This window comes from Rubrilithobacter danxiaensis, assembly GCF_047272945.1.
GTDB lineage: Bacteria > Bacteroidota > Bacteroidia > Sphingobacteriales > Sphingobacteriaceae > Rubrolithibacter > Rubrolithibacter danxiaensis.
In genome coordinates this window covers 115343-173013 of record NZ_JBKOPS010000008.1, presented here as the reverse complement: position 1 = coordinate 173013, position 57671 = coordinate 115343, and the positions used below count along the sequence as shown (strand labels likewise).

Here is a 57671-nt window from a genome sequence, read left to right as displayed (position 1 = left end):
TCATCGTTAAAACGAAAATCAAAAACTGTTTTCGTCTCTTTTATTTGCTCTTCGTAAAATCTATTCATTAAAAATTAGTTAATGACTTTGCGTTTCTCGCTCTCTCTTCACTTTCGAATTTTGCCAAATAGTTTTCAGTCGTTTTTAGATTTGAGTGTCCTAAACTTTCACTAATGTATGATATGTTAGCTCCTGATCTTTTTAACACTGTAGCATAGGAATGCCGGGCGTGATATGTTGTTATTTTTCCTATCTCTAAGCTTTTCCCTATAGATACCATGTATTCATTAATGTGACGTGTGAAATTTTTTATTTTACGCCTTTCATTTAAGGGAGTTTCTCTGCCGGTTAAAATATTAAATATAAAAGTATTAGGTGAAACGTTTTTATTGCCCCATCTTTCAATAATAGTTTTTATCTCGGGAGTAATAACAGCTCTTATCTCTGACATTCTACCTTTTCCAAATGTTTTTTGCCTATAAAAGTATATCTCTCCATTTTCAATATTTGAATACTTCAATTTGCAGAGGTCAGTAATATTAATACCATTGCATAAATATGAAAAGAACCATAAATCTCTACATCGCATCATTGTTTCGTTCTTGCATTTAAAGTTTACTATTGCTCCAACTTGTTTTATAGTTAATGCCATTGCTCGGCCAGATGGTTCAGGAATTTGATACTTATTAACTCCAAATGGATAATCGCTTTCTTTAATTATGCCAGCTTCTTTTGCTTCATTAATAACTGCCCTTAAAGCTCTCATAAGCATTGAAACGGTTGTGTAAGTTTTTCCGTCTTCAAGTAAATGCCGTTCAAACTTTTTTAGCCAGTCTGTAGTAATTGAAGAGTATCTAATATTTTCTCCTGCAAATTTTATTAAGTTGTTAAGAGTGTTCTTATACCAGTCAGAGGTGCTTATTTTCCCCTCTTTTGATAGTCTTTGAACCCTTGCGTTAAAGGCGGTGTTTATTGTATCTCCTGTTGCCTTTGTAAGCCTTTTATTTAAATTGATGAAACTGAAAGTATCTGTTTCCCCTAATTCCTTAACGTGTCTTTTTGTAATATCGAAAACTCTTTCCAAGCTTTCTCTTATTTCGATTAATTTTCTTGACTTACTTTCAAACAGTATTTCCCATTCAGCTTCGCACAATTGGTAACCGGTAGAATAAAATGAAGAGTGCCTTTGAAAAGTTACTCTAATCCGGATAGGGCAATTTTCTTTTTTATCCTTTTTTCTAATATCCCTTATTAGGGTTACTGTTATACCTTTAATAGAGTATTTTAACATTTGCTTTAGAATAGAACCAACAATAGAACCAACAATTCACCAACAAATATACAGATTGTTTGAAAAAAAATGATACTTGAAATTGCTAAAATCTGCTTATTTGCTTCTTAAGGGCAATTTTTAACACTAAATGAAAATTGATAAAAACGAGTGAAATTTACTTCATTATGCCTTACAAGCAGAGGGTCACAGGTTCGAATCCTGTTGCTCCCACAAAAGAAAGCCCTTCAGATTAATTCTGAGGGGGTTTTTTGTTTTTATAGATCGAGAAATATTTTAAAATCGGAACTATCTGTTTGCGCATTTTTGTGCAATTCATCATATTTTCTTAGTAGGTGGTTATTTCAAAATGATAAAGAAGGCCTGTTATTTACTTGGTTATATCAAGTATCCCTATTCTTATGTAATAGAGATATCTGATAGATGCAGTGATTTAGATTTCACAATTGTGAACAATAAACAATCCACAAAAACGATCTGAGCCTCTTTGGTATTATAATGTGTAGGATTTATCAACAATAGTGAGGAGAGTAGGTGCCATTCTAAAAGCAATTTTTGACAGTTCTGATGATGTTTGGTTCTTTGTAGGTCCTGACTACAATGTTATTTTCTTTAACCAAAAAGCTTTTACTAACGGAAAGGTATTGCATGGAAAGGAACTAAAAGAGGGCGATAGTATACTTGAATATGCAAGAGATACGAAAAACAATATAGACACTACGTTTATTTCGAGATTTGAAAAAGCACTTAATGGTGAAATAGTCAAAGAAGAACAGCATATAGAATACGGATCAACATCCTTATGGTTTCAATCTAAATATATCCCGGTTTATGAATTTGAAACCTTAATAGGAGTTTCAATAACGGTTTCGGATATAACAAAAGAGAAAAATTTGGAAATAGAACAAGCAAAAGCTCAGGAAGAAATTCAAAAACTACTGAAAAGAAGAGAACAATTCCTTAGTATTGTCAGCCATGAACTTCGCACTCCAATAACAACCCTGCGTGCTTCTCTGCAATTACTAAATAAAGGACTCTCTAATCATCCACTTGAATCACTTCTTCAGAAATCTAATAATAGTTTAGGTAAACTAAATAACATTATTGAAGACTTACTAACTATAACTAAAGTAAAGGATGGGCACCTTACGCTAAATAAATCTTATATTACTATTTCAGATGTTGTAAATGATTGCTGTGAGCATATCAGAACATCAGGTAATTATAAAATTATAACAGAAGGAGATTTAGACTTAGAGGTATACGCAGATCCCCTTCGTATTGACCAGGTGCTGGTTAATTTAATTAATAATGCTATCAAATATGCTCCCAAATCTTTTGATGTTATAGTTAGAATCGAAAGAGTTGAAAACACAGCCAAAGTTTCTATAATAGATAAAGGTCCTGGGATCGCAGAAGATAATGTTGCGCATTTATTTCAACGCTACTATCAAGTAGAGAGTAACGGATATCAACAATCCGGATTAGGATTAGGCCTTTATATCTCAGCAGAAATCATCAAACGTCATGAAGGGAAGATCGGAGTTGAAAGCACGTTAGGGATCGGAAGTACCTTTTGGTTTACTCTGCCATTGAGTGACTCTTAAGTAAGCTATCGCTAATAAAAGATCACTCACTTGTATTATCACATAAAAAGTACTCAAAAGGAATCTTAATTACAGATTTATTATCATGAGCGGGGTATTGCCCTTATGAAGATAGGATTATATTTTAAGTTGAGGATTTTAATTAACAGTTGCTATCATATCGTCAGGGATATGGGATAATAAATATCTCATTTTAACATCTTTGTGTAAATACTACACATTTTTAAAATCGATGAAACTATATCAAAAACGATGCGTAGGTAAATGTAGGTTTATAATTGGTTAGTTTTGAACATCTCCATCCTCCCCGTTTGGAGATGTTCTTTTTTATAGATATTCTTCTTATATAGATCTTACTTTTTAATTTCCGTAACATTTATTAGATTTGCTAAAAATATTAGCATATGGTGTTTTTAACTATCTCAGAACGCTTGCAGATTTACACGAGATATATCGGACAGAAAGTTATTTTAATACACAAGTACTTTGGATACAGGGAGGTTATGGGTATACTTACGGGAATAAATTCGCAGGAAATACAAGTAAGTATTGATAATCAGGATTACTGGATCAGGATTTATGATGCAGGCCCTGAAATTAAACTTTTTTTAAAGCCATTAAGCAGGTTAACAGAAGATGTAAAACAAATTGCTAATAATTTACCTATTCAAAACTTTATTACTCAGTATTATATTCGCCTGGGCTTTGATATGCCTGTTTTTATTGCTCCAGGTCATCCCGCAAATTGTAAATATGTGGAGGAGCTGGGCCTTGCAACTTATAACGAGCCGGAGGTTATACTGCAATCTTTGCAGCAAAACAATGCATCCGGTTTTTATTCGTTTTAATAGTATTTGATTTATTGTAATGTATGCAGTTGTTGATATAGAAACTACAGGCGGATATGCAGCAGCAAATGGCATTACTGAAATTGCAATTCGTATTCACGACGGCGAAAAGGTTACTAAGCAGTTTGAAACTTTAGTAAATCCCCGGCAGGAAATTCCCTATTTTATCAGGGGACTTACGGGGATTACAGATGAAATGGTGTGTGCCGCACCTTCTTTTTCAGAAGTTGCGGCTACGGTATATGATTTATTGAAGGATAATATATTCGTAGCCCATAATGTAAACTTTGATTATTCATTTTTACGTTATCATCTAACTCAGGCGGGGTATGAGTTAACATGTAAGAAACTCTGTACAGTAAAGCTTGGAAGAAAGATTTTTCCGGGCCTTCCTTCTTATAATTTACGTAAACTGTGTACTAGCCTTCAAATCCCTTTGGTTAATCATCACCGTGCGGGTGGAGATGTTGATGCTACAAGTGAGCTCCTTACATTGTATATTCAGAATGACCGGGAAGGACATATTTATACTTCTCTACACGGAAAAACGAAAGAGCATCAATTGCCACCAGCAATAAGCAGAATAGAAATCGACAAGTTGCCAACCACTCCAGGCGTTTACTACTTTAAGGGAAGAAATGGTAAGCCTTTGTATATCGGGAAGGCAGTAAATATACGAAAACGGGTTCTGTCTCATTTTACCGGAAACAATGCAGGAAGGCAGCGTCAGGAATTTTTAAAAAACATTCACTCCATTGATTATAAAGAATGCGGGTCTGAATTAGTTGCTCTCATTCTTGAAGCAGTAGAAATAAAACAATTTTGGCCGATATATAACAGGGCATTGAAACGATTCGAGCAGGCTTACGGATTGTTTATGTTTGAAGATCAGAAAGGTTATTTAAGGTTAGCAATTGATAAACGGACCAAATATTCTGCTCCGGTTTATACGTTCAATAATCTGTTAGATGGTTATACTACTTTAATAGCCTTAGTTAAAGAGTTTCAGCTCTGCCCTAAACTTTGTTTCATTCAAAAAAATAAAGAAACATGTACAGGAATTACTGAAGAATATTGCAAAGGAGCCTGTAAAGGAGATGAAACAGGAATTAGCTATAATGATCGTGTACGACAAGCTATCGAAAAGTTCAAATCTTCATTACCGTCATTTTTGCTTACTGCGGAAGGGCGTACGAATAATGAGTTGGTTTGTGTGCTTCTGGAGAAAGGAGTGTTTTTAGGATTGGGGTATTTTAAAAGCGATGTTGACATCCGGGATATGGAGTATATAAAAAGTAACATCAATCAGTACTCATCTAATCAGTACATTGTTAATTTAATTTCAGACTATGCACTTCGATACCCCAATAGGATTGTTAATATAAATTAAGCAGTCAGGATGAAGATTAAAGGTTTATTAGCAATAGGTGTATGTTTTCTTTTTTCATGTGTTATTAAACCGGAAGCGCAAAAAAGACGGTTGATAAATGTAAATGATACTATTCGTTCTGAAAGTTACCAAGGAATAATTCCATGTGCCGATTGCCCTGGGATTAAAACAACACTTAAATTGGTTTTTGGAAGAGATAGTACCTATACATTAAGTGAAACGTATCTTGAACGAAATAACGGCAAGGCTTTTTTAACCGAAGGGAGTTTTAGGATGGAACAAGGGTATGATGAAGATCCAAATGCCGTTTTGATTATTCTTAATCCTGGTAAGACTGACGGAGAAAGGTACTATCTAAGGTTTTCGAAAAATCCGGAAGTTCTCCTGATGCTAACGGCCAATCGAGAATTAATAGATTCCAAACTGAATTTTAAGCTGATAAGAGTAGAAAAATAGCCTGCAGAAACATTTTCCGCAGGCCTGCTTGATTTAAAAATTAAATGTTGTGCCAATACTTATTGAATAATCTGCAAAAGCCGCATCACCGATGTATTTGGTACCGGTCATGTTTGATCTGATTTCATCAGGATAACTTTGTGTGCGGTTACGAACCAATGCAATTGGAGCATAGATGTACGTATTCACATTTCTGAATTTATAAACTACTCCCGGTTCTGCCGAAAGGATATAACCGGGCCTTCTAAAGCCTCTGTTTCCTCCAATAAGGTCGTGAGCTGGCAGGCATTCATCACGTAAGCCGGCAGAAATTGTAAATTTATTAATAGAGTAATTTGTTCCTACACGGATCATATACTGATCGGGAACACTCATGACATCGGTAGTATACGCAATTGCCGTTGCCGAAGGAGTACCTCCGCGTGCTGTTGAAACTCCATTCCTTTCTCTCGGATTAGCTAAGTAATAAAAGTTGCCATACAGGTTAACTTTATTTGATACAGTATAGAATGTATTTATTTCGGCTGTTATACCTGTACCACCATCACCCAGCTGGATAGACTGATCTACCGGGCCCATAATCTTGGTGTCGTTAACGGTATAAAACTGGTCCTTTACTTTATACCTTCCTGTAGGAAGTTTAATACCTAAACCCGCCTGGATATTTGCCTTTTTAGCAGGGTTTAAAAGCCACCTGTAAGCGCTGATACGAATATCACCAATGCCGAACGAGCCTGTATTGTGCCTTGCAGCGCCTCCGTGCTCGTATAAAGAGGAGCGTGTATTTCCAATAACCGGTACATCTAAAGATAAAGACCACCGGCTGCTAAGTGACCTGGTTAATGAAAGATCCAATGTATAAGCGTGGTTAATTACTTCGGTGCCCTGTTCTACACGCTGTTTTTGTTCTTCGCTGCCGCTAAAGTGTCTGAACGACTTGTAATACCTGTTGTTGGCATTTAGCGACCATTTACGAGAAATACTGTCGTGCTCACCCATTGTATGGTCCATAGTGCAAACATTCCCTGTGCTGCGAATTGCAACGCAACCTTGTCCATAAGTTTTATATGTTCCTATTAATAAAAGGAACAGAAAGAGTTGAAGTTTCATGATATTGGTTAGAATATAATTGATATATGTTATCCGAATAGCTTTAATGTGCCAATTCGATACAGCATCTGTAATACTTATTGTTAATAAATTGGATGAATTTGTTAAAACTTAACAAATTTGTTTAGAAGGTCTTCGCTTAATTTTTCCGGTGGTTCTCCTGGAATGTCTATAAAGCAATCTAAAATACGTGAGGGAGTATAAATACTAATTAGAGGTTTAATAAACTCAACTTTTAAGAAACTATATGAAACGGGCTCATAGTTATATTCACTGCTTAAACTGTTTTTCTTGAGGGAATCATTGTTTTTCTTGGGATTAGTGTCTGATATGTTCGGGGCGAAGATTTCGAATCCTTTGGTTTCTTTTCCTACAACTGTTTTAGGAAGACAAATAAAGTACATAGCATCTTCAGTAAGCCTGAATTTGACAAAATGATAGGTAGCATCTTTCAAATGAATTAATCCGTTAAATAATTCATACTCCTTATAATCCTGTAATCCGGACAAGTTTACAGGAACACGAATCTCTATCAGTTCGGAGTTGATTATTTTATTGCTAACCACTTTTACAGTTAAACCACTAATAACATTTCCCCATATATAGAATACATGGATGCATAGCAACAATATGGAAACGTATTTCTTCAAAGGGTTATTGGTTAGCTAAAGCAAGTACAAGATAGACTGTTTATTTTAAAAGAAAAAATTTAACGTAACAATTTTTTTGCAAAAGAGTTTTGTTGAGATTATAGAAATAAAAAAGGGCCAAGTATTACTTGACCCTACATCTACCTATGAAAAAACGTCCTTTTGGGAAGGACATAGTTGTATACGGTATTTAAAAAGGAAATGTTACAGGTAATTAAACTATTTTTAAATTTTTGATGTGCTGTGTTAAAGAACAATCCCTTTTGATCTTTTCAAAAGGGATTGCGTCTTCTTGTCCCGGTGGCTGATGAAACTGTAATAAGCTAACAAATAGGAGCTTCGGGAGTTTTAATGAGTTTAAACTATTTTAAGGGCCTTCCTTTCGTGAAGATATTTCCTGATGTAACAAATCGTTGTATTTTTCTAAAAGCCAGATATATCTTTTCATCCAATGAGTAACGGCATCTACATCTTGTAATTCATCGGGTTGTTGTTCGGCGGTTTCGGGTTTTGAATATTCAGGATCGGAGGAATTAGAGCTATTATTTTTCATAGTTTCGGCTCTTAAAGATAGCTTTTTAAGAGCTGAAAAGAAATTTTTTTCTATTCTGCTATTGTTCCGCAGATGGATTGTCTCGGTGAAGAGATTTTATTTTATGCCTTTAAAAGATATATATAAAGGGCATAAAGCATTACAAGAAGTATTATGGCCAGGAGCAAATAAGTATTAAACTTATCATTATGCTCTCGTTCCTGGTAACTTTTTCCCTGGTGGTTCATGCTTTCTGTGTACATTCAAGCAATTAAAAGCCTGATAGTTTTGGAATTGTACAACAACCAGAAAGGGTTTTAGTTTTATAAATATTGAGCGTATATAAAAGAGAACCCCGGCAATAGAGTGTAACCGGGGTTTATAGTGAGAGTCGTTGTTAATGTTTTGAAATATATCAAGAACTTAACAGTCCCATGTATCGCTATCTCTGAAAATGCAGCAACATCCTGTTGTGTCAAAAAGAATATTAACAGCATCAGGTTCGTTGGCAAATGCAAGTATGAATGGAAATGGTTTCATAGTAAATTTTATATTTTAGACTGCTATACGCCCTAAAGTTTTAAAAGTTACAGAGAAATTTGTCTTGTCTTTTATTTCTTAATACTCTTTGTATTAAATGCAGATAAGACGTTGTTTTCCTAAATAAATATTTAACTTAGAACTCAATTCTTGTGCAAAAACCTGAGAAACGCTTTTAAGAGTTTGCCCCAAAAATTATAACCAATTGGACCTGGAATTAGGAATGAAAACTACTGTTGAGGAGCTTCTGAAAACTATTGCTGATCTTCAGTTAAAAAATGACGAATTAGTTGCTGAAAACCAGAAATTAAAAGCAGACAATGAAGAGTTGCTGGGTCAGATCAATCAGGAATCAGAAACTACAGCGGCGGAACGTGAAAAGGAGTTATCAGAAAGTGAGGACCGTTTCCATTTTATGGCCAATATTATCCCGCAGCAGGTTTGGGTCGCCAATAAGGAAGGAGATGTGATCTATTATAATTCAGTTACTTTAAATTTCACCGGTTATACTTTTAATGAACTGAGAGGCTGGGGATGGGAGGAAATGATTCATCCGGAAGATTTGGAAGAAACAAAGGCATGCTGGTCCCGGGTATTAAAAACGGGTGAAGAATTTGAACTGGAACATCGTCTCCGGCGTAAAGATGGCGAATACAGATGGCATTTAACCCGGGCCGTAGCTTTTAAAGATCGGGTTGGAAAAATTAATACATGGATAGGTACAAATACAGATATTCACGATCAGAAATTATCCTCGGAAGAGTTGAGAAAAAGTGAAACGTATTTCCGGCAACTTGCAGATCAAAGTCCTTTTATGATCTGGAAAGTGGATGAGAAGGGCTTTTGCAATTATGTAAATAAGCCCTGGATTAATTTCACCGGGATGGAATTTGAAGAAAGCATGATTCTTGGCTGGGGTAAGGCCTTTCATCCGGAAGACATGGCGAAAGAATACGCAAAGTTTATGCAGTGCTTTAATCAACGAAAAGCTTATCACTCTAAATTTCGAATCCAGCGTTATGATGGACAGTACAGGTGGGTACTGGCCCAAAGCAACCCCTTAGTGGGTGTAGATTTTCAGGGGTATATCGGGAGTTTAACCGATATAACAGAACAAGAGTTAGCACAACAGGCTACACGTTTGCTTATGCAAAAGAAAGATGAATTTATGAGCATAGCCAGTCATGAGCTTAAGACTCCGATTACAAGTATGAAGGCTTCGCTTCAGATTGTTCAGAGGATCTCAGAAAAAAATGCTGAAGTAAGAAATATCCACTCGTTCATTGAAAAAGCTAACAAGCAGGTAAACAAGCTAAGCGGTTTGGTTGAAGATTTGCTGGATGTAACAAAGATCCATGCAGGAAAGATGATTTTTACGCCAGCTTCCTTCAATATTAAAGATGTCATATCAGACTGTTTAGATCAACTTCAGGAATTCGCCTCTTCGCATCAAATTGTGTTAAAAGGCGATGCGGATATTTTGGTAATAGCAGATAAACATCGTATCGAGCAGGTTATTGTTAACTTTCTTTCCAATGCTATAAAATATTCTCCCGATGCTGATCAAGTAATACTAACGGTAAAGAAAGAGCCCAAAAGTGTTAAAATAGAAGTGAGGGATTTTGGTATCGGCATTCCAGGGGATAAGGCAGACTTTGTATTCGACCGGTTTTTCCGTGTGCAGGAGTCTTCCCAAAAGTTTTCCGGTTTGGGATTAGGCCTTTATATTTCTGCCGAAATCATAAAAAGGCATGGCGGAGACCTCGGAGTTAACAGTGTGGAAGGAGAAGGATCGGTGTTCTGGTTCCGATTGCCATTAATACATTCTTCCCTTAATTAGTACGTTCTGCTGCAAAAGCCTCCAAAATTACACTCCACTTAAAGCCCGGTTGAACTTCCCATACACGAATGTAATGGTACTTTCTGACTTTTCCTTTCTGCTCGGTTTGCGCCTCGCCGTAGGTATATGCAAGCTCGCCGCTGTAAGCCCTGTCAGCCTGAGTAGGTGTTGACAAAAGCTTTAAATTTTGTTTATTCCAAAAGTCCGTTACTGCTTTTTTCCCAATAACAGGTTCGAAACCGGGGAAAAGGAGCCGTGTATCTTCCGCCAGAAATTCTTCCCGTGCTACCCGGTTATTTGCTTTCAGGATAGTTGAAAAAAGTTTATCGGAACTTAATACAATGTCTTCACGCTGCTGGAGTCTGCTTGTTGATTGCTGGTGAATATATCGGCCATTCTCCGGATCTATAAACACAAGTTTTGGCTTTGAAACTGGTTTTTTATGAGGTATTCCAATATCAAGGGCCAGTTTCCATAACCCTTTTTTGTTTTTCTTCCATACAGAAAGGTACTGACCGTAACTTGTGATTTTACTTGAATCGTTTTCTTTGTAGTTATAGGGGCCGGTAGTGAAACCCCAGTCGCCGCTTTTAGAAATCTTTGCCCATACCGGTTCCCATACTAATACTTCCGAATTGCCGGGAAGTTTATCTTTAAAAAATTCCTGAGCATTTGTTGGTCCGGGTTTAAATACAACTGTATTCGCATCAGATACTTTAAGAAATCCTGTTTTAATGCCTTTGCTTTTTACAAGAGCTGCAAAATAGTTTTCAAGCGAAACTAATTCGCCGGTTTTATTCTGATTTTTCTGTGCTAAAACACTCTGACTTATGGATAACAGCATAATAGCAGACAACACTATTTTTGATATAATGTCAGAACTCCTGTTCAACCTATAGTCATCAACACTTCTCAAATCTGCTTTACTTTTTATAATTAAATCCTGCTCCAGGTTGTACCTTCCTTGCTGTCTTTTAACTGAATTCCCAGATCCTGTAGTTGTATGCGAATCTTGTCAGATGTAACATAGTCCTTATTTGCTTTTGCCTGCATTCTAAGCTCAATTATCAAATCCATCAACTGGCTTAAGTCATCTGTTTGCGTGATTTCCTCCTTTAATCCTAAAATGTCGAAAATAAACGAATGCATTAAAGTTTTCAGCGCATCCAGATTGGCCTGATTTATAGAAAGCTTTTTATCGTACAAACTATTGATAATCCGTACCGCTTCAAAAAGTTCAGCTATTGCCACCGGACTGTTGAAATCGTCGTTCATGGCTGCATAGCATTTTTCGGAAAGGGTGGCAATATCAATTTCTGCATCTGTTTTTTCAGATACTTTTATCTTTTCTAAAAGAGCGTATGCATTCATCAAACGTTTAAAGCCTTTATCGGAAGCATCCAGGGCTTCGTTTGAAAAATCTAATGTACTTCTGTAATGGGCCTGCAACATAAAAAAGCGGACAGTCATGGGCGAATATCCTCTTTTAAGCAGCGGGTGATTGCCTGAGAAAAGTTCGAGGGGCAAAAATCCATTTCCTGCCGATTTGGACATGCGGGTGCCGTTTACCGTAAGCATGTTGGTATGTACCCAATATTTGGCCGGTTCTGAATGATTGCAAGCCTGCGATTGCGCAATTTCATTGGTATGATGGGTAGCAGCAAGGTCCATTCCTCCTCCATGAATGTCAAAAGTTTCACCCAGATATTTTGAACTCATTGCCGAACATTCTATATGCCATCCCGGAAAACCCCATCCCCATGGTGACGGCCAGCGCATAATATGCTCAGGCTTAGCTTTAATCCACAAGGCAAAATCGAGGCGGCCTTTTTTTTCATCCTGGCCGCCCAGCTCACGGGTATTTGCCAGAAGTTCGTCCATATTTCGATTAGTAAGGATGGTGTAATTGTGCTGCTGGTTGTACTTTTCTACATCAAAATAAACAGTACCGTTAACTTCATAGGCATATCCGTTGTCAATTATTTCTTTTACCATTTCAATCTGCTCGGCAATGTGTCCTGTAGCAGTTGGTTCGATGTTGGGAGGCAGATTATTAAAAAGCCGCATTACATCGTGAAAGCCAATAGTGTATTTTTGTACAATTTCCATTGGTTCCAGCTGTTCGAGACGGGCCTTTTTTGAGAATTTGTCGTCCCCTTCGTCCCGGTCGCCTTCTAAATGTCCTGCGTCAGTAATATTTCGTACATATCTTACCTTAAAATCTAGGTGTGTCAGATACCGGTAAATCAGATCGAAGGAAACAAACGTACGGCAGTTTCCAAGATGTACATCGCTGTAAACAGTGGGCCCGCAAACGTACATCCCAACAAAAGGAGGATTTATGGGTTGGAAAAGTTCTTTTTTTCTTGTTAAGGTGTTGTATATAACTACATTGTTATTCATACTGTAAACATACTAAATTGAGACGTTTTTAATTTTTGCTGAATTCAACATCGCTTCTCACCGCGTAATGGTCAGAAAGCTTTTTATCTATAATACGGTAACTTTTTATGTTGAAATCATTAGTGGTAAGTATATAATCGATTTGAAAGTTAGGAAATTCGCCATTGTAGGTAATTCCAAAGCCACTTCCTTTTTCACGGAAGGCGTTTTTCAATCCATCAGAAAGTGTATTTAAGGCAAAAGAAGCAGGAGTATCGTTAAAGTCACCTGCAATAATATAAGGCAATCTGCATTCCTGCGTTTCTTTTTTTAATAAAAGGGCCTGCTCGCTGCGTTTTAAAAATGCCTTTTTCAATAAACTTCCTATACGGCGGGAAGATTGCACATTCGTATTTATTTCTTCGGTAACCTCTTTCAAGTATTTATAATCTTCGGGTTGAAAACTGATGGACTGGAGATGAACATTATAAATTCTGAATTGTTTTTTTTCTACCTGTATGTCCGAGTAAATGGCTTCATTTCCTCCGGAAGAATTCGGAAAACGGATACGCCCTTTGTTTTTTATAGGGTATTTTGAAAAAATAGCTAAACCCTGGGCTTCGTAATTATTGTCAATATAGGGCTCGAAATAATACTGGTGCGTTTGCAAAATTTCTCTCAATGTTTTGCTGTTATGATATTCGCCCGTTTTCCTTGTCCAAAATTCCTGGATGCAAATAACGTCGGGTTGTTCTCTTCGTATTACATCCAGTATCTGATTTTTAATTGTTTTGTCGTTATTGTAATCGAATTTTTTAAAATAATGAACATTATAAGTCATTATTCTGATGAAGTTTCTTGATGATTTTGGAACATCAATTGCAGCCGATTCTCTGAAACCCATGCTGTTTACAATCCAGTTATAGCCAATCAAAATGCAAACAGCAGAGATAAGGGCTAATTTCCACTCTTTAAACAGCCAGAAAATTACAAGAAGTAAATTAATAAGAAAGAGCCAGGGATATGCCAGCCCGAAAAATGAAACCGGCCAGAAATAACGCGGATTAATAAAAGCGGCAAGATAGCTTAGTAGCAGAAAACCTGCCATTACCAGATTAAAAACAAGAAGAACTTTAATAAAGAAACTTCTGCCCGATTTTCTTTTAGATTTTCTTTTCATCGCTGTTAAGAAAGGATTCGAAGCTTTTGTTTAAGCCTCATTAAATCGGATATCATTCTTTATTACTCGCTTTAAATAACTGTTCTTTCTCCTGCCTGGTTAGGCTTTCATATCCTGATTTGGAAATTTTATCCAGTATTTTATCAATCACATCCTGATCAGGGAGCCTGGTAGCTGTGCCAGCAGACTTTGTTTGCACATTTTTTATTACATGCAGCTTTTGTTTCCTTTTAAAAAGCTTGCTCCAGTCGGTACCTCGTCGTAATTGTTTTATATAAACAAATCCGAGCAGCGCTCCGCCTAAATGTGCAATACTTCCTCCCGGATTATTGCCTGCAATACTTAAAATATCCATCAGTATAAAAACCAGCGCAAGATATTTTAATTTTACTTCACCAAAAAACAGCAGCATAATAGAATAATCGGGAACGAGTGTAGCCGTAGCAATAACAATAGCACTTACGCTTGCAGAAGCTCCCAGAATAAGTGCTGCCGGCAGGCTGCTCTGAAATACCGGAAAGAGATTATAAGCTAAAATAAAGATAGCTGCACCCGCTAATCCGCCTGCAAGGTAAGTGAAGGTAAATTGCCTGGCGTTCATGAAATCCTCAAAAATTCTTCCCATCCAGTATAGCCAAAGCATATTAAACAGGATATGGAAGAACTCCGTATGAGTAAACATGTAAGTAAAAGGAGTCCAGAATTTATACAGGAAAGCCGGAAGATAGGCCGGCATAGCCAGCTGTGCTGTTATCCAACCGCTTATAATTCCGTCATTCCCTCCCAAAACTTCCAGGACATGAATAATTCCGATAAGAAGGAAAACGGCAATATTTATCCCGATAAATAAATTCATCCGGCTGCCGGAATGAACCATTTTAAACCAAAGTTCTTTGAATAACGACCTGTTCATATAAAACCTCCCGGTCTCCTTATTTTCCAGATTTTTATCAGTATGAAACCAAATAGTGCGCCTCCTAAATGAGCGAAGTGCGCAATAGAATCACCTGAAAAACGGGCTACCCCCAGGAATAATTCTATTACGACGTAAATGGGAATTAAGTATTTAGCTTTTACCGGAAACGGGAAAAAAAGTAAAAATAATTCCGCATTCGGAAAAAGCATTCCAAAGGCAATTAAAAGGCCGAAGATAGCACCAGAAGCGCCTAACATCGGGCTTGTATAAATTTCTCTTACTGTATTTAATTGTTCCTGGCTTGTAAATTGAAATGAATTAAGATTAAGTGCGATATGCCCGGTAAGTGAATAAAGCTCAATAGCTTGTACCGCCTCCTGTAAAACCAACGCTCCTAAGCCTGTTATCAGGTAAAAATTAAGGAACCGCTTTGACCCCATCAGGTATTCAAGTGCAGTGCCAAAGGTAAAAAGGGCAAACATGTTGAAAAAAATATGCGCCCAACCGCCATGCATAAACATATAGGTAACAAGTTGCCATACTTTGAAAAAAGGGGAGTCAAAATAAAAAACTGCAAACCATTGAACGAGTGGAGAATTTTCAAAAAGCAATGTGGCAATAAAAAAAATGATATTTATGATAAGCAGATTTTTTACTACCGGAGGAATATTAGCAAATGGCGAGGATCTGTAGCTATTCATTATATGCTTTCTCTTTATTTTTCGAATTTTTGTAACAGTTCTTCCAGTGTAAAGGTAATAATTACCGGTTTACCGTGGATAGAGGTATTAGGCATCTGGCATGCAAACAACTGATCTATGAGGTTGTTCATTTCTTCCTGAGATAAAGCTGTGCCAGGGCGTATTGCAGCGTTACGGGCAAGTGTTTTTGCCAGATTATCTCGCTTGTCGAGTTTTAAAAGTGCAAAATTGTTTTTAAAGCCTTCTATCAATCGCTCCAGCATTTCTGCCTCATTAATGTTTGAGCCGATGTCTGCCGGAATTCCTTCTACGATAAGTGTGTTTTTTCCAAATTCCCTTATCTGAAATCCCAGCGCCTGAATGTCGGGTAACAATTCTTTTACCAGTTCAAAATCAACTGCCGAAAGGGTTACTGTTTGCGGAAACAAACTTTGCTGACTTACTCCCTGGTGGTTCTCAAGTTCCTGCAGAAAGCGCTCGTATAAAATCCGTTCGTGTGCTGCCTGCTGCTCAATAAGCATAAAGCCCGATTTTATCTGCGAAATGATAAATCGGTTATGAAGCTGAAATATTTGCCTGTTACTATCAGCACTTTTGACAACTGCTTTTTCCTCCGGAAAGTCATCTACCGGTAGCTGGAACTGCGCAGGCTGCTCTGTTTTAACTATCTCGTATAGCGAGCCCCAGTTCTTGCTTATAGACGACGAGCTCTTCCGGTCGTCGTCAAAATTTCTCAGAAAGGGAAGTTCCCGATCTTGCTTTTGCTCAGATTGAAAAGGATTGAAATCTGGATTAAAACTGATTTGTGGCGGAACAATATCTTCGGGAGCTTTTGGAGTTATCATATGGCTGAACCCGGTTTCCTGATTAAAATCGAGTGTAGGAGTGATATTGTATTTACCCAGCGATCGTTTTACAGCCGAACGGATAATTGCATACAGGGCTTTTTCGTCCTGGTATTTAATTTCTGTTTTAGTAGGATGAACGTTAATATCGATTTTTGCAGGATCAATATCAATAAAAAGAACATATAGCGGATAGCTGTCGGCAGGTAGAACTTCTTCGTAGGCGTTTAATACCGCATGATTAAGATAAGGGTCTTTTATAAAGCGTTTGTTTACAAAAAAGAATTGCTCTCCCCGTGTTTTTTTAGCAAACTCCGGTTTGCCGATATAGCCTTTTAAATCAATAATGCTGGTTTCTTCTTCTACCGGAACTAGTTTTTGATTATACGCATTGCCGAAAAGATGAATAATTCGTTGTTTTAAGCTTCCCTTGGGCAAATGGAACACTTCGTTTCCATCGTGATGTAGGGAAAAGAACAGGTCGGGATGGGCAAGTGCTACCCGTTGAAATTCATCAATTATGTGCCGCAGTTCTACCGTGTTCCCCTTTAAGAAATTTCGGCGGGCAGGAGTGTTGTAAAATAAGTTTTTTACGCTGATGCTTGTTCCGGGCGGACATGAAACAGGCTCCTGGCTGATTACTTCAGATCCTTCTATGCTGATACAAGTTCCTAATTCATCTTCGTGTCGCCGTGTCCTGAGTTCTACCTGAGAGATAGCGGCTATTGAAGCCATCGCTTCTCCGCGAAAGCCCATGGTACGAATAGCAAACAGGTCATCGGCCTGACGGATTTTTGAGGTTGCATGCCTTTCAAAACACATCCGGGCATCGGTAATGCTCATTCCGCAGCCATTGTCGATAATCTGGATGAGTGTTTTACCGGCATCCTTAATGATCAGCTGAATTTTGTCAGCTCCTGCATCAATAGAATTTTCTATAAGTTCTTTTACTGCAGATGCCGGTCTTTGGACTACTTCACCAGCAGCTATCTGGTTAGCAACCGAATCTGGTAAAAGCTGGATAATATCAGACAAATTTCTTTACTCCTTCTATATTCGTTAGCTAAAAGTTAACATTTTTAGGCAGTATTATGTTAAATTTTTGCTTTTCTGGTTTTGAATGGTAAAGATAAGTTTGTTCGGTATAAATAAAAAGTAACTTTTAAGAGCCTTAATTACTTTGAAAGATTTTAACTTCGTAAAGTTCTCCTGTTTCCGGGTCAAATTTTGCAGAAGTGCTGTAAGTGAACTTCTTTCCTTTCTCTTCGCAGGAAAACTTCATTACTAAGGCTGGCCGTTCTTCCGAAGCTACATTGATTGTTTGTATGTGTTTAAAGGATGCTGGATTAGCCAGTTTTTTCTTTATATATGTTACTAATTGCGGATTTTCGCCGTTAGCTGCAATTGCAGGGTACTTTTGAGCGTAGTTGTTTTTATAGTATAAATAACCTCCAATACTAAGAATAATAACAGTTACAAGGATAGATATAAACCAATCTCTTCTGGATGAATCTTTTTTACTCATAATTGTTGTGTTGATAGTTTGAATTTTAATCACGAATGTAATTATTTTTAATAATCAATTCTAATACGCTTTTTATTTCCTGGTAGAAGTAGATGTATTAAAAAAAGATAGGGACAAAAGCTTTTTATTTTTGTAACGTTGTATTGACAGCCTGCAAAGGATTCTTTACATATCTAAAGCTTGATTCATTACAATGAGAGAAAAATTTCTTCAACTTTACTGTTGCATTTTTGCTTTAACCTTAACTATAACAGCCTGTGCCCAGCCTTCTACCCATGTCAGTAATCAAAAATGGGTATCCAATATACGGGAAGCAGAACTTGCTACAGTATTACTGAACAATCAGCCTGCTATTATTCCTTTACGAGATTTGCAGAGCAAAAAAGTTGCAAGTGTTAATTTAAGTGCATCTTTTAATACTGTTTTCGATAGCATATTAAATAAGTACGCTAAAGCGGATGTATTCTCAGCATTATCGTTTAATGCGTCTCCTGTGCAACTTAATCTTTTGAACGGCGATTTGAAATTTTACAACACTATTATTGTGCAGGTAACCGATGCGGGCCTTAATAACCCTGCCATCATGTCTTTCATCAAGGATATGGAAAAAAACAGGCAGCTTATTCTGGTATTAAACGGAAATGTTTCATCGCTGGCTAATTTAGACAGTATCAACAGTCCCATTATCTGGTCTGCAAAAGAATCGGCAGAACAGGCGCAGGTTTCAGCGCAGCTTATATTCGGAGGGCTGGCTGCAAGCGGTAAACTTAAACAGTCAGCATCTTTAAAATATAAACAGGGCGACGGTTTTGTTACCAGTGCTAACCGGCTAAATTACGCTGTTCCTGAGTCGGTAGAAATAAATTCAGATAATCTGATTCGCCCTATAGACGCAATAGTAGAAGATGCGATAAATAAAAAAGCTACGCCGGGTGCAGTAGTTCTGGTTGCCAAAGACGGGAAAGTAATTTTTAATAAGGCATATGGCTATTATACCTACGATAATCAGCGTGCGGACAGCATTGACGATATTTTTGATCTCGCTTCGGTTACTAAGATTTCAGCAACAACAATGGCAACAATGCGCCTTTACGAGCAGGAAAAGATAAAATTAGATACCAATGTTGGGGCCTATATTCCCGAGGCACGCTCCACAAATAAAAACGATATTCGGGTGAGGGAACTATTACTGCATCAGGCAGGGCTTGTTCCGTACATTCCATTTTATGAAAGTATTAAACCCGGTGAATATAGCCGTGATTCTTCTGAAATGTATCCGGTAAAAGTTGCGGATAATTACTACCTGCGGAAAGGGTATTTTGAAGATATTATGTGGCCTCAAATGGTAAAGTCGCATCTTGAAAGCAGGGGGAAATATGTTTACAGCGATTTGAGTATGTATTTTATGAAGGAGATTGTTGAAAGGCAAGCGATTCAGCCTTTAGCTCAATACGTTTCTGAACAGTTCTACCAGCCCCTCGGGATGAAAACAGCCGGGTTTAATCCGCGTTATCGCTTTCCGAGGGAAAAAATAGTTCCTACCGAGAATGATACTTATTTCCGGAAAACACTGCTCCAGGGGTTTGTACACGATCAGGGCGCTGCTATGGTTGGAGGAGTTTCGGGGCATGCAGGGTTATTTGCCAGCGCCAATGATCTTGCTATTCTTTTTCAAATGATACTGAATGGAGGTTCGTATGGAGGGATGCAATATTTTAAACCAGAAACGGTGAAGTTGTTTACCTCCAAACAATCAAATGTTAGCCGCCGGGGTTTAGGTTTTGACAGGTGGGATCCTGAAACAGGGACTTATCCTTCCAGTCTCGCTTCTTCGCAAACATTTGGCCACACCGGCTTTACCGGAACATGTGTGTGGGTAGATCCTAAATATAATCTGGTTTATATTTTCCTGTCGAACAGGGTTCAAACTCCGGGTGCAAATAAGCTTCAAAGCATGAATATCAGGGCAAAAGTTCAGGATGCGGTTTACAAAGCAATAAATAAAGCCGGAATTATAGAAAAGGAGTAAGAAGAAGATACGGATGCTAGGGATTAGCAGTTAGCTGATAGCCGGAAAAGCTTTGTTATTTATCAGCTACTATCCCCCTCTGTTAAATTGACGTTACAAAAACAATCGGTTTCTAATTTTCCTTTTAATTTGTAGCATGAGAATAGGTATTGTATGCTACCCTACCTTTGGAGGAAGCGGGGTAGTAGCTACAGAATTAGGCAAAGCATTAGCTGCACATGGCCACCAGGTTCATTTTATCACGTATAGCCAGCCTGCAAGGCTGGATTTTTTTTCCGAGAACCTGTTCTATCATGAAGTTTCTGTCTCAAAATATCCTTTATTTGATTTTCCTCCCTATGAACTTGCCCTGGCAAGCAAGCTGGTAGATGTGGTCCGCTTTGAAAAACTGGACCTTCTTCATGTCCATTACGCCATTCCGCATGCTTCGGCTGCGTTTATGGCCAAACAGATCCTTGCTACTTATGGAATTCATATTCCTGTAGTTACAACATTGCACGGAACCGATATTACCCTTGTTGGTAAAGATGTTACCTACAAACCCGTAGTAACTTTTTCTATCAATCAATCAGATGGCGTTACTGCGGTTTCAGAAGATCTGAAAAGATCTACTCTTGAACATTTTGAAATCAATAATGAAATCCGCGTTATCCAGAACTTTATTGATTCTGATCGTTTTAACCTGAAACCAAAGGATCATTTTAAAAAGGCAATCGCTCCAAATAATGAATGCATCCTGGTACATACCTCTAACTTCCGAAAAGTAAAAAGAGCTTCGGACGTAATTAAAGTGTTTAAAAAAGTTCTTGAACAGATTCCCTCGAAATTATTAATGGTTGGAGATGGCGTTGATCGGGTAAATTGTGAGCAACTTTGCCGCCAGCTGGGTATTTGCGAGAACGTACGCTTTTTAGGTAAACAAGATGCTGTTGAAGAAATTCTTTCTGTTGCAGATTTATTTTTAATGCCTTCGGAATCTGAAAGTTTCGGACTTGCTGCGCTGGAAGCAATGGCATGCAAAGTTCCGGTAATTTCTACCAATACCGGTGGTTTACCCGAGTTGAATATAAACGGAGTAACAGGATTTTTAAGCCCGGTAGGCGATGTGGATGATATGGCTAAAAATGCAATTTACATTTTAGCTGATAAGGAACGACTGCTTCAGTTTAAAGAGAATGCACTCAACAGGGCCAGGGAATTTGACTTAAGCCTTATTTTACCAATTTACGAAGATTATTACCGGGAAGTTATGGAAAGAAGCTTTTCGAAATATCAGAACGCCTGAAATTAATCAGGCGTTCTGAGTAAATTACTTCTTCGAGAAAAGAAGATAAACCGGAGTGCCAACTTCAATCCTGTTGTCTGTTTTAGTTAACAACCCCGTTTTTTTATCACGTTTAAATACTATTATATCATCTGTACCCTGATTGGCAACCAGTAAAAAGTTTCCCGAAGGGTCAATGGTAAAGCTGCGGGGAGTTTTTACAGAAGATGCTTCCCTTCCAACGTATGTTAATTTTCCTGATTTCTGATCAATTGAATAAATAACAATATCGTTAATATCTAAACGGTTGGAAGCATATAGAAACTTGCCATCTGCTGATATTTCAATTTCTGCTGCTCCAACATCTCCTTTAAATCCTTCGGGAAGCATTGTAATTGTCTGGAAAGGAGTAAATACACCCGATTTATAATTAAAGCCTATTACATCAGCAGAAAGTTCCTGGATAGTATAGGCAAACTTTCCATTCGGATGAAATGCCAGGTGCCGTGTTCCTTTACCTCCTTCAAACTGATAAAACGGAGGATTATTTTCTGTAAGCGGTTTGTTATCTGAAGAATTATACGGATAACTGATTAAACGATCCAGGCCCAGATCATTAACAATTAAAAAAGTATAATCCGGAGAGAATTGTGTTGAGTGGACGTGTGCTTTTTCCTGCCTTTCTTTATTAATGCCGTGTCCGGTATGCTGGATACTTTGTATAGATGAGCCCAGCTCACCGTTATTGTGTACTGGTAATACCGCTAAGTTGCCGCCAAAGTAATTCCCAACAATTACATTTTTATCTTTATTATCAATAGCAATGTAACACGGTGCACCACCCTCGCTCGAAACCTGGTTCAAAGAATCCATCTGGCCCGTAGATGGATTAAATTTAAAGGCTGTAACCTTTCCATTATCCACTTCATTAACTGCATACAAATACTTCTTATTGTGAGAAAGTGTTAAGAACGAAGGATTCTCTGTTTTTACTTTGTTTTTATATTGAAGTTGTCCGTTTTCAGAGTTAAATTCATAAACATAAATTCCTTCGCTTTTCCCCTGGGTATAAGTGCCTATCAGTAAATTGTATTTTGTTTGTGCCATCATAGCAAATGGAACAAATAGCAGAAGAAACGAGTTGAAAATTTTTTTCATTTTTTGTTCAGGTTTTTTACGCAAGGTAATATATGATTGAAAAACAATCAATTATTAAATGAAAAAAGCCCTTTTGGGGCTTCTTCTATTAGTTTATCAGGTGTTTTAGCTGGATGATTTCTTTTTCTTCCAGGTATCGCCATCTGCCTCTAGGCAGGTCTTTTTTTGTAAGGTTTCCGTAAACTACCCGGTCAAGTTTAATTACATCATAGCCAAGGTGCTCGAAAATCCTTCTTACAATCCTGTTTTTTCCGCTATGAATCTGAATGCCTACCTCGCGTTTGCTGCCTCCCTGCACATAACTGATTGCGTCTGGTTTTATAATTCCGTCTTCCAGTTCCAATCCAAAATCAATTTTATTTAAATCACCCTGTGTGAGGTTTCTATTTAGTTCAACCTGATAAATTTTTGTTATGTTATTTCTTGGGTGAGAAAGTTTTTCAGCAAGGTCGCCGTCATTCGTCATTAATAATAATCCTGTTGTATTTCTGTCAAGCCTTCCCACAGGATAAATCCGTTCTTTAGAAGCTTTTTCTACAAGCTGCATAACGGTTCTCCGCTCTTGCGGATCATCGGTTGTTGTAATATAATCCTTGGGCTTGTTCAAAAGAACGTACACCATTTTTTCACGCTTCAGAACTTCTCCGTTATAGCGGATAACATCTTTTGCCGGATTAACTTTATAACCCAGTTCAGAAACAACCTCTCCGTTTACAGAAACAACTCCCGCCTGTATCAGTTCATCCGCTTTGCGGCGTGAACAAACCCCGGCATTTGCTATATATCGATTCAGTCTGATTAAGCCGTCGTCTTCCTTAACCGGTGATTTTTTAGCTCTCAGGTTTCCCCTTTCAATCTTTTCTTCAGATGACCAGTTGCGTTTTTCAGGGTCGGAGCTTTTTTTATATCCTTGTCCTTTTCTAAAATCAGAATCTTTATAATTTTTATTCCCGAATTTATTTCTTTCACCTCTGAAATTTCCTGAATCAGAATCTCTCTTTGAATTAGGAAAGTTTTTTTTATCTCGGTTACCGTATGCTTTTCCCGGTGCGGAGCCAAATTCTTTTTTGTCTGAGAAATTTCTTTTCTCGTTCCTTAAATCCCCGCTATCGGATGTTTTATCCGTATTTTTTGAATAACTGTTGAAAGGTTTTCCGCTACGCTTGAAGTCAGGAGAAGTATCCGAGTCAAACAATTTCTTTTTCCTGCTGTTTGAAGCATCAGATCTGCCTGATTTGAAAGTCTTTGATACAGAATTACTTGAAGACGGAGTGGAGCGGAATTTTTTGGACTTGTCGTCGCGACTGTTCCTGTTATTTTTTAATGGCATGTTCGGCGAATTAACCCGTTTTGTTAAGGGGTGCAAAGTTAATAAAATAACGCTAAAAACCGTGTCAGTGTTTTGTTTTTTAAAGACACAAAGGCTTATCTGTGTGGGGTTTAAAGCGCCCCTTTAACTGTGTAAAATGGTAACTATTTGTAAAAGAGGCATATAAAACGTACTTTTGCAAATTGTTTGGTTAACTTAAAAAAGGATCACATGATTAAGAAACACTTAATAGCGTGTTCCGTGTTGCTGCTATTTACAATTTTCACCAAAATTTATTTAGGCGGTAAACATAAGGACAACATTAAAGCAACTCCAAAGAAAGCAATTATTTCAAAGGAGGAGCCTAAAAAGGAGAAGGCAAAGCATTATTTAAGCTTTGCAAATGAAAAGCTCCCTGTACACAATCCAAAGGTTGCGGTTCGCATTAAAAAGGCTATAAAAGCAAATAAGTTCGAAAATCTTCAAACACACGCCTTACATAAGCAGGCGGCAAAATGGTTTCCTGTAATAGAGCCTATATTGAAAAAATACAATATTCCCGAAGATTTTAAATATGTTCCGCTTGTTGAATGTGGTTTGGAACGTGGAACATCTCATAAAGGAGCCTCAGGCTACTGGCAGTTTATGCCGCAGACTGCCCGCGATTACGGTTTAAAAGTGAATGGAAAAACCGATGAGCGCTGGGATATTCATAAATCGACAGAAGCTGCATGCCGGTATTTACAATCTTTATACAGCGAATTTCATAACTGGACTCTGGTAGCAGCAGCCTACAATCTGGGTGAAACCCGATTATGGAGCCAGATATCGAAACAAAAGCATCGTAATTATTTTAAGCTGAAGCTTAATCATGAAACGGCTACCTATGTTTATAAGATTGTTTCCATGAAAGAGATTATTGAGCATCCGGCAAAATATGGCTACGAGCCTAAAAAATCCTTGCTCGCCAATAATGATCCTGTAAGCGATAAAAAAAGCTATATCGATCCGAAGCTGCAGCGTAATGCTTTGGCTGCTTTTCAGTTCCTTCAGAATTAAACTGCTTAATTTTACACTTTCTGGATTTTGATTTTGACCTGATCAGGCATAAATTTCGCATCTTTAGGGTTTATTTCAGGATTGATCTTATTTATGAATAAAACTACTCCAGACCTGGGTGAGCAAAGCGAAGTTGAAGTTTTTGGTGCACGGGTCCATAATCTGAAAAACATCGATGTTTCTTTTCCCCGTAATAAACTTGTTGTTATAACCGGCCTCAGCGGAAGCGGCAAATCTTCTCTTGCATTTGATACCATTTATGCAGAGGGGCAGCGCCGGTATATGGAAACTTTCAGTGCCTATTCACGCCAGTTTTTAGGAGGCATGGAAAGGCCTGATGTGGATAAGATTTCCGGGTTAAGTCCGGTAATTGCTATCGAGCAAAAAACTACCAGCAAAAATCCCCGTTCAACGGTAGGAACAATTACAGAGATTTATGACTTCATGCGCTTGCTTTTTGCCCGTATCGGGGAAGCATATTCGTATGTTACCGGCGAGAAAATGGAGCGTATGTCTGAAGATCAGATCATTCAAACCATACTTAAACAATTTAATAATCAGCCCATTAATATCCTTGCTCCTGTAGTAAAAGGACGAAAAGGACATTATCGTGAACTTTTTGAGCAGATCAGAAAACAGGGATATTTAAAAGTGCGGGTGGACGGCGAAATACTGGATCTGAAACCCAAAATGCAGGTCGACAGGTATAAAATCCACGATATTGAAATGGTTGTTGACCGCCTGATCGTAAATGAAAAAGACAGGAAACGACTGCAATCGTCTGTCCAGTCGGCTCTCCGGATAGCAAAGGGAGTTATTAAGATTTCTGACCAGCCAAATAAAGAATACTTTTTCAGCAGGTTTCTGATGGACCCTGTATCAGGTATCTCGTACGATGAACCTCAGCCCAACACATTTTCTTTCAATTCCCCTTATGGTGCCTGTCCGCGATGCGATGGTTTGGGATATATTTTTGAAGTGGACGAGTCTTCAGTAATTCCAAATCCAAAGCTAAGCATCATGCAGGGAGGACTGGCTCCTTTAGGTGAATACCGCGAAACATGGATATTTCAGGTGCTAAAAGCACTTGCAAAAAAATATAATTTCTCACTCTCGACGCCGATAGAAAAAATTCCGGCGGAAATCATACAGATTATCTTAAACGGCTCTGAGGATATTATCACTGTTCCTGTTGAATACAACAAGTGGAATGTGCAGAATTACCAGATCACTTTCGACGGGATCATAAAAATTCTGGAGGAACAAACCGAACGCAGGGGAGATGCAGGAAATGAAGATATCGAAAATTTCAGGGTACTTAAAACCTGTGAAGTTTGTAATGGAGCCAGATTAAAAAAAGAATCGCTGCACTTTAAGGTTGATAACAAAAATATTTTTGACCTGGCAAGTATGGACATAATCAGGTTGTCTGAGTGGTTCGAAAATCTGGAATCGCGGCTTACGGAGCGTCAAAACATTATCGCAAAAGAAATCCTGAAGGAGATAAGGGCCCGAATAGGATTCTTATTGGATGTTGGGCTTAATTACCTCACTCTCGACCGTACCGCACGCACTTTGTCCGGAGGCGAGGCCCAGCGTATCCGTCTGGCTACTCAAATAGGTTCGCAGCTGGTAAATGTATTGTATATTCTGGATGAACCAAGTATAGGACTGCATCAGCGGGATAATGCCCGTTTGATTTCAGCATTGAAAAACCTTCGCGATATCGGAAATTCTGTACTTGTGGTAGAGCATGATAAGGACATGATACTTCACGCAGATCATGTTATTGATATGGGTCCGGCAGCCGGAGTGCATGGCGGAGTAGTGGTTGCAGAAGGTTCTCATGAAACTATTCAGCAGGCACATACCCTTACTACCGTTTATCTGAACGGTGAAAAAGAGATTGAAATTCCAAAAGAAAGACGAAAGGGAAACGGTCACTCCCTTGTTTTAAAAAATGCTACCGGAAATAATCTTAAAAATGTTACTGCCGAATTCCCTTTGGGGAAATTTATTTGTGTGACCGGAGTTTCAGGAAGTGGCAAATCCAGTTTAATTGCAGAAACTCTGTATCCTATCTTAAATCATCATTTTTTCCGGGCAAAGAAACAGCCTTTGCCATTTGAAAAAATAGAAGGGCTCGAACATATAGACAAAGTTATTGAGATTGACCAGACACCGATAGGGCGAACTCCGAGATCAAATCCATCCACATATACCGGGGTGTTTTCTGATATAAGAAATCTTTTTGTTCAATTACCCGAGGCACGGATACGGGGATATAAACCGGGCCGTTTTTCGTTTAATGTTAAAGGCGGCCGATGTGAAACCTGCCAGGGTGCAGGTATGAAACTGATAGAAATGAATTTCCTGCCGGATGTTCACGTGCCTTGTGAAGAATGCGGAGGGAAAAGATATAACAGGGAAACACTTGAAGTACGATACAGAGGAAAGTCGATCAGCGATGTACTTGATATGAGCATCGAAGAAGCAGTACCGTTTTTTGAACCTATTCCGGCAATCTATCGCAAGATCAAAACTTTGTATGATGTGGGCCTTGGTTATATAAAACTCGGACAATCGTCAACTACGCTATCAGGCGGCGAAGCGCAGCGGGTAAAACTTGCTACCGAACTTTCTAAAAAAGACACCGGTAAAACCTTCTATATTTTAGATGAACCCACTACGGGGCTGCATTTTGAAGATATCAACGTATTGCTTGGTGTTTTAAACCGACTGGTTGATCACGGAAATACCATTCTTGTAATTGAGCATAACCTGGATGTTGTAAAAGTTGCTGACTGGGTAATAGATTTAGGGCCCGAAGGCGGAGCAGGCGGAGGACGGATTTTATTTGAAGGTACGCCGGACGATTTGATCCATGTAAAGGAAAGTCATACGGGCCAGTTTTTAAAGATCGAGATGGGAAGATAATTTCTATGTTAAAACTTTTAACAGCGCAACAAACCCGGCAGGCGGACGCGTATACCATCCGGCATCATTCAATTGCTTCTATTGATTTGATGGAAAACGCATCGCATGCATTTGTAGCTGTTTTTGCTGACTTCTTTCCTGATAAAAATGCAACTGTAGCAATTTATTGCGGTACCGGAAACAACGGGGGCGATGGGCTTGCTGTTGCAAGGTTATTAAAAGACAGGGGTTATGAGAAAGTAACAGTTAGGATTGCCCGGTATTCTGACAAGGAAACAGCCGATTTTAAAACAAATTTGCTTCGCTTGCAAACCTGCGAAATTCCAATTGTGAACTTGCATAAACATGCCTCTTTTCGCGCCGAAGATGCAGATGTGATAGTGGATGCTTTACTTGGCACCGGCTTAAACAAACTATTGGAAGGTGACTGGCAAAATTTGGCAGAGTTTATTAATAGTTTAAATAAGCCCGTCGTTTCTATTGATATACCCACTGGTTTCTTTTCTGAAGGAACTATAAATGCAGAAGCGACAGCGATAAAAGCTGATCTTGTAATTACATTTCAGCGGCCCAAAATTAATTTCCTTTTACCTGAATCCGCGAAAATCATTAAACGGTTTCTAGTAGCAGATATCGGATTGAATGAACAGTATATTCAATCTTCTGAATCGCCTTTTTTACTGGCCACGGAGCAGGACATTCGGGAAAAGCTTAAAAAACGAAGCCAATTTTCACACAAAGGAACTTTTGGCCACGCCCTTATTATTGCCGGAAACGCTGAAACAATGGGAGCTGCCCTGTTGTCTTCAGAGGCTTGTTTATATGCCGGTGCGGGTTTAACTACTGCCTGTGTTCCTTCAGAGGGGTTGAGCGCTTTGAATACAAGAACGCCCGAAGTAATGGCTCTTTTGAGAAGAGATGGACTTTTACCTGATGGATTGAAATGGGATAAGTACGATGCAGTGGGTATTGGTCCTGGTTTAGGCACTACTGCAGAATCAAAACGTGTTTTGGAAACTACGCTTCAAAATGTAAAAACCCCACTGCTGCTGGATGCAGATGCGATCAACCTGATTTCAATCCACCGAGATTTAATTCCCCTGGTGCCGCAAGGAACTGTTATAACACCCCATGTAAAAGAGTTTGACAGGCTGTTTGGAGAACATAAGAGCTGGTGGGACAGGATAGAAACCGCCTTGAAAAAATCAAAAGACCTTGGTTGGATAATTATTTTAAAGAACCGCTATACCATGATATTTAGTCCGAATGGCGACTGTGTTTTTAACCCTACAGGAGACCCCGCTATGGCCACTGGCGGAATGGGAGATACGCTTACCGGAATTATAACTTCTCTGCTCGCACAGGGATATAATGCAAAAGATGCATCTATTGCAGGAGTATATATACATGGAAAAGCCGGAGAAGACCTTGCCAAAGAGATGTGGACTGTAGTGTCAGCCGGCGAATTAATTAAAAGGATTCCGGTTACGATAGGTGCCTTACAGGATTAAATGCTGCCCATAACCATCATTTGTTCCATGGTTGGGTTAATACTTCCTCCCCTGGGTTCCAGTGTTACTGCAAATGCCTGTGCACCGGTAACCGATTTCATTTGTTTCATTCCGGTACTATCAGGTTTTAGGTCAAAAACGCCCAGGTCAACCGGTTTTCCATCTACCAGTGCCCAAAGCTGGTATTGATGTCCCGTATCATTTGAAGGCATTTTCATCGAAGCCAAATCAATCATTACTTCTTTTTGCTGCGGGTTAAATGCTACCATCATGCTTGAAGCAGGAGAGTTTTTGGTACCTTTTAATTTGATTAATTTAAAGTTAGGATTTCGTAAAACATCCAGTGCTTTTTTAGTATCGTTCAGTTCTCCTTCAATAAAATTAACCCTGTTTGAAAATCTCTCATTGGAGATTTGTAAAGCTGCAAGCTGCTGTTTTGAATGTTGCAAATTCGAATAAATACTGAACAACGCTGCCCAGCTTATCAATAAAAGTGCAACAGAGGCTGCAAAAGCATATTTATAAAAGCTGTTTTGTTTGGAGAGGAAAACTACTTTTGACTGATCTTCTTGTTTTTTTTGATTTTTTGTTCCGGTTTCTAAACTGGTCAATATTTTATCACGAAGTTCTTCAGAAGGATTTATGCTGTAAGCAGAAGCGTAACCAAGTAAAGCATTTTCAACTTCAGCTAACTCCGCTTGTATAGCCGGATACTTTGCAGCCATTTGTTCCACCTCAAGCTTTTCAGCCGGTGTCAGCTCTCCCAGGATGTAGAGTTCCAGAATACCGCTTTCTATATATTTTTTAATCTCTTCCACTTCTTTAATTGAAAAACTTTCTCAAGGTAATAATTGCCGTTCTTAACCGCGTTTTTACTGTGCCTAAAGGTAAACCAAGTTCCTCTGCTGCTTCAACATGTGTATATCCCCTGAAGTAAACCAGGTCGAGAATCGATTTATGTTCCGGTTTAAGTTGCTCAACAAGATTTTTCACTCCCAGCACTTCCGTATTCAGTCCGGTATTTTGTTGCTCATCAATAAAATTTACGGTATTTTCTATGTCCTGGTTTTTTGAATTGTTACGATAATCTTTTGACCTGATTTTATCTATCGAAAGATTTCGTGCAATATTTACCATCCATGTAAATAAACGGCCTTTTGATGGATCGAACGAATCAAAAGAATTCCAAATTTTTATAAAACTTTCCTGCAATACATCTTCAGCTATTTCCTGATGCTGTACTACCCGAAAAATTATTCCATACAAGGCCGCAGAATACATGTCGTATAACGCTTCCGATGCAATTTTTTCGCGTTTTCTGATTCCCAGAATCAGCTCACTTTCAGAAAGCGTTATCTTTTTTCGGTTGTTCAAGAGTCTAATTTAGGAATAGGACTTTATAAATCAAAGAGGTGTTTTTCAGCATGATACGATGAACGAACCAAGGGCCCGCTTTCAACATACCTGAAACCCATATCCAGGCCTTTTTGTTTGTAAAACGCAAACTGATCAGGATGTATCCAGTTTAACACCGGATGGTGGTTGCGGGTGGGCTGTAAGTACTGGCCTAATGTCAGAATGTGTACCCCGGCTTCAACAAGATCGTTCATAGTTTCCAGTACATCAGCTTCTGTTTCGCCCAGGCCAAGCATAATTCCAGATTTTGTTCTCAATCCAAATTCAGAAATTCTTTTCAATGCTTCCAGGCTTCTGTCGTATTTTGCCTGAATGCGCACTTCACGGGTAAGACGACGAACCGTTTCAATATTATGGGAAACCACCTCGGGACGTTCTTCGCAAACCCGGTACAGATTTTCCCATATTCCTTTAAAGTCCGGAATCAGGGTTTCCATAGTAGTTTCAGGGCTTTCCCGGCGTACCGCTTTAATTGTTTCTGCCCAGATAACAGAACCGCCGTCTTTCAGATCATCGCGGTCAACAGAAGTAATAACCGCGTGTCTTACATTCATTAATTTAATGGAATTTGCTACACGGTTTGGTTCATCTGTATCTACAGCCAGCGGACGTCCGGTAGCTACTGCACAAAACGAGCAGGAGCGGGTACAAATATTTCCCAGAATCATGAAAGTTGCTGTTCCTGCACCCCAGCACTCACCCATATTCGGGCAGTTACCGCTTTCGCAGATGGTATGAAGTTTATGTGTATCAACCAGGCTGCGTACATGCGCATATTCTTTACCTACAGGTAGCTTTACACGAAGCCAGTCTGGTTTACGTTGTGCCTGGCTGGCAGGAATTACCGGCAAATCAATCATACTACAAAAGTAAGTATTTAACACTTAGATACACATGTTACCAATCGAAGATTTGACATTTAAGTTAGAATCAGAGCTGAGAACCGAGGTGTTAAAAATGCAGAGGGTTGAAGACGAAAAGCAGGATGTAGCTGGCGAAAACAGACAGCAAACCCCAAAAGCTCAAACCATAAGTGGTAATTAAGTGCAGATTTCTGCCATTTAAATTTTTAATTTTAATTTCGAGGCAGGAATATAGAGAGTACTGACAACTTACAGCATATAACTTATAACTTTTTTAAGATGCCAACATCAGAAATAAAATATAAGGGAGACCTTCGTACAGAAGCCATTCATCTTGCTTCGGGAGAAAAAATAATAACGGATGCGCCTGTTGATAATAAGGGAAAAGGGGAAGCATTTTCTCCCACGGATCTTTTAGCTACTTCATTAGGTAATTGTATGCTTACCATTATGGGTATAGCGGCGAGGGAGCATCAGTTTGATATAGAGGGAACAACCTGTACAGTTACTAAAATTATGGTTACAGATCCACGCAGAGTGGGCGAAATTCAGATCAGTTTTAAATTTCCGGCAAACAATTATTCAGATAAGGAAAAGAAAATACTGGAAAGGGCAGCTTTAACCTGCCCTGTATATTATAGTCTTCACCCGGAAATTATAAAAACCGTATCTTTTAATTATTAAGCCATTTGTCCGGCTGTGTCTTCGGCCGAAATATCGCTGTGAGAGTTTTCGTAAATGCACTCGCCGTCTTTTATCAGCAGAAGCTGTGGAGATTCGTGATGTACCTTAAACTTATCGGCAATAGCATTTGAAATACTCCGGTAGCTGATCAGATCAAGAAAATAAGCCGGTGTTGTATCGGGCAGTATATCCCACTCCAGCTCAAATTTCTTTTTCGCCATCAGGCTGATGGAGCACCTTGTGCTGTGTTTAAAAATTATACTGTATCCGTTATTTTGTCCAATCTCTTCCAGTTGCTCTATCTGTGTTAATGGAATCCAGTTCATAAATATTAAAAGTGTTTATTGTTTTAAAAGCCAATACCGTTCCAAAATTGGATGATTTTCAATTTCAAAGGCAGGCGTATATTTTTAAATAAGAAACGTTGAATTAGCGGTTAGATTGTGGGTACGACCCATAAGCAGGACAAAGTTTAGATGAGCATGACTGAAGTCCGCAAACCGCTCCGAAAATGATTAATACCGCAAAAATAATTTTCCTCATATCTCAAAAGTAATGATTTCTTCCTTACGGCAAAACTTCAATTAAGTTTCAAAAAACGTTATTAAAGTGCAGCCATTAAAATAGCGCTGGCAGCAGCTTCTTCCCCTTTATTACCGTGTTTACCTCCGGCCCTGTCTGTAGCCTGTTGTTGATTGTCTGTAGTAAGAACTCCGAAGATTACCGGTTTTGTATATTTCAGCGCTACCTGCGTAATTCCGTTAGCTACCGCATTGCAGATAAAATCAAAATGCCGGGTTTCTCCCTGTATCACGCAGCCTAAACAAATTACCGCATCAAGTTTATGTTTAGATAAAAGGTTGTCGGCGCCGCTGGTTAATTCAAAACTTCCCGGAACTGTTATATTCATAATATTTTCCGGTTTAGCTCCCTGTTTTATTAACAGGTCGTACGCTCCTTTTAAAAGAGCACCGGTAATATCGGCGTTCCATTGCGCCGTTACTATTCCGAAATGAAAAGGGGCGGCAGAGGGAATAGTTGTATGTGAAAAATCAGAAAGGTTTTTTAGTTGTGTAGCCATGATTGAAAATGAAAATGGTTACCCCGGAAGGTAACCACGTTTAATACTATTTAACAATGCTGCTATTGTTTTGCTTGTATGCGGGCAATATAAGCATCAATCAGAGTTGCTTCCTGGCTTTCCGGATAGTTCTCTTTTATTTTCTTGTAAGCTTCTAAAGCAGCGTCGTAATCTTTCTCTTCTTCATATACTAAGCCTAATTTTTTCAAAAAAACGGGAGAAGTGAAAGAGTTGTCATTTTTATCAGCCGCTTTTTTATAATAAGTAATCGCTTTTTTATAATCCTTTAGTTCGGTATACGCATCGCCCATCATTCCTAAAACTAAAGGGTCAATCACCGGGCTGCCTGTACTGCTGTAATTACCTAAAGCTTCAATAGCTTTCTGGTATTGGCCTTTTTTCAGATACAATCCTCCCAAATATGCATTTGCAATATTTGCTGATTTGGTGTTTGAATATTCATCGGCAATTTTTTCAAATCCGGGATATGAGCCATCTCCCTTAATGGCACGGTCAGACAAAGAATCAGTACTTGCATATTCTTCAGCCTTAAACATTTCGTTTGCTGCTTTTTCTGCCCGGGGTGCCAGATAAAACTTTTGGTAACCAAAATAGAGCAGTATTAATGCTATGATTGCTCCCCCAATTACAGCTAAACTTTTTTTATTCTCCTGCACAAATTTTCCTGAGGTGCCAAAGTCGTTGCCAGGATCAACCGTATTGTTTTGATTTTTCGCCATTTGCGTTAAAAAAATTGTGATCGCAAAAATACATTTTTCAGAATTAGTATCAACCCCTAAAACAGAAGAGTTTCTATAAATCAGTGAAAAGAAAACGAAAAAGCTAAAATTCTTCTGTAAACTGTTATTCAATGGCAGAAGAGATATGGATAAATTCTTTTATACGTTTTCTTTAAAATGCATCTAAAGAATTTATCTAAGTTTGTATTCCTTAAAATGCAGCTCGAAAAACTATCACTCATCAATTTTAAGAATTATTCTGAGGCTGAGCTTAGCTTTTCGCCGGCTGTAAACGCCTTTACCGGTGATAACGGAGCCGGAAAGACCAATCTTTTAGATGCATTGCATTACCTCTCTCTCTGTAAAAGTTATTTCAACCCTGTGGATTCGCAACAGATTAAACAGGGAGCAGAGTTTTTTATGATACAGGGAGTTTTTGAAAAAAACGGGCGGATTGAAACAGTTGCCTGTTCACTCAAAAAAAATCAGAAGAAACTTTTTAAGCGGAATAAAAAGGAATATAACAGATTGGCGGATCATATCGGGTTATTTCCGCTTGTAATGATCTCGCCCAATGATATAAGTATTATTGTTGAAGGAAGTGAAGAACGCCGCAAGTTTATCGATAATGTAATATCTCAAACAGATACAAACTATTTAGATGAATTAATTCACTACAACAAGAACTTGTTGAACCGCAATATGCTGCTTAAACAAATAGCAGAAACAGGGAGATATGACCCGGCCTTGCTGGAAATTTACGACGACCAGTTGGTGACTTCGGGAAACCGGATATTTGCGAAGCGGAAAAATTTCATGGAGGTTTTTTCGGATATTTTTAATAAGCATTACCAGTACCTTACCGATGATGCTGAAGAAGTGAAGCTGGTTTACGAATCGCCTTTGTTTGAAGATGACTTTTCAATGCTTTTAAAAAAGTCTGCAGAGCGTGACCGGGTGCTGCAAAGAACAAGCAACGGGATTCATAAAGACGATCTGCTGTTTACTATTCATGGTATGCCCATGAAAAAGTTTGGTTCGCAGGGGCAGCAAAAATCTTTTTTAATTGCTTTAAAGCTGGCACAATACAGTTTTTTGCTTGAGAAAAAACAGCTGGAACCTTTGTTGCTTCTGGATGACATTTTTGATAAGCTGGATGATAAACGTACCCGGAAGCTAATGCAAATGGTTTCTGAAGATGACTTTGGACAAATATTTATTACAGATACCAGCGCTGAAAGGATTCAACGTATATTTGAAGAGATAGGTGTGGAAGTTAAACTTTTTGAGATTGCGAAAGGAGTTGTAAAGAATGAAGCGCACAAATGACCAGTCAATTAAGGAGGCCATTGAGCAGATGCTTAAAGTGTACAAGCTTAAGCGTAAGTTTGATGAAACCTCCCTTATTGCTTTATGGCCGGAAATGATGGGGAAAGCGGTTGCCAACAGAACGAAGCAATTGTATATCCGCGAACGGAAGCTTTTTATCCGTTTGGAGTCTTCAGTAATAAAAAGTGAGTTGTTAATGATCCGCAGCCAGATATTGGACAAGCTGAATGAAAAAGCCGGATCGCATGTGCTGGATGAGATTGTCTTTTTATAGAAAATCCTCTCCTCCATTTAATGGAGGAGAGGGCTTAATTCTTAAAATCTTTCTAAAGCTGAAAAGAAAAAGTTTCCTTCAATCTGTGCGTTCTCGTCTGAATCGGAACCGTGGATAGCATTTGCATCAATAGATTTAGCATATTTATTACGGATAGTACCCGCTTCTGCCTTTGATGGGTCTGTTGCTCCAATTAACTTACGAAAATCTTCTACAGCATTGTCTTTTTCTAAGATAGCTGCAACAATAGGTCCTGAAGACATAAAATCCACTAATTCTCCGTAAAAAGGACGTTCTTTATGTACAGCATAAAATGCGCCGGCAGTTTCTTTTGATAAGCGGGTATATTTCATCGCCACTATTTTGAATCCTCCCTGGATAATATCATTTAAAATTGCTCCCGTATGTCCGTTACCTACAGCATCGGGCTTAATCATTGTAAATGTTCTGTTTGTTGCCATTGTACTATTTAATTGCCGCAAAAGTAGAGCTTTTAACCTAAACACCGAAGTAAACTTGAAAATTGCTGATTTGCAAATCATTTATTTTAATAGCTTTGCATTCTTTTTAATAACAGGATGTTAGATATAACTTCGCTGAAGGATTTACTGGCACAGCCAAAACAAATTGTAATCACTACGCATCATAAGCCAGATGGAGATGCAATAGGCTCTTCACTAGGCTTATATAATTATTTAGTCCAGAAAGGGCATCATGTTCGTGTAATCACCCCGTCCGATTATCCTGTTTTTCTTCAATGGCTTCCAAATAATCCGGAAGTGATTGTTTATCCTGAAAAACCAGACGAATCGCGTGAATTTATAGCAAATGCAGATCTTATCTTTTGCCTTGATTTTAACGATCTGTCACGGATTCACGAAATGGCACCTTTTGTAAAAGAGGCTAAAGCAGAAAAAGTGATGATCGACCATCACCTGGAACCCCAGGGATTTGATGATTATCGCCATTGGACAATCAATGCCTGTGCTACCGCTCAGCTCGTTTACGATTTTATTGTAAACGTAATGCAGGAGCCTTTTTTGGTTAATAAAGACGTTGCCACCTGTTTGTATACCGGCATAATGACTGATTCCGGATCCTTCCGTTTTCCTACCACAACGGCAGAAGTGCATCATATTGTTGCCGATCTGATTGGAAAAGGAGCTGAAAACTGGAAAATACATCAACTTGTATACGATAATTTCTCCGAAAGCCGTTTAAGGTTTTTAGGGCATTGTTTGCTGAATAAGCTGGAAGTTATACCGGAGTTAAATACGGCGCTTATTTCGGTTTCGCTTTCGGAACTAGAGCGGTTTAATATAGTTACAGGCGATACAGAGGGAGTTGTTAACTATGCACTTTCTATTAACGGGATTAAACTTGCCGCGTTAATTATCGAACGAAAAGACCGGGTCAAGCTTTCGCTGCGTTCTACAGGCGATTTTCCTGCAAATGAAATTTGTAAGCGCTATTTTAATGGAGGGGGACACAGAAATGCTGCGGGAGGAAGTTCAGAAAAACCATTTGCAGAAGTAGTAGATCAATTTAAGGCAATACTGCCTGAATATAAAAATCTTTTAATATTATAAATAAAATGAAAAAAACCTTATTAGGATTAGGACTTGCTGTTGCAGTTTTTTCAAGCTGTAATCAGTATAAGAAAGGTGAGGGAGGATTGCTGTATAAAATACATGAAGATAAACCCGGGCCAACAATTAAAGATGGAGATTTCATCGCATTTATGGCTATCGAAAAAACGGAAGATGATTCAGTGCTTTTCAGCTCTTATGATTACGACCATGCGCAGTTTATGCTTAAACAAAAACCATCGTTTAAAGGAGACTTGTTTTCAGGTCTTGAATTATTAAGCGAGGGTGATAGTGCTACCTTTAAAGTAAGTATTGATTCGGTGGTAAAAAAATCGGGTCAGCCACGGCCGGCAACTTTAAAAGGAAAATACTGGCTTTATACTTTAAAAATCAAAAAGGTTATCCCTAAAGGGAAATTAAACGAGCAGGATTTCAGAGCTAAAATTGAAACATTTATAAAAGCCGAAACAGATAAGGCAAAGAGCCAGGAAAGCGGTAAGATAAGTAAATATGTATCGTCAAAAAATCTGAAACCCGCTACTACAACTTCAGGGTTAAGTTATGTGATTCAAGAAAAAGGGAACGGGCCGAAAGCAAATCCCGGCGATACCGTTGTATTAAATTATACCGGTATGCTGTTAAACGAAAAGGTGTTTGATACCAGTATTTTAGATATAGCTAAGAAAAAAGGAACCTTTAATCCGCAGCGCCCTTACGAACCCATGAAAGTTCCTGCAGGTGTTAGCAGTACAATTCCTGGATTTGACGAAGCATTGCTGTTATTCCCTAAAGGAACTAAGGCTACTATCATACTGCCTTCAAAGCTTGCTTATGGCGAGCAGGGAAGCGGGCCTATGATTCCTCCGTATGCACCTTTGATTTTTGATATTGAGATTGTAAATATCATTCCTAAAAAAGGGGCATCGGCGCCACAACCAACTACTACTTCGGCTCCGACTTCAGGTAACACTGCAAAATAAGATACGTAAAAGGCTTTTTGAAAGAAAAGCCTTTTTATAAAAACAAGGGATGAGAACAAGAGAACTAATAGTGTTACTGGTGATTTTTTTATCAGTAAGCTTAGGAGCGAGGGGACAGGAGCAATGGGTTACAAGACCCAATGGTTTGCAGTATAAGATTTTAACGGCTAATGCCGGAGATAAGATTAAGGTAAATGATATCATTACTTTTAATTTTATTCAAAAAACCGATAAAGATTCTGTTTTAGGCAGCAGCTACCAGGTGGGCCGTCCTGTAAAAATACAGGTGCAGCAGTCAAGAAGCATTACCGACCTGATGGAGTTTTTTACGCAACTAACAGCAAGAGATAGTGCAATTGCTAAAATTCCTGCCGATTCGATTTTTAAGAACGACGAATCACAGCGGCCTGCATTTCTTCCAAAAGGAAGTTCACTGGTATTCCTCATTAAGATTGAAAAAGTACAGTCGCTGGATGAAGTAATGGCGGAAGAAAAGCTGGAAATGGAGAAACTTCAGGCTGCCGAAAAGCAAGCACTGGATAAGTATATTGCTGATCAGAAGCAGAATGTAAAAAGTACACCGTCCGGACTTCGGTATGTTATTATCAAAGCTTCCGCGAAAAACAAGCCTTTGTCCAGCGATACCGTATATGTAAATTATACGGGCCGGACGCTTGAAGGAAAAGTATTCGATTCGAGCATTGAAGCTGAAGCAAAGAAAGCAGGATTAAACCAGCCGGGACGTACCTACGAACCCATTCATTTCGCAGTAGGTGAAGGTGAGGTAATCAAAGGCTGGGATGAAGGATTATTATTGCTGAATGAAGGATCAAAAGCACGTTTTTTTATTCCTTCTCAGCTTGCCTATGGTTCGCAAGGTGCTGGTGAAGATATTAAACCTTTCAGTCCGCTGATTTTTGATGTGGAGCTTGTAAAAATAAAGCCGGCAAAAAGGGCGAAACCGCCCGTTGTTTCTCCCGCCGCGAAAACTCCTGCTAAAGTTTCTCCAAAAAAGAAACCCGCTGGAACACCGGTTAAGAAACCCACTCCGGTAAAAAAATAGTCGTTAAAAAGCCTTCCCAATACGGAAGGCTTTTTACATTTGCAATATGATCCTTACCGATACGCATACCCATCTTTATTATGAAACTGATCCGCTAAAGAGGGATGAACTTATGCAGCGGTGCTTGCAAAAAAATATTACGCGTTTATTTCTTCCCAATGTAGATTCTGCGTCCATCGCTTTAATCGAAGAACTTACAGAAAAGTACCCTGAAAACTGCTTTCCAATGCTGGGGCTGCATCCGTGTGATGTAAAGGAGAATTTTGAAGAAGAACTTCAGCATATTCATCGGAAAATAAATGAACTTAAAATATATGCAATAGGCGAAATTGGTATTGATTTGTATTGGGATAAATCTACATTACAATTGCAGCAAAACGCATTTCGTACACAAATCAATTGGGGGAAGGAGTTAGGGCTTCCTATAGTAATACATTGCCGCGAGGCTTTTGATGAAGTGTATGCATTGCTTACCGAAGAAAAAGACGATAGGCTTTTCGGGATTTTTCATTGTTTTACAGGGACCATTGAGCAAGCGGAAAAAATAATTAATCTGGGTTTTTATCTGGGAATTGGTGGAGTAGTAACATACAAAAACTCCGGTCTGGATAAAGTAGTTGCAGCATTAAGCCTGGAAAATATCGTATTGGAAACAGATTCGCCCTATCTTACGCCAGTCCCCTTTCGAGGTAAGTCGAACGAAAGCAGTTATCTTACGTATATAGCAGAAAAGATTGCATACTTGCATCAGACTTCTATAGAAGAAGTGGCAAGAATCACCACAGAAAATTCAAAAAAAATATTTTCAATATAATCTATTGTAGCTTTTTAACAACTTTAAGCCACACAATTAGGAACAAATTAAATGACAAGAATACTCATTATCTATACTGGTGGTACAATCGGCATGATGAACGATTTAAGTTCGGGTGTACTTAAACCTCTTGATTTTAGTCAGGTGATAGATAATGTTCCTGAATTACAGCGTCTTAATTATCAGATTACCGTTCACTCGTTCAATCCGATTATTGATTCATCCAATATGCGGCCGGAGATATGGGTAGATCTTGCTACTAAGATTGAAGAACGATACGATGAGTTTGATGGTTTTGTTATTCTTCATGGTTCGGATACAATGGCGTTCACTGCGTCTGCGCTTAGTTTCATGCTTGAAGGGTTAAATAAACCGGTAGTTTTCACAGGGTCGCAGTTGCCTATCGGTGAAATCAGGACTGACGCCAAGGAAAACCTGATAACAGCCCTTGAAATTGCATCAGCTAAGCAGAACGGAAAATCGCGGGTTCCGGAAGTATGTATCTATTTTGATTTCCAGCTTTTCAGGGGAAACCGGTCGTTTAAATACAATTCGGCTAAATTTGAAGCTTTCCGGTCGCCGAATTACCCTGTACTTGCTGAAGCAGGCGTGCATATGCGGTATAATGATGCAAACATTCGGAAATCGGAGGATGAAGTTTTCAAAGTGCACAAACAGCTGGAAAATGCAATAGCAGTTTTAAAACTGTATCCGGGAATCAGCAAGCTGGCAGTAGATGCTATTGTAAATTCGGATGTTAAAGCTATTGTAATGGAAACATTCGGAGCAGGTAATGCTACTACAGATCAGTGGTTTATTGAATGTTTAAAGCAGGCGATAAATAATGGGAAGATCATTCTGGACATTTCGCAATGCAAGGTTGGAACAGTAGAACTTGGCAGATACGAAACCAGTCACGAATTGAAAGAAATAGGAGTAGTTAGCGGATATGACATGACCTATGAAGCGGCAGTAACAAAATTAATGTTCCTGTTAGGCGGTTATACAAACGAACATATAGCTGAATTGCTTGAAACCGACCTTCGGGGAGAACTAAGTAAAGTAAATCCCATCACCTGGTCAAAATCTGTTTTTTAAAAAGAATTTCGAGATGAGAATCTCGGTTTTAAATTCTTAATTATCCTATAAAATCATATTTTTGCAGCTCTTCCGGAGAGATGTCTGAGTGGTCGAAAGAGCAAGCCTGGAAAGTTTGTATACTCGCAAGGGTATCGAGGGTTCGAATCCCTCTCTCTCCGCAAAATAATATCAAAAGCCTGTTTGAATCAGTGATTTAAACAGGCTTTTCTGTTTTTAACTTATCCTCTCAAGTTATCACTATATAATCAATTCTTACATACAATTGTAAGATGAATTGGTGACAGAAATTCAAAAGCAGCTTGTAGTGCAAAGAGTCATTAGAGCTATAATATTTCTTCCTATCCGTTTCTGATTGACATTACATACGAATCAGCTGTTACTTACTCTAAGTGATAGCTGATTAAGTTAAGAGATAACTAATAGGATTGTGGAGTCAAAGGTAAACTAAAGTAAAATTCTGAACCCTTTCCAGGTTCACTCTTTACCCATATGTTACCATTATGTCGCTTAATAATCTCGGCACAAACATATAACCCTATTCCAAAGCCAGGAATCGTATGTAATTGATTGCTCTCCACACGATAAAACCTGTCAAATATATGTTCAATATCTTTTGGCATAATTCCAACTCCTTCGTCTTTTACACTTACTATTGCTACAGTATCCTTTTTACTGCAACTTACTTCTATCCTTTTATCCTGCTCCGAATATTTGACAGCATTGGTTAATAGGTTATTAATGGCCTGGCTTATTTTATCTCTATCCGCGTTTACGATTAGCGATTCAGCGTCTTTTAAAATAATTGGATAACTCTCGTTAAAAGCCTTAATTTCTGCTACTGATTCTTTTAATAATTCATAAAGATCAAATTTCTGTATATCTAAAGGGATCTTTCCAGCTTCTATCCTGGAAACATCTAAGAACCCCTTTATTAAAGTATTCATCTTTTCTATCTGTACATAGATCCTTTCCAATGCTTTTGCTGTAAAACTATCCATTGCCTTATTAGCTTTACCTATTAGCATTTGTGTATAAGCTTTTGCTGAGGTAAGGGGAGTTTTTAGTTCATGACTGACCATAGCAATAAAATCATTCTTTCGAATCTCATCCAACTTCCGGTCTGTAATATCCATTATAGTACCCGAAAAGTTAGCCGTTCTTCCAGACTGTGCTTCATATACGTTTCCCGTTGCTCTTACCCAGCGAAATCTGTTGTCGTGGTAACCGATAATCGGATATTCTCTGTCACATGCTTTTCCCAGCGAAATCGATTCCTCTATAGCTTTTGCAACAGATTCTCTGTAATCTTCCTTCACTCTGCTTATTACCATTTCCAAAGTAATTTCGTCTGTTGGATAAAAACCAAAGATTTCCTTCAGCCTATCGGACGCTATAAGATCACGGGTTTCAACATCAATATGCCAGGTTCCCAGTCTTGCAGAATCGACGGCAATTCTAAGTCTCTCTTCAATCTGTTGGGTCACCTTTCTTTGTGCTTCTGCAATTTCAAATGCGAGGCGCTCCTTTTTAGCAGCTTTAATTCCCGCAGTTATATCCAAGGTAACATGCACAATAAATTCTACTTCTCCATATTCATTCACAATAGGTGAATTAGTTGCTTTCCAGTATCGTTCCTCGTATTTATCCGTACCCCAAACAGGAATGTCATACTTCTGACTGGGTAACACATGCTGCTCTTTAGTAAGTACAGCTTGTGTAATGCTTTCACGTAAGGCTTCGACATTTTTCGTTGTAGTGTCCAGGGGATTCTCGGGGAAAGCATCTAAAAAACCGCGGCCAATTAGTTCTTCAAGTTGGGCTCCGGTAGCGTCTAAATAAGCTTTGTTAACAGTAATAATGGTGAAGTCTGGTATGTCCGGTTCAAGTATGACAGTAGGTGGTGCTGTTTTAAAAAATGCTTCGAAACTTATAAACTTATCCGGCATGAGCTAACTTCTTATTGAAGAAATATTCTTATCAATGCAATTGTTTTTTGCAGCATTGCTAATATTTAAATTTCACAGCCTTTCTGTTCTTATTTCCTAAAAAACCAAACGCAAAAATCTTGCCCTGCTGATGCTTCTGCCACGAACATGCTCCTGCCATAGGTACTTTGCTTATAGCTTCTTTTGGCCGGCCGATACATAACCCACCCTCCGCTTTAGCTTCAGCAACGACCAATTTGCTTTTTTTTAATAGGTTATAAGCAAGATACTGGAGAATAGATGCTCTCTAATTGCCTATTTAAGTTTCTTTCTCAACCATTTTCTTACCGGCTCATCATACCATTTCAATGCGGCATATGCCAAAATAATACTGCCCGTTAAGATGAGTAATGCATAGGGCCATGCCTGTACGATTGTTACTCCTTTATGATTGCTGATCCAGGCAACGTAAAAATACACCAGTGGATAGTGTACCAGGTAAAGGGGATAGGAAATATCACCTAAAAATTTGCATATTCTGTTTTCTCTTTGAGTTTGTATTATGCCGCTGGCGCCAAGGTACACGATAAGCGGGAACACAATAATAATACATATGGATTCATAGATCCCGTTCATCCAAACATGCTGAGCACCACCGATGCGGGGCATATATAGTACGATGGCAACTAAAACGCTACACAATAAAAAGGCGTTTTTAATTCGTGTCGGCTTTGCTACACGTGAAAGTAACAGGCCGGCAAAGAAAGGGTATATGGTACGGGTTAACCCGATGCGTACCTGTTCCACATTCAGTGTCCAGCCACCACTAACATCGCCGTTTGAGATTGCAAGATGCGTCAGTGCGATAGCAGCGATGGCTACTAAAATGCTTAATGCCTTGTTTGAAAATTTCCTGATCCAGACAGCATAAAGAATGTTGGCGATGTATTCAAAGAACAACGACCATCCCACACTATTCAGAGGATGCATCTCTTCCCAGCCACGTATATCAAGCGATAACGGTACGGGCAGAATGGTATAACCGATCAGCATCACCAGCAACATCTTCCAGGCAGGAATAGTATGAATGAGCGGCCATAGCGCAGAATCTGTAAAATAGAATCCGATAGCGCCGAGGGTCATTCCCAAAACTACCATTGGTTGAAGACGTTCGATACGCCGTTTAAAAAAACCGCCAACAGTCATTTTATTCCAGCGATCGTCATAGGCATAACCGATCACGAAACCTGAGAGTAAAAAGAAAAAATCCACTGCCAGATAACCGTGATTGACGAGATTATCTAAATGACTAGTTGATAATGGCTCTGTTAAGTGAAATGTTACCACGATTATGGCAGCGACGCCCCGAAGGCCGTCTAATATGGGGTAGTGTGGCTTAGTGGCCAACTCATTATTGTTCATTAATAAATTGTATATAACAAATTATGATTAAAACAGGCGCAAAATATAAAAAACAACCTCATCCATACAATATTTTGCAATTCGGATAATCTTTGAAAGAAGAGAACAAGGTACGGTCGAACCGCTTTCAGTATCATTATGGACTGGTTGTAGACAAAAAATCTGCTTTGGTCGAGTAATTTGTATAGTAGCTTGTAATGCATAGTACAATGTATTACTTTAGAATCGCGATCTGTTTTATCAGCGGATTAATCTTAAACACACAAACAAGTCTATGTCACTAAAGATCGACAGCATCTCCAAATTATATCCTAATGGCGTTCAGGCACTCCGGGATATTACTCTCACCATTCCCAATGGTATGTACGGGCTTTTAGGGCCTAACGGTGCAGGCAAATCCACACTCATGCGGATTCTGGCCACTTTGCAGGATCCCGATCGCGGCAGTATTTATCTCGATGGAATCGACATGCTGAACCAGAAAGAAGAGGTGCGTCAGACTCTGGGATACCTGCCGCAGGAATTTGGGCTGTATCCTAAAGCAAAAGCAGAAGATCTGCTCGACTATTTCGCCGTGCTCAAAGGTATCACAAACCGTGCCTCCAGAAGAGAAGTGGTAGAAGCCTTGCTGAAACGAACCAACCTTTGGGAAAAGCGCAAACAAAAACTTGGCGGCTTCTCGGGCGGAATGAAACAGCGTTTTGGCGTGGCAGTGGCACTGTTGGGAAATCCGAAGCTGATGATTGTTGATGAGCCTACAGCAGGGTTAGACCCTGCAGAGCGGGTGCGCTTTCTTAATCTGTTGAGCGAGTTGGGCGAGAACAGCGTGGTGATTCTTTCTACACATATTGTAGAAGATGTGAGTGAACTTTGCACCCGAATGGCTATCATTAACAAAGGGGAAATACTGCAGGAAGCTGAGCCTTTAAAAGCAGTAGAGGCACTGCAGGGAATGATCTGGCGTCGGATTGTTGATAAAAGTTTGTTGCCGGAGTTGGAGCGTGAGCATAAGATTATCTCAACCAAGCTGCTAGGTGGACGAACAGTGGTCCATATCTACAGTGAAGAAAATCCCGGGAACGGCTTTGAACTGGTAGCTCCTGATCTGGAAGATGTCTACTTTTCTACTATGGGAGGACATATTGGAAATCATAAATCGGAGGCCACCTTATGAAGTTCTGGAAGATATTTAGTTCTGAGTTTGCCTACCAGGCACGCAGTATCTCCACCCGGCTCTATTTCGCAGTCCTTCTCGCATTTGCATTTTTGATGAATCAACTTACCACACCAAACGACGGAGTATACACTAATGCACCATTCTACATTGCGGGTCTTATTGTAGCCGGCGGCTTTTTCTGGCTTGTAATGGGGGCGACCATAGCTGGCGAAGCAGCAGCACGGGATGTACAAATGCGTATGCATCCCCTTATATACACTACTCCGGTAACCAGGCTTAACTATCTGGGTGGACGATTTCTTGCAGCCTTTTTGGTGAATGCACTGTTGATGCTTTCTTTACCCTTGGGTGTGCTATTTTCCTTCTACCTGCCGGGGATGGATCAGGATGGATTAGGGCCGTTCAGGCCATCGGCTTATCTGAGTGTCTACTTCTTTATATCATTGCCGAATGCTTTTGTAGCAACAGCGTTACAATTCACGTTTGCAGCTCTTAGCCGGAAGGTGATGACAAGTTATCTTGTCAGCTTACTATTAGCGGTTGTTGCTCAGGTGCTGGCGATGGCGGTGGCCAAGCTCTTTGGCAATTGGGGTCTGGTAAAACTACTGGACCCGGTAGGTATTTTCGGTATTGTGCGCAATGAACTGGAAACATGGACACCGACAGAGAAGAACATTCGACTAATTACGCTGGAAGGAATATTTCTTTGGAATCGCGTCTTATGGCTTAGTGTGGCTATAGGTTCGTTAGTTCTTACCTATCTGCGCTTTGATTTTGTTCATCCTGTAATTAACGGCTCTTCAGGCCCCTTTAAACGACGGCCTAAAGTACAGGCCAGCACCTATGTTGAAAATGCAGTAGTTGGATCAACAGGAATCTCTGTTCCAAAGGTTGAACGAACCTTTAATTTTGCAACCTATTTTCGCCAGACACTTACTATCGCGTGGGCATCTTTTGGTAAGATGGCCAGGAATCCGGTAGGTCTAACACTCGTTGCCGCTATTGCTTTAATTTCCGCGATGTTCGGCAATCGCATCATGACTCAGTTTGGAATACCGGTGTTACCAACTACCCAGCAGGTGTTAGTCTACCTAACCGCTCCCTTAGGTAGCATCAGTACTCCATGGGCAGTTATTCCGCTACTCATTATGTACCTAGTTGGCGAACTTGTATGGCATGAACGGGATGCGGGCCTAAAGGATATTGCAGATGCCCTTCCTATACCGGAATGGGTGCTTTTTACTGGTAAATTTCTGGGATTAGGCCTCATCATTATTGTATGGATGGCCCTAATTACGACCGGAGGTGTACTAATGCAGGTGGTACTTGGCTATGATAAACTGGAGATCGGGTTGTACCTGAAGGCTCTGTTGGGGCTGCAGTTCATAGAATACCTGCTCTTTTCCCTGCTTGCCCTTGCAGTACACGTGGTAGTGAATCAAAAATATATAGGCTACCTGGTGGTGCTTTTAGCTTTTATTTTTATTGCATTTCCTTCCACATTTCACGTTGAACACAAGATGCTTATTTATGGAGCAGACCCTGCTTGGTGGTACACCGATATACGTGGTTTTGGGCCTACTCTTAAACCCTGGCTATTCTTTAAACTATATTGGACAGGTTGGGCTCTGCTACTTGCAGTAGCAGCAAGATTGCTTTGGGTACGGGGAAGAGAACAAGGTTTGAAATATCGTCTAAAGTTAGTAAAGCGTCGTTTAACAAGCACAACAACCTGGGTTGGAATAATAGCCTCAGGACTCATACTTGTCTTCGGTAGTTTTATTTTCTATAATACTAATATACTAAACGCATATCTAAGCAGCTCCGACATCAATAAGCGGAAAGCTGATTATGAAAGGCGCTACGGCCGATACAGGAACACTCCCCAGCCCCAACTAACGGGTACGAAACTGCAAGTGGAGATTTACCCCGACAGGCAGGAAGTAGAGATTCGGACAGCGTATACCATGGTGAATAAGGATTCAGTATCAATTGACTTCATACATCTGCAGAGTATCTCTGGAATAGAGCCTGCTGAAGTAAAGTTTAATCGATCGGCTGACATTGTGCAGATGGACAAAGAACTTAGCTACTACATTTATAAACTGAAACAAGCGCTACGTCCAGGTGATTCACTGCAATTGAACTTTGTAGTACAGTATAAACAGCGTGGTTTCCGTAATAGCGGCACGGACGAATGGGTAATGAAGAACGGCAGTTACTTCACCAATTATGACCTGCTCCCTGCTATCGGCTATCAACGTTACAGAGAGCTTAATGATGTGGTTCTTCGGAAAAAGTATAAACTGGCGGCTCGCCCGGAGCACCCTTCGTTATATGATGCTGAAGCACGTAGTAAGCGGTACAGTACAGATCAAAACACTTTTGAAGCCATTGTAGGCACAGCTATGGATGAAGTAGCCGTTGCGCCGGGTAATTTGCAAAAAAACTGGACAGAAGGAGGCCGACGTTACTTCCACTACAAAGCTGACGCTCCTATAGGAGGTGAATACGCTCTCTTATCAGGGAATTATGCACTACAGGAAAGCAAGTGGAACAATGTTGCAATCAGAATTTACTATCATCGGGGCCATGACCGTAATATAGACCGTATGCTACGGAGTGCAAAGGCTTCGCTGGCATATTTTACAGAGCAGTTTGGTATCTATCCCTATAAGCATTTCAATGTAGTTGAGCGTGCCGGCGGCGGGGGTGGTGCAAGTGCTGATGCGAGCATCATTTATTATGGAGAAAAGTATTCATTGATGAATCCCGATGACGGTCCGAATGGCTTTGACCTTCCCTATTATATTTTGGCTCATGAAGTAGCTCACCAGTGGTGGGGAATTGCCAGATTAACACCAGCAAACGTCGAAGGAGCCGGCGTTCTGATCGAAGGACTTGCGGTATATTCCGGGATGCAGGTTTTGGAAAAGACTTACGGGGAGGGTCATTTGCAGCAATATGTAAATTTTCTGCATTCGTTCTACGAAATGCCCCGCTCACTTGCAACAGCTCCCTTACTTCAGGCAAATGAAGACTTTTTATATTACCGGAAGGGCGGACTCGCCATGTATGCCTTGAGTAAATACATCGGTAAAGAAAAAGTCAATGGTGCGCTTCGGAGCCTGCTCCAAAAACACAGTTCAGGAGAGCTCCCTCTTCCGACTACTCTTGATCTCTATCAGGAGCTGCAAAAGGTTACTCCGGACTCATTAAATTACCTGCTGAATGACCTGTTTAAGAAGAACACATATTGGCGTCTCAAAACAAAAAAATTTGCAGCAAAGCAAACTAAAGCAGGTAACTGGCAGGTAACGCTGAAGGTGCAGGCTCATAAGGTGGTAATTGATAGTACGGGTTATGATAGCGAAGTACCAATGAATGATTTACTGGAAGTGGGCATTTATGAAGAAGAAAAAGGTTTAAACAAGCCGCTCTACCTTCAGATGCACCGCATCCGGTCAGGCGATCAAACCATAAAAGTGACCGTACCACGAAAACCTGATCGAGGCGGTATTGATCCCAATTATCTGATGATTGATCTGCGACTCGATGATAATGTGAAGCAACTGGGCGAGTAAGAAGACGATAAGGGTTTACTTTGACTATACAGTACATGAAATTTCAAATCTCAATACAGGTGTAAAGAGTTACTCGGTTATTCACTCCAAATTCGGGCATTTAAGGAATTATTGCAATTATTACTGATGGTATCAATAACATCAATAATAGTATTATGTGTTCGATTGTCCTCTCTGCAGATTCATTGCTTTTTTCTTTTAGTAAGATGTTAAACCAAGGCTCCATAAATCCGTGCTTTAAAATTCCTAAATTGTTCAAAAATTAATTTTCTGTAATCTTCTGCTTTATGGTTGATGCTCTGTTACAATATATCAAACGTATAACAACACTTAATGAATTTGATAATCTGCTGGTAAGAAGCTATTTTGACTGTAAATATTTTCAGAAAGGCAGTTTACTGGAGGAGCAAAATCATAGGACCAAAAATTTATATTTTATCAAAAGTGGTTTTGTGCGGTCTTTCTACATCAATGAAGAAGAAGAGGTAACTGCAGCTATAAAAGGTCCGGATAGTATGATTACTTCATTCAAAGGGTTTGTGTCAGATTCTTATTCCGAAAGCAATATTCATTGCATCACAGATTGTGAGATTGCTTTTATTTCACGAGAAAAGTATAAAGTTCTTCACGATGAAAGTAATAACTGGAAAATCTTCTGCAAGGCTGTTTATGAACAGGAAATAGAATTCAACAATCAAAGAACTTTAGACTTATTAATTTTGAAGGCGGAAAGCCGTTATTTAAAATTAATCAAAAACAATAGTGAAATTGTGCAGAATGTACCTATTCAGTATCTGGCAACATATTTAGGAATCAAGCCAGAATCTTTAAGTCGGATAAGAAGAAAAGTTGTTTCCTAACAAATGTTATCTTTTTTATCTAATGGAATTGTCAGCTTAGCAGTGTAAAAAATGCTATGCAACAAGTAATTCAGCTATCCGTCTTGCCTTTTGGAATGATAAATAGTTATCTAATAAAGGGACCTAAAAAACATGTACTTGTCGATGCTGGAGTTCCCGGCAGCGAACAGAAGATATTAAAGCAGCTTCTTGAATTTAGGATAAAACCGAGTGATATCGGCTTGTTAATTATAACACATGGGCATCTTGATCATTTTGGTAGTGCCAAAGAGTTAAAAGATATATTAGGTATTCCTGTATTGATTCATGAACAGGATTCTGCAGCAATAAGCAGCGGTAAATCACTTGCAGACACCCTTAAACCTACCCGAGCATACTGGAATTTGTTGAAATGGAAATTATCTAAAGATGCAGCTTCACCTTTTGAGCCTGATATTTTATTAAAAGAGGATGATGAGTTCGACCTGCATTCATTTGGAATTAAAGGTAAAATTATTCATACCCCCGGTCATACTAAAGGGTCTTTATCTATTGTTCTGGAAAACGGCGAAGCAATAATTATGGATCTTGCTTCGGCAGGTATATTTTTAGGAGGAATTGCTTTCCATTCTCGTATGAAACATCCTCCTTTTCATGATGATAGAAAAGCTGTAAAACAAAGTATACTTAGAATTTTAGCAATGAACACCGGGAAATTCTATCTTGGGCACGGAAATCCTGTAAACCGGAAACTCTTGAAAAAGTATGTGCTAACTTGTTTATGATTTTAGTTGACAAATAAATGAAAGGAAAAAAATTAGGTTTCTCCATTGCAATCTTTACAGGAGTTGGAGCCGGATTTGGAGTAGCATTGCATAACATTGCAATGGGAGTAGCTTTCGGTGTAATAGCCGGGATTATAATTGGATTAACGGTATCAAAAAAAGCCAGAGATTAAAGCCTGCACCAATTTCAAGAATTACAAATGGAAATCTTCTGAACTACAATGCGATAGTTTTAGCTTAAATTTCTTTAGTATAGTTAATGCGTATCACACTGCTATTGCCTCTGTTACGGTTTTCGAACGGTTAATCTTATCGTAATTTTCCATTACCAATGCAGCAGCTCCTGTTAACTCAGCATGATAACCTAACGACGAAATTTTTATTTCGGTATTTTCTGCTATTTTAGGAATACAATGTTCATTAATTGCCTGTTGTATAGGAGCCAGCCACAGCTTTCCGGCTACCGACCCTCTTCCGCTTAATACGATAAGTGCCGGGTTAAGCAGATGAATGAGGATAGCAGCGCCTCTTCCAATATTATAACCCGTTTCAGAAAAAAGCTCTATGGCAAACTTATCGCCTTTAAGTGCTGCTTCAATAATTGCGTTTGTAGTTTCTTCGATATGTTCTAACGTTACATCTTTAATAAGAGATAGCTTGCCCTGCTCTAATCCCTGCAAGGCCTTTTCTGCCACAACAAGTAAAGATGTTTCTGTTTCAAGGCAGCCGCTTTTACCGCAGCTGCATAACTTATTGTTATTAAAAACCGGAATGTGGCTAAACTCACCTGCAAGGCCATTCTCTCCTCTAAAAAGTTTGCCATCCAGCAGCATACCAAGTCCCACTCCCCACCCAATATTTATTACCATCACATTGTTTTTGCCGTGGGCAACCCCAAATCTTGATTCAGCCAGAGCTATTAAGCTGGAGTCATTGTCAATAAACACAGGTAAGCCAACTTCTTTTTCAATAATTTCAGTTATGCTTCTGCCATCTGTTTTTAAAAAAGAATAATTGATCCCTTTTTTAATATCAATAAAGCCAGGCATTCCGATACCGATACCAACAATTTTATCTTTTGGGATGTCCCATTTCTCAACTGCATCTGCAATTACTTCTGTTAATTTTGTTAAAGATTCCGGGTTATTTGATAAGGGCAGCTCAACTATCTCTACAGGTTTTACGAATCTGTTCTGCACATCCATTATAGCAATCCGTGTTACAAACTGATCCATTGCTACCGAAATAACGTATAATACATCTTCTTTGAGCGAATACATGATTGGCCGGCGTCCGCCTGTAGACGGAGCATAGCCGGTTTCTACCACGTAACCTTCTTTAATTTGCTCGTTTAATATCTTGGTTGTTAGAGGAAGGCTTTTGTTGATACAATTACTTAATTCTGCACACGAAAGGGTATTGCCAAAATAAAGCTCTTTTATTATTTTTCTTCTATACCCATCTGATTTTCCCATATAACAAAAAATTACTTAGAAAGAGTTTTACTAAGATATAATACTTTTATTAAATTTTTTAAATGGCAATAGCTTGATTTTAACCTTTAATAGAAAACTGTATTTTCTCTTGCTTAAGCTTGCATTAATTTAACCCGCCCTGCCCTTTATATAAACTTAGCGGTTTGTCTAACTCAACTGCCAGGACAGACATGTATTCGTCCTGTACATCCTCCGGTACCTGGATATAAACCAGGCCTGGCACCGGGCTCCAGGAAATTTTACCTACAATTTTATGCTGCAGTGTGGCAGAAGTGCCTAAAACCCTTATTTTTTTAATGTTATTTTTTAATCCTTTTACTACAATATTCCCTGAAGCCTTTCCCGGAAGAAACAAATAAAGTGTAGTGGAATCTTTAGATAACGTAGTTGGGCCATAAAAATGACCTTGCGGTAATCCGCCAAGTGTGTTGAAAATGGCTTCTTCGTGTTTCCTGTTCCATTTGCCCAGTTCTTTTAAAACATGAACCTGTTGGGGAGGAATTGTTCCGTCTTCTTTTGGGCCAATATCTAGTAACATATTGCCTCCGTTACTAATGGCATCGGCAAAAATAGTAATAACTTCATACGGAGTTTTCCATGCTGTGTCCTGTGGCTGATAACCCCAGTTATTATTGATGGTCATACACAATTCCCACCAATTGTACTTTGGCCGTGTTACCGGGAAATTCTGCTCGGGGGTGTCGTAATCCCCGTATCCCTGTAAACGACCATTTATTATGGCAGCAGGATTGATTTTTAAAATGTTTTGCCTGATGGCGGATGCCTGCCATTCTTCTGCAGAATGTTCCCAATCGCCGTCAAACCACCATAAGTCGGGTTTAAAAGCTTTATTAAGCTCATTTATTTGTGCCTGATTGAAATGCAGAAACCGTTGCCAGCGCTGTGGGGAATCACCGATTTTATATCGTACACTGTCTTTAGTGAAGGCAGGATAATCAGTATAGCTCCAGTCTATTAAAGAGAAGTATGCACCTCTTTTAATACCTTCTTTATCTAATGCCTTATAAAGCGGAGTTAGCAGGTCTCTTTTGGCGGGGGTGTTTTTTACTACGCTGTAATGCTTTTCTTTAGTAGGCCAAAGAGCTACTCCATCATGGTGTTTTGTGGTAACTACTGCGTAACGGGCGCCGCTTTCTTTTATTAACGAAGCCCATTCTTCAGGTTTATAGTTTGAAGCGGTAAAGCCCTTCAGCTGTTTCATGTAATCTGGGTGGCTTATCTTTTTATTATAGAAACTCCAGCTCTCATCTATACCGTTTACTGAATAGATTCCCCAATGGATAAATATGCCAAGTTTGGCATCTGCAAACCATTGCATTTTATTCCTGATAGAATCTGGATTTATTTTCGATTGTGCATTTACAGCTACAGAAGCAGCAGTTAAAATAATGACCGAAGTTATTTTACCAATTAATTTCATTGTTGTTTTAATTATTCTTTTAATCGTATTCGTTTTTTAAACTTCTCTTCTCCCTTAATAAAAACCTTCAGGTAAAAGCGGCCTTTAGGAAAGCGGCTCAGATCATAGGTAAACATGCCTTCTTTTAACTGAGCATAAGTATGCTCTTCTACAACTTTATCTCCCGGGTCAGTAACAATCTGCACAAGTACGTCTTCAGGGAAGTTTGAATAGTAATCTAAAGTCGTTTTGTCTTTAATTCGTGTAGGATATAGCCCGAACGAAGTTTGGGCGGTAACCGGCGTTATTGGAGCACCTACTTTAAATTCGTACTGAACAGACGAACCAAAATCTGACTCAAAATCTTTAATTATATTTCCTGCACTATCCAGTAAATGTACTTTGCCGCGGCCTCCCCTGGGATTTGCCCAGAACTCCAGCCCGTTTCCTGCTGTATCTGATAAGAAAAACTGGTAATAACCCTTTGATAAAGAAATAGTATCACGATAAAGCGTGTTTGCCTTTAAAGAACCGGGAAGTTTTTCCGATACCGTTTTCCCTTCACTATTTGTAATTCTGTAGCCGTTTTGTTCGGGTTGATTATTGGTAAGCAAATAAATAACAAGGCTGTTGCCGTGTACGGGAACCGCTTCAAACTGGCTGGTCATTTTATTATCTGCCGGATATTCATCCTTTTTACCGTTGGGCAACAGCAGTTCTGTTTCGAAATAGTTTAATCCCGCTTTTGCGGAAATGACGCCGGGCAACACAATTGTGTCTGTTTTACCTGCCGCCAGCATCCCATTCCAATTGAACTGTTTTTTTTGAGATCCTTTAGTTCCATAACGGATACGCAGTTGTTTTACCGGATTTTCTCCCAGGTTTTTTACCAGGATACGGGCCTGGAAAGCTGAAGGATTAACGCGTTTGTATATATCTTTTAGCGATGGATTAATAATATCTTCTATAGCAACGTCATTTTTATTGATTGCTTTTTTGTATTTTATAAGGTAGGCTGAAATTACTTCCTGAGCGCTTGGATCCGTTGAAATGTAATTCTGCATATTAATATCAATGGTATGCTGCCTGTTGCCACGCACATTTAGATCATAAATATCCGGCTGCATTAAATTACCAGGGCACCAGTTTGCCCTGTCGTAAATCCAGGTACCGGCCTGTGGGTATAAGGGATTTGTGCCACATTGTTTCCAGATAGATTTCATATCAATTAATTTACCGTCAAACCAGATTTCGCGGTATTTATTGCAGAACTCTGCACAATTATCCGGTTTATCCATTCCATGTCCGGTTTGAACAATTCGCAAGCGGGCAAAATCTGCTTCTTGTCGGGTGTTAAAAGACACAGGCTTCAACGCGTTTTCGATATTATTTGTGCTGTCTCCATACCGGTAGGCATCATCATAAATTTTTTGAATGCTCACAGGCTCCCATACCGGTTTCCCTTTTACAATCTCAAAATCTAAAGTAACACTCCAGCCTCTGTCCTGATTAGGCTCATAGCCCGTGTGGTTATACTCAATTTCAACAGAATCTCGTAAGAGCATGCTGAAATCTGTTATATCTACTTCCCAGGTGAAGTTCCAGTCTTTACTAAAAGCACCGCCATAAGGAGTTAGCATGCGGGCTATCTCATAGTCCTGCGAGACACCATTTATGCCGCCTTTTCTCCGAATGGTGATATGATCTTTATAATCCCAGTCGGCGCAACGCATACTATCAGGGCAGCCCAAACGTACTTTTAGCTTTATTTTTCTTATCGGAACGTTAGCTGAGGGAAACTTCCCCCATGCTTTGTAAATTTTAAAACCTTTTGCCGGATCGGTTACTATTGTTAATTTGTTATGAGTAACTACATGAAGGGTATCGGCAGCCCTGCTTGTAATTGTAAAAAGTATTAGAAGAAAACACACGAAAGGAGTCCTTAAATCCCTCCATGAGCTATATGATTTTTGGTTCATTATGTGGATATGATGGTTGAGGTTAAATTGATTGAATATTAAGGTGTATTTATTGAAAAGGCCAGTGCAGGAGTATACGTGTTCCTTACACTTTTTGGAAGCCATATTTTTACTTTTTCACCTTCCTTTTTCCATTTAACGGGTTTTCCGGTTTGCAGAAATTTTATTTCCGCTCCTTTTTCAGGACTGTTGCCTGTCCATTCTACTACCGGTGGAGTTGATTGCCCTTCTGGAATACATATTAACGCATATTTAGTATTGCCATTTTTACTTTGTGTAAACCATGTATTTCCTTCATGATACTTTTCAGTAATACGGGTATTATAAATCGCTTCCCCGTTTACCTTCATCCAACGGCCAATTTCTTCTAAACGATTAACGACTTCCTCAGGCAACGTGCCATCTGCTTTTGGGCCAATTCCTAAAAGTAAACTTCCGCCTTTTGCAGTTACTTCAATTAGTGATTGAATAACTCGGGCTGCGGATTTATATTGATCATTTGGAACAAAGCCCCAGGCATTGCCAAGTGTCATGCAGCTCTCCCACGGGTTGTTCAACTGTTTTTTTGGAATTGTTTGTTCAGGTGTCTGGTAGTTTTCATAAGGTCCGTGAACTGTTCGGTCTACTATCAGAATACCAGGTTGTGCTTCCCGGGCCATAGATGCAATCTTTGGCATATCAATTTCCTGGCTGAATTCAGGAATAGGCGCTCCCCAGGATAAAACTTCTTCATTCACTGTTTCTTTTGGCCTCACCCAACCGCCGTCTAACCATAAAACATCCACCGATCCATAATTATGCATCAATTCACTCAACTGGTTGTAAGTGAATTGTTTGTATTTGTTCCACCGGTCGGGATACTTACGTATATCGTAGTTCACATTTCTGTTAGGTGTTGCATATTTTGGCCACCAGAAGTATTCACAATGCCAGTCTGGTTTTGAAAAATATGCTCCAATCATAAAATCCTGTTTCCTGAATGCTTCAAAAACATACTTCGCAACATCAGCACGTGGATTTTTTTTGAAAGGACCGTTGGTTATTTTATAATCCGTTTCCTTTGTATCAAACATGTTAAAGCCATCATGATGTTTAGTAGTAAACACCATATAGCGCATGCCTGCGTCTTTCCCGGCCCTGGCCCATTGTTCAGGATTAAATTTTACAGGATTAAATGATTTGCTGAGACCCCAGTACCATTTTTTAAAGTCTCCATAGGATAAGGTGCTGTCCCGCTCAATCCAATCTTCAGAGCATAATGCCCAGGATTCGATCATTCCGGGTACAGAATATACTCCCCAATGAATGATCATCCCAAATTTCTGATCCTGCCATTTATCCAGTTTCTCTCTTACCTCCGGTTCTGAAGGCCATTCGTATTTGGTAGATTGGCTGTGTACATTAGGCTGAGCGCTAACTGAAGTTGTAAACACACTTAGCAGGATTAATCCTGAAAATAGTTTTTTTCTCATTCTATCTCGTTTTAATAGGCATTTAAATCCCTAATCCTTGTTTGTAGCCTCCATATAATATAAGAATAAAATGTATGAAAGACTTGTATAAGCAATGATAGATATTTTTTGTATGTATTAAAAACTTATTAAATTTTTGTAAAAAGTTTTTTTTATTTTTAAAATACACTCTATATTTAGCCAATAATATTTAAAATACTAACCAACTTAATTTAATGAGTCCTAAGGGGAGCACTGAGCATAAACATGACCGTTTAAAGCAGCGGGTTCTGAAAGAACTGTATTTTGACAAAATGCTTTCCTGTGCAGATTTGAGCCTGCGGACTAAGAAAAGCCTGCCTGTTGTAACAAAAGTGGTGGCGGAATTAATTGAAGAAAATTATGTGATAGAATATGGTTTTGGTCCTTCTAGCGGAGGGCGCAGGCCGTTAATGTATTCTTTAAAGCCACACGAAAAATTAATAGTAGCAGTAGCAATCGATCAGCTTTCAACGCATATTGTAATTTATGACCTGATGAATAACCAAGTGTCAGAGATTGAAATGCACGAACTGGAAT

General features: G+C 39.1%; 52 protein-coding genes and 1 tRNA gene (2 of these 53 running past the window's edge). 26 read left to right on the top strand and 27 right to left on the bottom strand.

Going from position 1 to position 57671, the window contains the following annotated elements; all coding sequences use genetic code 11:
- Both ACLCDL_RS12385 and ACLCDL_RS12380 read right to left on the bottom strand, forming a co-directional pair.
- A protein-coding gene (locus ACLCDL_RS12385) for a hypothetical protein (protein WP_423148621.1) crosses the window boundary here: on the bottom strand, positions 1-68 show its 5' end (the start). It extends 787 nt beyond the left edge of the window; 68 of the gene's 855 nt are visible here — the first part of the coding sequence; it begins with the start codon at positions 66-68; its stop codon lies off the left edge, out of view.
- Complete coding sequence (locus ACLCDL_RS12380) at positions 68-1291, bottom strand: tyrosine-type recombinase/integrase (RefSeq protein ID WP_423148620.1); 1224 nt, start codon at positions 1289-1291, stop codon at positions 68-70. Before ACLCDL_RS12380 ends, ACLCDL_RS12385 begins: the two co-directional genes overlap by 1 nt.
- Positions 1292-1812: 521 nt before the next feature.
- Between ACLCDL_RS12380 and ACLCDL_RS12375 the strand changes: the two genes are divergently transcribed.
- From ACLCDL_RS12375 to ACLCDL_RS12360, 4 genes are all read left to right on the top strand, one after another.
- Positions 1813-2898 carry a sensor histidine kinase gene (locus ACLCDL_RS12375; RefSeq protein ID WP_423148619.1) on the top strand — a complete coding sequence of 362 codons (1086 nt, stop codon included), beginning with the start codon at positions 1813-1815 and terminating at the stop codon, positions 2896-2898.
- A gap of 404 nt (positions 2899-3302) precedes the next feature.
- Positions 3303-3746 carry a hypothetical protein gene (locus ACLCDL_RS12370; RefSeq protein WP_423148618.1) on the top strand — a complete coding sequence of 148 codons (444 nt, stop codon included), beginning with the start codon at positions 3303-3305 and terminating at the stop codon, positions 3744-3746.
- 19 nt (positions 3747-3765) lie between these two features.
- On the top strand, positions 3766-5136 hold the full coding sequence (locus ACLCDL_RS12365; protein ID WP_423148617.1) for an exonuclease domain-containing protein: 1371 nt from the start codon (positions 3766-3768) through the stop codon (positions 5134-5136).
- A gap of 9 nt (positions 5137-5145) precedes the next feature.
- Entirely contained in the window at positions 5146-5592 is a 447-nt protein-coding gene (locus ACLCDL_RS12360) for a copper resistance protein NlpE N-terminal domain-containing protein (protein ID WP_423148616.1), read from the top strand.
- Between the two features lie 33 nt (positions 5593-5625).
- Here the strand turns inward: ACLCDL_RS12360 and ACLCDL_RS12355 are convergent, their stop codons facing one another.
- The 3 genes from ACLCDL_RS12355 to ACLCDL_RS12345 form a co-directional block, all read right to left on the bottom strand.
- Positions 5626-6702, bottom strand: a complete 1077-nt coding sequence (locus tag ACLCDL_RS12355; protein ID WP_423148615.1) for a hypothetical protein — start codon at positions 6700-6702, stop codon at positions 5626-5628.
- Between the two features lie 104 nt (positions 6703-6806).
- Entirely contained in the window at positions 6807-7352 is a 546-nt protein-coding gene (locus tag ACLCDL_RS12350; protein ID WP_423148614.1) for a hypothetical protein, read from the bottom strand.
- A gap of 367 nt (positions 7353-7719) precedes the next feature.
- The gene (locus ACLCDL_RS12345; RefSeq protein ID WP_423148613.1) at positions 7720-7905 is read right to left on the bottom strand and encodes a hypothetical protein; all 186 of its coding nucleotides are present in this window, start codon (positions 7903-7905) and stop codon (positions 7720-7722) included.
- 742 nt (positions 7906-8647) lie between these two features.
- Between ACLCDL_RS12345 and ACLCDL_RS12340 the strand changes: the two genes are divergently transcribed.
- Positions 8648-10264, top strand: coding sequence for a PAS domain S-box protein (locus tag ACLCDL_RS12340; protein ID WP_423148612.1), 1617 nt, complete (start codon positions 8648-8650; stop codon positions 10262-10264).
- Here the strand turns inward: ACLCDL_RS12340 and ACLCDL_RS12335 are convergent.
- The 7 genes from ACLCDL_RS12335 to ACLCDL_RS12305 all read right to left on the bottom strand — a co-directional run bounded on the left by ACLCDL_RS12335 (position 10257) and on the right by ACLCDL_RS12305 (position 17813).
- On the bottom strand, positions 10257-11108 hold the full coding sequence (locus ACLCDL_RS12335) for a Cif family virulence factor (RefSeq protein WP_423148611.1): 852 nt from the start codon (positions 11106-11108) through the stop codon (positions 10257-10259). The genes ACLCDL_RS12340 and ACLCDL_RS12335 overlap by 8 nt on opposite strands.
- A 92-nt stretch (positions 11109-11200) precedes the next feature.
- On the bottom strand, positions 11201-12667 hold the full coding sequence (cysS, locus tag ACLCDL_RS12330; protein WP_423148610.1) for a cysteine--tRNA ligase: 1467 nt from the start codon (positions 12665-12667) through the stop codon (positions 11201-11203).
- Positions 12668-12695: 28 nt separating this feature from the next.
- The gene (locus ACLCDL_RS12325; protein ID WP_423148609.1) at positions 12696-13826 is read right to left on the bottom strand and encodes an endonuclease/exonuclease/phosphatase family protein; all 1131 of its coding nucleotides are present in this window, start codon (positions 13824-13826) and stop codon (positions 12696-12698) included.
- A 52-nt stretch (positions 13827-13878) separates the two neighbouring features.
- Complete coding sequence (locus ACLCDL_RS12320; RefSeq protein ID WP_423148608.1) at positions 13879-14739, bottom strand: rhomboid family intramembrane serine protease; 861 nt, start codon at positions 14737-14739, stop codon at positions 13879-13881.
- Positions 14736-15443: a rhomboid family intramembrane serine protease gene (locus ACLCDL_RS12315; RefSeq protein WP_423148607.1), complete on the bottom strand. Its 708-nt coding sequence runs from the start codon at positions 15441-15443 to the stop codon at positions 14736-14738. The genes ACLCDL_RS12320 and ACLCDL_RS12315 overlap by 4 nt, the downstream gene beginning before the upstream one ends.
- 14 nt (positions 15444-15457) lie before the next feature.
- Complete coding sequence (mutL, locus tag ACLCDL_RS12310; protein WP_423148606.1) at positions 15458-17323, bottom strand: DNA mismatch repair endonuclease MutL; 1866 nt, start codon at positions 17321-17323, stop codon at positions 15458-15460.
- Between the two features lie 136 nt (positions 17324-17459).
- Positions 17460-17813, bottom strand: coding sequence for a hypothetical protein (locus ACLCDL_RS12305; RefSeq protein WP_423148605.1), 354 nt, complete (start codon positions 17811-17813; stop codon positions 17460-17462).
- 193 nt (positions 17814-18006) lie between these two features.
- Here ACLCDL_RS12305 and ACLCDL_RS12300 point away from each other — a divergent pair, with 193 nt between their 5' ends.
- Both ACLCDL_RS12300 and bshA read left to right on the top strand, forming a co-directional pair.
- Positions 18007-19842: a serine hydrolase domain-containing protein gene (locus ACLCDL_RS12300; RefSeq protein WP_423148604.1), complete on the top strand. Its 1836-nt coding sequence runs from the start codon at positions 18007-18009 to the stop codon at positions 19840-19842.
- 136 nt (positions 19843-19978) lie between these two features.
- Complete coding sequence (bshA, locus tag ACLCDL_RS12295; protein WP_423148603.1) at positions 19979-21127, top strand: N-acetyl-alpha-D-glucosaminyl L-malate synthase BshA; 1149 nt, start codon at positions 19979-19981, stop codon at positions 21125-21127.
- 24 nt (positions 21128-21151) lie between these two features.
- Here bshA and ACLCDL_RS12290 read toward each other — a convergent pair whose 3' ends face one another.
- Both ACLCDL_RS12290 and ACLCDL_RS12285 read right to left on the bottom strand, forming a co-directional pair.
- Complete coding sequence (locus ACLCDL_RS12290) at positions 21152-22264, bottom strand: lactonase family protein (protein WP_423148602.1); 1113 nt, start codon at positions 22262-22264, stop codon at positions 21152-21154.
- Between the two features lie 88 nt (positions 22265-22352).
- The gene (locus ACLCDL_RS12285; protein WP_423148601.1) at positions 22353-23594 is read right to left on the bottom strand and encodes a pseudouridine synthase; all 1242 of its coding nucleotides are present in this window, start codon (positions 23592-23594) and stop codon (positions 22353-22355) included.
- Positions 23595-23804: 210 nt separating this feature from the next.
- Here ACLCDL_RS12285 and ACLCDL_RS12280 point away from each other — a divergent pair, with 210 nt between their 5' ends.
- The 3 genes from ACLCDL_RS12280 to ACLCDL_RS12270 all read left to right on the top strand — a co-directional run bounded on the left by ACLCDL_RS12280 (position 23805) and on the right by ACLCDL_RS12270 (position 29080).
- On the top strand, positions 23805-24632 hold the full coding sequence (locus ACLCDL_RS12280) for a lytic transglycosylase domain-containing protein (protein WP_423148600.1): 828 nt from the start codon (positions 23805-23807) through the stop codon (positions 24630-24632).
- A gap of 93 nt (positions 24633-24725) precedes the next feature.
- Entirely contained in the window at positions 24726-27569 is a 2844-nt protein-coding gene (gene uvrA / locus ACLCDL_RS12275; RefSeq protein ID WP_423148599.1) for an excinuclease ABC subunit UvrA, read from the top strand.
- A 5-nt stretch (positions 27570-27574) separates the two neighbouring features.
- The gene (locus ACLCDL_RS12270; protein ID WP_423148598.1) at positions 27575-29080 is read left to right on the top strand and encodes an NAD(P)H-hydrate dehydratase; all 1506 of its coding nucleotides are present in this window, start codon (positions 27575-27577) and stop codon (positions 29078-29080) included.
- Here ACLCDL_RS12270 and ACLCDL_RS12265 read toward each other — a convergent pair.
- Genes ACLCDL_RS12265 through lipA form a run of 3 tightly spaced genes read right to left on the bottom strand, consistent with a single transcriptional unit; the run spans position 29077 to position 31356 of the window.
- The gene (locus tag ACLCDL_RS12265; protein ID WP_423148597.1) at positions 29077-29898 is read right to left on the bottom strand and encodes an anti-sigma factor; all 822 of its coding nucleotides are present in this window, start codon (positions 29896-29898) and stop codon (positions 29077-29079) included. The genes ACLCDL_RS12270 and ACLCDL_RS12265 overlap by 4 nt on opposite strands.
- A 4-nt stretch (positions 29899-29902) precedes the next feature.
- Positions 29903-30454 (bottom strand): RNA polymerase sigma factor, encoded by a 552-nt coding sequence (locus ACLCDL_RS12260; protein ID WP_423148596.1) that lies wholly within the window; start codon positions 30452-30454, stop codon positions 29903-29905.
- 23 nt (positions 30455-30477) lie between these two features.
- Positions 30478-31356, bottom strand: coding sequence for a lipoyl synthase (lipA, locus tag ACLCDL_RS12255; RefSeq protein ID WP_423148595.1), 879 nt, complete (start codon positions 31354-31356; stop codon positions 30478-30480).
- A 34-nt stretch (positions 31357-31390) separates the two neighbouring features.
- Here lipA and ACLCDL_RS12250 point away from each other — a divergent pair, with 34 nt between their 5' ends.
- Positions 31391-31540, top strand: coding sequence for a hypothetical protein (locus tag ACLCDL_RS12250; RefSeq protein WP_423148594.1), 150 nt, complete (start codon positions 31391-31393; stop codon positions 31538-31540).
- A 98-nt stretch (positions 31541-31638) separates the two neighbouring features.
- Positions 31639-32043: an OsmC family protein gene (locus ACLCDL_RS12245; RefSeq protein ID WP_423148593.1), complete on the top strand. Its 405-nt coding sequence runs from the start codon at positions 31639-31641 to the stop codon at positions 32041-32043.
- Here ACLCDL_RS12245 and ytxJ read toward each other — a convergent pair.
- From ytxJ to ACLCDL_RS12230, 3 genes are all read right to left on the bottom strand, one after another.
- Positions 32040-32369 (bottom strand): bacillithiol system redox-active protein YtxJ, encoded by a 330-nt coding sequence (gene ytxJ, locus ACLCDL_RS12240; protein ID WP_423148592.1) that lies wholly within the window; start codon positions 32367-32369, stop codon positions 32040-32042. The genes ACLCDL_RS12245 and ytxJ overlap by 4 nt on opposite strands.
- A 278-nt stretch (positions 32370-32647) precedes the next feature.
- Positions 32648-33124: a 6,7-dimethyl-8-ribityllumazine synthase gene (ribH, locus tag ACLCDL_RS12235; protein WP_423148591.1), complete on the bottom strand. Its 477-nt coding sequence runs from the start codon at positions 33122-33124 to the stop codon at positions 32648-32650.
- A 62-nt stretch (positions 33125-33186) separates the two neighbouring features.
- Positions 33187-33864, bottom strand: coding sequence for a tetratricopeptide repeat protein (locus ACLCDL_RS12230; protein ID WP_423148590.1), 678 nt, complete (start codon positions 33862-33864; stop codon positions 33187-33189).
- 216 nt (positions 33865-34080) lie between these two features.
- Between ACLCDL_RS12230 and recF the strand changes: the two genes are divergently transcribed.
- On the top strand, positions 34081-35193 hold the full coding sequence (gene recF, locus ACLCDL_RS12225; protein WP_423148589.1) for a DNA replication/repair protein RecF: 1113 nt from the start codon (positions 34081-34083) through the stop codon (positions 35191-35193).
- Positions 35177-35467 carry a DciA family protein gene (locus ACLCDL_RS12220; RefSeq protein WP_423148588.1) on the top strand — a complete coding sequence of 97 codons (291 nt, stop codon included), beginning with the start codon at positions 35177-35179 and terminating at the stop codon, positions 35465-35467. The genes recF and ACLCDL_RS12220 overlap by 17 nt, the downstream gene beginning before the upstream one ends.
- A gap of 41 nt (positions 35468-35508) precedes the next feature.
- Here ACLCDL_RS12220 and ACLCDL_RS12215 read toward each other — a convergent pair whose 3' ends face one another.
- Complete coding sequence (locus ACLCDL_RS12215) at positions 35509-35928, bottom strand: nucleoside-diphosphate kinase (RefSeq protein WP_423148587.1); 420 nt, start codon at positions 35926-35928, stop codon at positions 35509-35511.
- A 117-nt stretch (positions 35929-36045) separates the two neighbouring features.
- Here ACLCDL_RS12215 and ACLCDL_RS12210 point away from each other — a divergent pair, with 117 nt between their 5' ends.
- The 6 genes from ACLCDL_RS12210 (at position 36046) to ACLCDL_RS12185 (ending at position 41172) form a co-directional block, all read left to right on the top strand.
- The gene (locus ACLCDL_RS12210; protein ID WP_423148586.1) at positions 36046-37056 is read left to right on the top strand and encodes a DHH family phosphoesterase; all 1011 of its coding nucleotides are present in this window, start codon (positions 36046-36048) and stop codon (positions 37054-37056) included.
- Between the two features lie 5 nt (positions 37057-37061).
- Positions 37062-38036 carry an FKBP-type peptidyl-prolyl cis-trans isomerase gene (locus ACLCDL_RS12205; RefSeq protein WP_423148585.1) on the top strand — a complete coding sequence of 325 codons (975 nt, stop codon included), beginning with the start codon at positions 37062-37064 and terminating at the stop codon, positions 38034-38036.
- Positions 38037-38085: 49 nt separating this feature from the next.
- A complete protein-coding gene (locus tag ACLCDL_RS12200) occupies positions 38086-39099 on the top strand; it encodes an FKBP-type peptidyl-prolyl cis-trans isomerase (protein ID WP_423148584.1) in 1014 nt (337 codons plus the stop codon).
- Between the two features lie 46 nt (positions 39100-39145).
- Positions 39146-39913: a TatD family hydrolase gene (locus tag ACLCDL_RS12195; protein WP_423148583.1), complete on the top strand. Its 768-nt coding sequence runs from the start codon at positions 39146-39148 to the stop codon at positions 39911-39913.
- A 51-nt stretch (positions 39914-39964) separates the two neighbouring features.
- Positions 39965-41011 carry an asparaginase gene (locus ACLCDL_RS12190; RefSeq protein ID WP_423148582.1) on the top strand — a complete coding sequence of 349 codons (1047 nt, stop codon included), beginning with the start codon at positions 39965-39967 and terminating at the stop codon, positions 41009-41011.
- A gap of 74 nt (positions 41012-41085) precedes the next feature.
- A tRNA-Ser gene (locus ACLCDL_RS12185) sits at positions 41086-41172 on the top strand.
- 258 nt (positions 41173-41430) lie between these two features.
- Here ACLCDL_RS12185 and ACLCDL_RS12180 read toward each other — a convergent pair.
- Together ACLCDL_RS12180 and ACLCDL_RS12175 are read right to left on the bottom strand one after the other, a co-directional pair.
- A complete protein-coding gene (locus ACLCDL_RS12180) occupies positions 41431-42960 on the bottom strand; it encodes an ATP-binding protein (protein ID WP_423148581.1) in 1530 nt (509 codons plus the stop codon).
- A 294-nt stretch (positions 42961-43254) separates the two neighbouring features.
- Positions 43255-44361 (bottom strand): acyltransferase family protein, encoded by a 1107-nt coding sequence (locus ACLCDL_RS12175; protein WP_423148580.1) that lies wholly within the window; start codon positions 44359-44361, stop codon positions 43255-43257.
- Between the two features lie 274 nt (positions 44362-44635).
- On the opposite strand from ACLCDL_RS12175, the gene ACLCDL_RS12170 reads away from it, so the two are divergent.
- The 5 genes from ACLCDL_RS12170 (at position 44636) to ACLCDL_RS12150 (ending at position 50919) form a co-directional block, all read left to right on the top strand.
- A complete protein-coding gene (locus ACLCDL_RS12170; protein WP_423148579.1) occupies positions 44636-45535 on the top strand; it encodes an ABC transporter ATP-binding protein in 900 nt (299 codons plus the stop codon).
- Complete coding sequence (locus tag ACLCDL_RS12165; protein ID WP_423148578.1) at positions 45532-49122, top strand: ABC transporter permease/M1 family aminopeptidase; 3591 nt, start codon at positions 45532-45534, stop codon at positions 49120-49122. Before ACLCDL_RS12170 ends, ACLCDL_RS12165 begins: the two co-directional genes overlap by 4 nt.
- Before the next feature lie 287 nt (positions 49123-49409).
- Positions 49410-49982 carry a Crp/Fnr family transcriptional regulator gene (locus tag ACLCDL_RS12160; RefSeq protein WP_423148577.1) on the top strand — a complete coding sequence of 191 codons (573 nt, stop codon included), beginning with the start codon at positions 49410-49412 and terminating at the stop codon, positions 49980-49982.
- Positions 49983-50038: 56 nt separating this feature from the next.
- A complete protein-coding gene (locus ACLCDL_RS12155) occupies positions 50039-50746 on the top strand; it encodes an MBL fold metallo-hydrolase (RefSeq protein WP_423148576.1) in 708 nt (235 codons plus the stop codon).
- Between the two features lie 17 nt (positions 50747-50763).
- Complete coding sequence (locus ACLCDL_RS12150; protein ID WP_423148575.1) at positions 50764-50919, top strand: hypothetical protein; 156 nt, start codon at positions 50764-50766, stop codon at positions 50917-50919.
- Positions 50920-51012: 93 nt separating this feature from the next.
- On the opposite strand, the gene ACLCDL_RS12145 is transcribed toward ACLCDL_RS12150, so the two are convergent.
- The 4 genes from ACLCDL_RS12145 to ACLCDL_RS12130 form a co-directional block, all read right to left on the bottom strand.
- Positions 51013-52221, bottom strand: a complete 1209-nt coding sequence (locus tag ACLCDL_RS12145; RefSeq protein WP_423148574.1) for an ROK family protein — start codon at positions 52219-52221, stop codon at positions 51013-51015.
- 124 nt (positions 52222-52345) lie between these two features.
- A complete protein-coding gene (locus ACLCDL_RS12140) occupies positions 52346-53683 on the bottom strand; it encodes an alpha-L-fucosidase (protein WP_423148573.1) in 1338 nt (445 codons plus the stop codon).
- 11 nt (positions 53684-53694) lie between these two features.
- A complete protein-coding gene (locus ACLCDL_RS12135) occupies positions 53695-55641 on the bottom strand; it encodes a peptide-N-glycosidase F-related protein (RefSeq protein ID WP_423148572.1) in 1947 nt (648 codons plus the stop codon).
- Between the two features lie 38 nt (positions 55642-55679).
- Complete coding sequence (locus ACLCDL_RS12130) at positions 55680-57113, bottom strand: alpha-L-fucosidase (RefSeq protein ID WP_423148571.1); 1434 nt, start codon at positions 57111-57113, stop codon at positions 55680-55682.
- Between the two features lie 215 nt (positions 57114-57328).
- On the opposite strand from ACLCDL_RS12130, the gene ACLCDL_RS12125 reads away from it, so the two are divergent.
- Positions 57329-57671 carry the start of an ROK family protein gene (locus tag ACLCDL_RS12125; RefSeq protein ID WP_423148570.1) on the top strand. Its footprint extends 905 nt past the window's final position, so only the first 343 of its 1248 coding nucleotides appear in the window; its start codon is at positions 57329-57331; its stop codon lies beyond the right edge, outside the window.

What these genes read in the sequence shown, in the direction of transcription:
- ACLCDL_RS12380 (WP_423148620.1), bottom strand. Translation starts at nt 1,291, where the DNA reads ATGTTAAAATACTCTATTAAAGGTATAACAGTAACCCTAATAAGGGAT.
- ACLCDL_RS12370 (WP_423148618.1), top strand. Translation starts at nt 3,303, where the DNA reads ATGGTGTTTTTAACTATCTCAGAACGCTTGCAGATTTACACGAGATAT.
- ACLCDL_RS12365 (WP_423148617.1), top strand. Translation starts at nt 3,766, where the DNA reads ATGTATGCAGTTGTTGATATAGAAACTACAGGCGGATATGCAGCAGCA.
- ACLCDL_RS12360 (WP_423148616.1), top strand. Translation starts at nt 5,146, where the DNA reads ATGAAGATTAAAGGTTTATTAGCAATAGGTGTATGTTTTCTTTTTTCA.
- ACLCDL_RS12355 (WP_423148615.1), bottom strand. Translation starts at nt 6,702, where the DNA reads ATGAAACTTCAACTCTTTCTGTTCCTTTTATTAATAGGAACATATAAA.
- ACLCDL_RS12345 (WP_423148613.1), bottom strand. Translation starts at nt 7,905, where the DNA reads ATGAAAAATAATAGCTCTAATTCCTCCGATCCTGAATATTCAAAACCC.
- ACLCDL_RS12340 (WP_423148612.1), top strand. Translation starts at nt 8,648, where the DNA reads ATGAAAACTACTGTTGAGGAGCTTCTGAAAACTATTGCTGATCTTCAG.
- ACLCDL_RS12335 (WP_423148611.1), bottom strand. Translation starts at nt 11,108, where the DNA reads ATGCTGTTATCCATAAGTCAGAGTGTTTTAGCACAGAAAAATCAGAAT.
- cysS (WP_423148610.1), bottom strand. Translation starts at nt 12,667, where the DNA reads ATGAATAACAATGTAGTTATATACAACACCTTAACAAGAAAAAAAGAA.
- ACLCDL_RS12325 (WP_423148609.1), bottom strand. Translation starts at nt 13,826, where the DNA reads ATGAAAAGAAAATCTAAAAGAAAATCGGGCAGAAGTTTCTTTATTAAA.
- ACLCDL_RS12320 (WP_423148608.1), bottom strand. Translation starts at nt 14,739, where the DNA reads ATGAACAGGTCGTTATTCAAAGAACTTTGGTTTAAAATGGTTCATTCC.
- ACLCDL_RS12315 (WP_423148607.1), bottom strand. Translation starts at nt 15,443, where the DNA reads ATGAATAGCTACAGATCCTCGCCATTTGCTAATATTCCTCCGGTAGTA.
- ACLCDL_RS12305 (WP_423148605.1), bottom strand. Translation starts at nt 17,813, where the DNA reads ATGAGTAAAAAAGATTCATCCAGAAGAGATTGGTTTATATCTATCCTT.
- ACLCDL_RS12300 (WP_423148604.1), top strand. Translation starts at nt 18,007, where the DNA reads ATGAGAGAAAAATTTCTTCAACTTTACTGTTGCATTTTTGCTTTAACC.
- bshA (WP_423148603.1), top strand. Translation starts at nt 19,979, where the DNA reads ATGAGAATAGGTATTGTATGCTACCCTACCTTTGGAGGAAGCGGGGTA.
- ACLCDL_RS12290 (WP_423148602.1), bottom strand. Translation starts at nt 22,264, where the DNA reads ATGAAAAAAATTTTCAACTCGTTTCTTCTGCTATTTGTTCCATTTGCT.
- ACLCDL_RS12285 (WP_423148601.1), bottom strand. Translation starts at nt 23,594, where the DNA reads ATGCCATTAAAAAATAACAGGAACAGTCGCGACGACAAGTCCAAAAAA.
- ACLCDL_RS12280 (WP_423148600.1), top strand. Translation starts at nt 23,805, where the DNA reads ATGATTAAGAAACACTTAATAGCGTGTTCCGTGTTGCTGCTATTTACA.
- uvrA (WP_423148599.1), top strand. Translation starts at nt 24,726, where the DNA reads ATGAATAAAACTACTCCAGACCTGGGTGAGCAAAGCGAAGTTGAAGTT.
- ACLCDL_RS12270 (WP_423148598.1), top strand. Translation starts at nt 27,575, where the DNA reads ATGTTAAAACTTTTAACAGCGCAACAAACCCGGCAGGCGGACGCGTAT.
- lipA (WP_423148595.1), bottom strand. Translation starts at nt 31,356, where the DNA reads ATGATTGATTTGCCGGTAATTCCTGCCAGCCAGGCACAACGTAAACCA.
- ACLCDL_RS12250 (WP_423148594.1), top strand. Translation starts at nt 31,391, where the DNA reads ATGTTACCAATCGAAGATTTGACATTTAAGTTAGAATCAGAGCTGAGA.
- ACLCDL_RS12245 (WP_423148593.1), top strand. Translation starts at nt 31,639, where the DNA reads ATGCCAACATCAGAAATAAAATATAAGGGAGACCTTCGTACAGAAGCC.
- ytxJ (WP_423148592.1), bottom strand. Translation starts at nt 32,369, where the DNA reads ATGAACTGGATTCCATTAACACAGATAGAGCAACTGGAAGAGATTGGA.
- ribH (WP_423148591.1), bottom strand. Translation starts at nt 33,124, where the DNA reads ATGGCTACACAACTAAAAAACCTTTCTGATTTTTCACATACAACTATT.
- ACLCDL_RS12230 (WP_423148590.1), bottom strand. Translation starts at nt 33,864, where the DNA reads ATGGCGAAAAATCAAAACAATACGGTTGATCCTGGCAACGACTTTGGC.
- recF (WP_423148589.1), top strand. Translation starts at nt 34,081, where the DNA reads ATGCAGCTCGAAAAACTATCACTCATCAATTTTAAGAATTATTCTGAG.
- ACLCDL_RS12220 (WP_423148588.1), top strand. Translation starts at nt 35,177, where the DNA reads ATGAAGCGCACAAATGACCAGTCAATTAAGGAGGCCATTGAGCAGATG.
- ACLCDL_RS12215 (WP_423148587.1), bottom strand. Translation starts at nt 35,928, where the DNA reads ATGGCAACAAACAGAACATTTACAATGATTAAGCCCGATGCTGTAGGT.
- ACLCDL_RS12210 (WP_423148586.1), top strand. Translation starts at nt 36,046, where the DNA reads ATGTTAGATATAACTTCGCTGAAGGATTTACTGGCACAGCCAAAACAA.
- ACLCDL_RS12205 (WP_423148585.1), top strand. Translation starts at nt 37,062, where the DNA reads ATGAAAAAAACCTTATTAGGATTAGGACTTGCTGTTGCAGTTTTTTCA.
- ACLCDL_RS12200 (WP_423148584.1), top strand. Translation starts at nt 38,086, where the DNA reads ATGAGAACAAGAGAACTAATAGTGTTACTGGTGATTTTTTTATCAGTA.
- ACLCDL_RS12195 (WP_423148583.1), top strand. Translation starts at nt 39,146, where the DNA reads ATGATCCTTACCGATACGCATACCCATCTTTATTATGAAACTGATCCG.
- ACLCDL_RS12190 (WP_423148582.1), top strand. Translation starts at nt 39,965, where the DNA reads ATGACAAGAATACTCATTATCTATACTGGTGGTACAATCGGCATGATG.
- ACLCDL_RS12180 (WP_423148581.1), bottom strand. Translation starts at nt 42,960, where the DNA reads ATGCCGGATAAGTTTATAAGTTTCGAAGCATTTTTTAAAACAGCACCA.
- ACLCDL_RS12175 (WP_423148580.1), bottom strand. Translation starts at nt 44,361, where the DNA reads ATGAACAATAATGAGTTGGCCACTAAGCCACACTACCCCATATTAGAC.
- ACLCDL_RS12170 (WP_423148579.1), top strand. Translation starts at nt 44,636, where the DNA reads ATGTCACTAAAGATCGACAGCATCTCCAAATTATATCCTAATGGCGTT.
- ACLCDL_RS12165 (WP_423148578.1), top strand. Translation starts at nt 45,532, where the DNA reads ATGAAGTTCTGGAAGATATTTAGTTCTGAGTTTGCCTACCAGGCACGC.
- ACLCDL_RS12160 (WP_423148577.1), top strand. Translation starts at nt 49,410, where the DNA reads ATGGTTGATGCTCTGTTACAATATATCAAACGTATAACAACACTTAAT.
- ACLCDL_RS12155 (WP_423148576.1), top strand. Translation starts at nt 50,039, where the DNA reads ATGCAACAAGTAATTCAGCTATCCGTCTTGCCTTTTGGAATGATAAAT.
- ACLCDL_RS12150 (WP_423148575.1), top strand. Translation starts at nt 50,764, where the DNA reads ATGAAAGGAAAAAAATTAGGTTTCTCCATTGCAATCTTTACAGGAGTT.
- ACLCDL_RS12145 (WP_423148574.1), bottom strand. Translation starts at nt 52,221, where the DNA reads ATGGGAAAATCAGATGGGTATAGAAGAAAAATAATAAAAGAGCTTTAT.
- ACLCDL_RS12140 (WP_423148573.1), bottom strand. Translation starts at nt 53,683, where the DNA reads ATGAAATTAATTGGTAAAATAACTTCGGTCATTATTTTAACTGCTGCT.
- ACLCDL_RS12135 (WP_423148572.1), bottom strand. Translation starts at nt 55,641, where the DNA reads ATGAACCAAAAATCATATAGCTCATGGAGGGATTTAAGGACTCCTTTC.
- ACLCDL_RS12130 (WP_423148571.1), bottom strand. Translation starts at nt 57,113, where the DNA reads ATGAGAAAAAAACTATTTTCAGGATTAATCCTGCTAAGTGTGTTTACA.